Source organism: Enterococcus eurekensis, assembly GCF_042654605.1.
In the GTDB taxonomy this organism is placed as follows: domain Bacteria; phylum Bacillota; class Bacilli; order Lactobacillales; family Enterococcaceae; genus Enterococcus_I; species Enterococcus_I eurekensis.
Genome location: NZ_JBHSGT010000037.1, coordinates 1 through 57,671 on the forward strand (window position 1 = coordinate 1; position 57,671 = coordinate 57,671).

Sequence of the window (57,671 nt, forward strand, 5' to 3'; positions counted from 1 at the left end):
AACAAGTATATCGTATCTACATGATTTTTTCGTTTATTTCCTTATGCATTTCATTTTACAATTTACCATTTCGCATGAAATCAAAATTGGTTGTTTTATTTTGTCGAAAATAAAATACACAATATAAGTGCTTAGCGATAGTCTTTTAACTGACATGTGGTAGAATATAAGTTATTAAATGATAGAGGATGATTACATGATGAAGCAAGTAAAATTTGGGCAAACAGACTTAGATGTTCCTTCAATTATTTTAGGTTGTATGCGAATTATAAGTTCAAATGACCCGGTAAGAGTCATTGAATCAGTCGTGGAAAATGGCATCACTTTTTTTGACCACGCGGATATTTATGGACAGGGTGAATGTGAAACGATTTTTGGGTCAGCCTTAAAAGAAACAGCGATTAAACGCGAAGAGTTGTTTATTCAATCCAAATGTGGCATTGTTCCAGGTGAAATGTTCGATTTTTCTAAAAGACATATTATTGAAGCCGTTGAAGGTAGTTTGAAACGACTTCAAACAGATTACCTTGATAGCTTGTTATTACACCGTCCAGATACGTTATTTGACCCAGCAGAAGTTGCTGAAGCTTTTGACCTATTAGAACAGCAAGGTAAAGTTAGATATTTTGGTGTCAGCAATCAAAATCCTGGACAAATTGAATTGTTAAAAAAATACGTTAAACAACCACTTGTAGCTAATCAACTACAATTTGGTATTAAACATACAGAAATGATTGATAGTGGCTTTCATGTTAATATGAATGATACCTTTGCAACCAACCGTGATGGTGGTGTCTTAGAGTATTCTCGTTTAAATGATATGACGATTCAAGCTTGGTCACCTTATCAGTATGGCCACTTTGAAGGTGTTTTTATTGATCATGAAAAATTCCCTGAATTAAACCAAAAACTTCATCAGTTAGCTGATAAATATGAAACAACACCAACCGGGATTGCTTCAGCATGGATTTTAACGCATCCAGCTAATATGCAAGTCATCGTTGGAACAATGAACTTGCAAAGGCTAAAAGAAATTGCCCATGCTTCACAAATTAAATTAAGTCGCAAAGATTGGTATCAAATTTATTTAGCAGCAGGAAACGTTCTACCATAAGCATATTTAAGAGAGAAAGCGCGAAAAGACGAACATTCGCGCTTTTTACTTTGGGAAAGAATACATCTTAGTTGCATTTAGATTGTAAATCGTTTAAAGTTGCTATGGCGTTGAGAAACGCCCAAACTCATTAAACTAAGAAAAATTGAGAGGATGTTTTTGATGTTTGATATGCAAGTTTTTGATTATGAGGATATTCAGTTAGTTCCGAACAAATGTATCGTAAATAGTCGTTCAGAATGTGACACTACGGTTCAATTAGGGAAACACAGCTTTAAAATGCCTGTTGTCCCTGCCAATATGCAAACCATTGTTGATGAATCAATTGCAGAATTTTTAGCCGAAAATGGTTACTTCTATATTATGCACCGTTTTGATGAAGAGGGACGTATTCCTTTTATTAAAAAAATGCAAGCCAAAGGTTTAATTTCTTCAATTAGTGTTGGTGTGAAAGCTTATGAATACCCATTTGTTGAAGAGTTAGCAGCACAAAATACCATCCCAGATTATATTACAATTGATATTGCACATGGTCATTCAGAAGCAGTTATCAATATGATCAAACACATTAAAAAAGTGATTCCTGAAACATTTGTTATCGCAGGAAATGTTGGAACACCAGAAGCAGTTCGTGAATTAGAAAATGCTGGAGCGGATGCAACAAAAGTTGGAATCGGACCAGGTAAAGTTTGTATTACAAAAATTAAAACAGGTTTTGGCACTGGTGGTTGGCAATTAGCAGCATTACGCTGGTGTGCGAAAGCTGCTCGTAAACCGATTATCGCTGATGGTGGTATTCGTACACATGGCGATATCGCAAAATCCGTGCGTTTTGGTGCTACGATGGTGATGATTGGTTCACTATTTGCTGGTCATGAAGAATCTCCAGGTGAAACCAAAGTTGAAAACGGTGTTGTTATGAAGGAATACTTCGGTTCAGCATCTGAGTTCCAAAAAGGTGAAAAGAAAAACGTTGAAGGTAAGAAAATTTGGGTTAATCACAAAGGTTCGTTAAAAGATACGTTAACTGAAATGCAACAAGATTTACAATCTTCAATCTCATATGCAGGTGGAAGAGATTTGGAGTCGATTCGTAAAGTTGATTACGTAATCGTGAAAAACTCTATTTTTAATGGTGATACAATCTAATTTTTGGGCGATTCTTTCTTATGATAGGAAAGAATTGCCTTTTTCGTTTTTGCTAATAAATAAAGGTAGATACAAAGACCGAGAGCTTTGTTATACTATTAAAGAATCAATGAAGGAGTGAAGAAATGACAATTAAAGTTTTTTCGGTTTTCGGCACACGTCCGGAAGCGATTAAAATGGCACCGCTTGTCAAAGCTCTAGAAGCCGATGAGCGTTTTGAGTCGAAGGTCATTGTAACAGGGCAGCATCGTGAAATGCTCGATCAAGTTTTAACAATTTTCGACATTAAAACTGACTACGATATTAATATTATGTCTACCAATCAAACGCTAACAGAAATTACGACGCGGATTTTATTAGCATTACCACCAATTTTAGAATCAGAAAAACCGGATATACTGCTGGTACACGGCGACACAACAACGACTTTTGCAGCCTCACTAGCAGCTTTTTATCAACAAATTCGAGTCGGTCACATTGAAGCGGGCTTACGGACGTGGGATAAATATTCGCCATTTCCAGAAGAAGCTAATCGGCAAATGACGGATTGTCTAGCTGATTTGTACTTTGCGCCAACTATTGCTAGTCGTGAGAACTTATTACGTGAAAATCATCCGGAAAGTCAAATTTTTGTAACAGGGAATACCGCAATAGACGCGATGAAATATACGATTAATGATGCCTATCAATTAAATGCGGTTACCCTAACTGATAAAAAAAATATCGTTTTAACAATGCACCGACGTGAGAATCTTGGAGAGAATATGCGTGCTGTTTTTTCAGCAGTCAAACGGATTGCTAATGAATTCCCCGATTTTGATATTATTTTCCCAATGCATAAAAACCCGAAAGTTCGCGAATTAGCACAAGAGTCAATTGGTGCATTAAGTAATGTTCAGTTGATTGAACCATTAGATGTTGTCGATTTTCATAATCTAATGGCCAGAAGCTATTTGATTTTGAGTGATTCTGGCGGAGTTCAAGAAGAAGCACCTTCAATGGGCGTTCCTGTTCTCGTTTTACGGGAAACAACCGAGCGACCTGAGGGGATTGATGCAGGAACATTAAAATTAATTGGTACCAAAGAAGAAACCGTCTATCAAGAAGTTAAAAATTTATTAACAAATCAACAAGCCTATCAGAAAATGGCTCAAGCAAAAAATCCGTACGGTGATGGACAAGCTTCAGAACGTGTTTTAGCGGGTATTTATACTTATTTTAATAAAAAATAAATCAGTAGAATCTTTCACGCAAATTTTCAGTTGACTAAGAAAGTTTGAAGATTTTTTGACAAATGGAAAAAGAACACGTAATATATTATATAATGGAAGTGTGAATTAGATAGACTAAATCAGCACTTCATTCATCAATTTAATAATTGTTAGGTGAGGCTCCTATAAAGAAACAAGCTGCTGCCGCGAAAGAATCGAGAGATTTTGAGTTGGTTAACAGGAATAATCGCGAAGGTTATTCATAATGTAGCTGATAAGTCAGATGATTTATCTACGCTTTATAGTGCTAAAGCTCAACGGTGGCTATGAAAAGTAAGAGACGCATACTCATTGTTGAGTGTGCGTCTTTTTAATTTTTTAACAATTATGATTGAAATATTCAAGAAAGGACGGTCGAATAAATGGATCACCCCGATGACCAGAGGCGAATAAATAGGATTCAACCGTTCGGTGTAAATGGACAGGAATCCTAAAAAAACAAGGAGGAATGACTATGAATAAAAATAGTGGATTAAAGGAACAAGAATTAAAAAAATTGGCGTTTTTATCAGAACGTGAATTGTATATGGAGTTGCGTTCTTCACCGCAAGGTTTATCAGTTAAAGATGCTCAGGAGCGTTTGGAAACATATGGTCCGAATAAAGTGGATGCACAAAAACCAATACCTGCTTGGCTAACTTTTATTTTAGCTTTTAAGGATGCTTTTGTTTTAGTATTAACAGGATTAATGTTGGTGTCGTTTTTAGTGAAAGATTATGAAGCGGCAATAGTGATGGCTGTGATGATTGCTGCTAGTGTGACAATTACTTTTGTTCAAAATATTCGTTCGCAAAAAGCCAGCGAAGCGTTAAAAGAGTTAATTGAGAATACATGTGCCGTCGTACGTAACAATCAAACAATTGAGATTCCAATGGATGAAGTGGTTCCGGGTGATGTTGTCCGATTAGCGACTGGCGATATGATCCCAGCGGATGCCGTTTTGATTTGGACTAACGATTTGTTCGTGAATCAATCATCATTGACTGGTGAATCAATGCCTGTTGAAAAATTTGTCGAAGCAGGGGTAGAAAAGTCCGATCAAGGTGTTTCAGCAATTGAAATGCAAGACCTCGTTTTTATGGGAACCGATGTTTTAAGTGGGCAAGGTACAGCCATTATATTAAAAACCGGTCAAAATACCTTCTTTGGTGATATCGCGAAAAATGCCACGAAAACAAGAGGAAGAACAACCTTCGATGATGGTTTAGTTCGAGTGAGTAAGCTATTGCTTAGAATGGTCATGGTTTTATTCCCAATTGTCTTCTTATTAAATGGTTTAACGAAAGGTGATTGGAGCGAAGCTTTTTTCTTTGCAATAGCAGTTGCTGTTGGTTTGACGCCAGAGATGTTACCAATGATTGTAACGAGTAACTTAGCGAAAGGTGCGTTAACTCTTTCAAAAGAAAAAGTAATTGTTAAAGAGTTGCCTTCTATCCAGAATTTAGGAAGCATGGACGTGTTATGTACGGATAAAACTGGCACAATTACAGAAGATCGAGTGGTTTTAGTTCAACATTTAGACCCAATAGGCGAGAACAATAAGGAAGTACTTGATGTTGCTTATTTAAACTCATCTTATCAAACGGGTTGGAAAAACCTAATGGATATTGCTGTTATCAACTATTTTGAAGAAAATAATAAAAAATTGGCATTTAACTCAGTTAAAAAGATTGATGAAATCCCTTTTGACTTTGCCAGACGCCGTTTAACAGTTGTGGTTGAAGTCGATGGGCAACAATTAATGGTCACTAAAGGTGCAGTGGAAGAAATGGAAGCTGTTTGTTCGCATGTCAAGATTGATGGACAAGTCAAAGTGATTACTGACGAATTACGTGAACAGATGCGGACGGTCAATCGCAAATTAAACGAGCAAGGAATGCGTGTTTTAACTGTTGCCACGCGGGTCGACGTACATAGCGATGCGATTTATTCAGTCAGTGATGAACAAGAGATGACGATTATTGGTTTTATGGGCTTCTTAGATCCGGCTAAGAAATCAGCCGTCACTGCAATTGAATCTTTGCACCAACACGGGGTAGCGGTTAAAGTTTTAACAGGTGATAATGCTGTTGTGGCACAAAAGGTTTGTAAAGATGTAGGGATTTCGGTAGGAGATTATTTCTTAGGAGAAGATGTTGACCGAATGTCGGATAAAGAATTAGCACAAGCCGCTGAAACGGTTAATTTATTTGCTAAATTACACCCGATGCAAAAATCACGTATAATAGAAGCAATTCAAAGTAAAGGACACACTGTAGGTTTTATGGGGGATGGAATTAATGATGCTCCGGCTTTACGAACAGCGGATGTGGGGATCTCGGTCGATACAGCTGCCGATATTACAAAAGATGCGAGTTCGATTATTTTGTTAGAAAAAAGCCTAGATGTCTTAGCACAAGGTGTGATTGAAGGGCGTAAGGTTTTCAGTAATATTATGAAATATATTAAGATTACGATTAGTTCTAATTTTGGGAACGTCTTTTCAATCTTAGTAGCGAGTGCGTTTTTACCGTTTCTACCCATGCTTTCGATTCAGTTACTTGTTCAAAATCTTATTTATGGGATTGCTCAGCTGACCATTCCTTGGGATGCGGTCGATCAATCAGAGCTAGCGAAACCTGTAAAATGGCAAATTGGTGGCCTGTTAAAATTTACGCTCTTCATTGGACCGGTGAGTAGTATCTTTGATATTGCTGCCTTTCTTGTCATGTGGTTTGTCTTTTCTGCTAATACAGTGGCAGAGCAAGCCGTTTTTCAAGCGGGCTGGTTTATGATTGGTTTAGTTACACAAACGCTTGTTGTCCATATAGTTCGGACGAAAAAAGTCCCATTTGTTCAAAGTATCGCATCAATCCCTGTACTAGTCTCAACACTCTTAGCTATCATTGCAGCCTTTGTAATAATCTTGACACCCATTCATGAACTATTTGATTTTGGGATGTTGCCAACGAATTATTGGTTCTGGTTTATCGGGATTGTAATAGCATACCTGATAACATTGGAGCTAGCGAAAAGATTTTATCTTCGAGTGACGGGTGAATGGCTGTAAAAAATAAAAAGGAACGGTTTCTGTGAAGTTTCACAGAAAAACTGTTCCTTTTTTCTTTGAAACTGTCATATTTAAAAACTGCAAAAAATAATTTTTCTGAGCGGTTGTGCATTTTTCACAATCGGCAACGTTGTTTCAAAGCTTATTAACTCAATGTTTCCTGTTTCAATTTTCAAAGAGACTGTATTAATAATACAGAAAAACAAAAAAATGAACGTCATAATGTGATTGTATTCACTAATGAATCTTTTCAGAATAGGCTATTTCATAGGTAAAATCGTAATTATTTGAAACTTATCACTTGTTTTTTGATATCAAAAGTGATAATTTATTACTGTAATCGATATTAACAGTGGTACAGAATTAAACCTCTGTTACAATTGAAGAAATAGAAGAACTTAATTAAGAGAGGAAAGTGTGACAAGATGGCAAAGAAAAAAACAATTGACTTCCAAGCATTACTTGACAAGGCACATTCGGATTTCCCGATGTATCAAGCATTAGACAAAGATGGGAACGTTGTAAATGAAGCGTTAGTACCAGATTTAACAGATGACGAATTAGTGGAGTTAATGACCCGTATGGTATGGTCGCGCGTTCTTGACCAACGTTCGACTGCCTTAAACCGTCAAGGTCGTTTAGGATTCTTCGCTCCAACAGCTGGACAAGAAGCGAGTCAATTAGCAAGTCATTTTGCTTTTGAAAAAGAAGATGTATTATTACCAGGTTACCGTGATGTTCCACAATTAATCCAACACGGATTACCTTTGTCTCAAGCGTTCTTATGGTCTCGTGGACATGCTGCTGGTAACTACTACCCAGAAACTTTACAAGCTTTACCACCACAAATTATTATCGGAGCTCAATACGTTCAAGCTGCCGGTGTTGCTTTAGGATTAAAAATGCGTAAAAAACCAAACGTTGTATTTACTTATACAGGTGATGGTGGTTCTTCACAAGGTGATTTCTATGAAGGTATTAACTTTGCAGGTGCATACAAAGCAAATGCAGTATTCTTTATTCAAAATAATGGCTTCGCAATTTCAACTCCTCGTGAGAAACAAACTGCAGCTGTTACATTAGCTCAAAAAGCAGTTGCTGCTGGAATTCCAGGAATCCAAGTAGACGGAATGGACCCATTAGCAATGTATACAGTAACTAAAATGGCTCGTGAGTGGTCAATTGCTGGAAATGGTCCTGTTTTAATTGAAGCAATGACTTACCGTTACGGAGCACATACTTTATCAGGGGACGATCCAACCCGTTACCGTTCAAAAGAAATGGATAACGAATGGGTAGCAAAAGATCCATTGATTCGCTTCCGCACTTATTTAGAAGCAAAAGGTCTATGGAGTGAAGAAAAAGAAAACGAAGTTATTGAAAATACTAAAGAAGAAATCAAAGTTGCAATCGCTGAAGCTGATAAACAACCAAAACAAAAAGTATCAGATTTCTTAAAATCAATGTTCGAAGACCAACCACAAAATATTAAAGAACAAATTGAAATTTACGAAGCGAAGGAGTCGAAATAAAAGATGGCACAAAAAACAATGATCCAAGCAATTACTGACGCACTTGCTAGTGAATTAGCTGCGGATGAAAATGTATTAGTTTTCGGTGAAGACGTAGGTAATAACGGTGGGGTTTTCCGTGCTACTGAAGGCCTCCAAGAAAAATTTGGTGAAGAACGTGTATTTGATACACCGTTAGCTGAATCAGGTATTGGCGGATTAGCATTTGGTTTAGCTTTAGAAGGCTTCCGTCCTGTTCCAGAAATTCAATTCTTTGGTTTCGTTTTTGAAACAATGGATGAAGTTGTCGCGCAAATGGCACGTACACGTTACCGTATGGGTGGCACCCGTCAATTGCCAATTACGATTCGTTCACCATTTGGTGGGGGTGTACATACACCAGAATTACACTCAGATAACTTAGAAGGTTTAATTGCTCAATCTCCGGGTATCCGTGTGGTAATTCCTTCAAATCCGTATGATGCAAAAGGCTTATTAATTGCTTCTATTAGAAGTAATGACCCTGTTGTTTTCTTAGAGCACATGAAACTATACCGTTCATTCCGTGAAGAAGTTCCTGAAGAATCTTATGTTGTTCCATTGGACAAAGCTGGAATCACTCGTGAAGGTAAAGATGTTTCAATCATCACTTATGGCGCAATGGTTCGTGAATCAATCAAAGCAGCTGAAGTTTTAGAAAAAGAAAACATTGATGTTGAAATTATCGACTTACGTACAGTAGCGCCTTTAGATATCGCAACAATTATTGCTTCTGTTGAGAAAACAGGCCGTGTCGTTGTTGTTCAAGAAGCTCAAAAACAAGCAGGAGTAGGCGCACAAGTTGCTGCTGAAATCGCGGAACGTTCAATTCTTTCATTAGAAGCTCCAATCGGACGTGTTGCTGCACCAGATACTGTTTTCCCATTTGGTCAAGCAGAAGGTGCATGGTTACCTAACGCAAAAGATATTGAAGACAAAGTAAGAGAAATCGCAAACTTTTAAGAGTGCGGATATGAAAGGGAGATAACAAACATGGCATTTCAATTTAAATTACCAGATATTGGTGAAGGAATTGCAGAAGGCGAAATCGTTAAATGGTTCGTAAGTGTTGGTGATACAATCAACGAAGACGACACATTATTAGAAGTACAAAATGACAAATCAGTTGAAGAAATCCCATCTCCAGTATCTGGAGTGGTTAAAGCAATTGTTGTAGCAGAAGGCGTAGTTGCTAACGTAGGCGATGTTTTAGTTGAAATCGATGCGCCTGGTTACGAAAGTGAAGAAGCAACACCAGCTAAAGCAGTAGAACAAACACCAGCATCTCCAGCAGCTTTACCAGAAGTAGAAAGCGCCGGCGTGTTCCAATTTAAATTACCAGATATTGGTGAAGGAATTGCAGAAGGTGAAATCGTTAAATGGTTCGTAAGTGTTGGCGATACAATCAATGAAGACGATACATTATTAGAAGTACAAAACGACAAATCAGTTGAAGAAATCCCATCTCCAGTAACTGGTAAAGTAACAAATATCGTTGTAGCAGAAGGCGTAGTTGCTAACGTAGGCGATGTTTTAGTTGAAATCGATGCACCTGGACACAACAATGCAGCATCAGTTGCAGCACCTGCAGCGGCTGAAGCAACTCCTGCTCAAGCAGCAGCACCAGCAACAGTTGTAGCAGCGTCAAATCCAGATAAACGTGTTTTAGCAATGCCATCTGTTCGTCAATTCGCAAGAAACAATGACGTTGATATTACTTTAGTAACACCAACTGGAAATGGTGGCCGTGTAACTAAAGAAGATATTCAAAGCTTCTTAGCAGGTGGGTCAGCAGCTCCAGTAGCAGCAGCGTCAACTGAAACAGCTACAGCAGCACCAGCAGAAAAAGCAGCAGCTCCAAAAGCTGAAGCAAAACTATTTAGCTCAAACTTAGAAGAATTAGAAACACGCGAAAAATTAACACCAATGCGTAAAGCTATTTCTAAAGCAATGGTAAACAGCAAACATACAGCACCTCACGTAACATTACATGATGAAGTTGAAGTTTCAAATCTATGGGATCAACGTAAGAAATTTAAAGACGTTGCAGCAGCACAAAATACAAAATTAACATTCTTACCATATGTTGTTAAAGCTTTAACAGCAACTATGAAAAAATTCCCAGTAATGAATGCGTCAATTGATGATGCAACACAAGAGTTAGTTTATAAAAACTACTACAATATTGGAATTGCTACAGATACACCAAACGGCTTATACGTTCCAAACGTAAAAAATGCTGAACGTAAAGGATTATTTGCAATTGCAGATGAAATCAATACAAAAGCAGCGTTAGCTCATGAAGGTAAATTAGCAGCAGAAGATATGCGTAATGGTACAGTTACAATTAGTAACATTGGTTCAGTCGGCGGCGGTTTCTTCACACCAGTTATTAACTACCCAGAAGTAGCGATTTTAGGTGTCGGTACAATTGCTCAACAACCTATCGTTAACAAAGAAGGCGAAATTGTTGTGGGTCGCGTAATGAAATTATCATTAAGCTTTGACCACCGTATTGTTGATGGTGCAACTGCTCAATTAGCAATGAACAACATTAAACGTCTGTTAGCAGATCCAGAGTTACTATTAATGGAAGGATGATAAACAAATGGTAGTTGGAGATTTCGCATTAGAATTAGATACAGTAGTAATCGGTTCAGGCCCTGGCGGCTATGTTGCTGCTATCCGTGCCGCTCAAATGGGACAAAAAGTAGCAATTATTGAAAGAGAATACATCGGCGGCGTTTGCTTAAACGTCGGATGTATCCCTTCTAAAGCATTAATCGCTGCAGGTCATCATTACCAAGAAGCTTTAAACTCTCAAATGTTTGGTGTAACAGCTTCAGACGTTTCATTAGATTTCACTCAAACACAAGATTGGAAAGACAATGGTGTTGTTAACAAGTTAACTTCAGGAATTGGCTTCTTATTAAAGAAAAACAAAGTTGAAATCATTGAAGGTGAAGCATTCTTCGTAGACGATAAAACATTACGTGTTATCACTGAAGATGCAGCACAAACTTATGAATTTAAAAATGCAATTGTGGCAACTGGTTCACGCCCAATTGAAATTCCTGGCTTCAAATTCAACGGTCGTGTAATTGACTCAACTGGTGGATTAAACTTAAAAGAAGTTCCTAAAAAATTAGTTATTATCGGTGGCGGTGTTATCGGTGCTGAACTAGGTGGCGCTTACGCAAACTTAGGTGCAGAAGTAACAATTTTAGAAGGTTCACCACAAATTTTACCTACTTACGAAAAAGATATGGTGAAAATTGTTGAAGATGACTTCAAGAAAAAAGGTGTAACAATTGTCACTAAAGCAATGGCTAAAGAAGCTGTTGATAACGGTGAAGACGTAACAGTTACTTACGAAGTTGACGGTAAACAAGAAACAGTTACTGCTGACTATGTAATGGTAACCGTTGGTCGTCGTCCAAACACAGATGACATGGGATTAGAGTTAGCTGGTGTAACAATCGGCGAACGTGGATTAGTTCCAGTTGACAAACAAGGACGCACAAATGTTCCAAATATCTATGCAATCGGAGATATCGTTCCTGGTGCAGCACTTGCTCATAAAGCAAGTTATGAAGCAAAAATTGCTGCTGAAGCAATTTCAGGTAAAAAAGTTGAAGTAGACTACAAAGCAATGCCAGCAGTCGCTTTCACTGATCCTGAATTAGCATCAGTTGGTTTAACAATTGCTGAAGCAAAAGAACAAGGAATTGAAGCGAAAGCTGTTAAATTCCCATTCGCAGGTAACGGCCGTGCATTATCATTAGGTAAAACAGAAGGATTTATCCGTTTAGTAACGACTGTTGAAGATCACGTAATTATTGGTGCGCAAATCGCTGGTGTCGGTGCATCAGACATGGTTTCTGAATTAGCGTTAGCAATCGAATCTGGCATGAACGCAGAAGATATTGCTTTAACAATTCACCCACATCCATCATTAGGAGAAATCGTAATGGATGCATCTGAATTGGCTTTAGGCTTACCAATCCATTCATAAGATTAAATACACCCTTTAGAAGATTTACTTCTAAAGGGTGTATTTTTATTTATATTAAAAAGGAGTAAGCTTTGGTGTTAACAAGTGTTTAGAGAAGCTTAAAAAATAGCTAGTATTATTTATCTACTTTTTGGTTTTCTTTGAAGTTATGTTAAAATAGAAGTAGTAAATATAAAAACAATCGAGGTTTTATAAGATGAAAGATTACCAATACCCAATTGATATTGAATGGACAACTGGAGAAATGATTTTAGTGATGGATTTATGGGCGGCTGTGGAAGAGGCTTATGAAAAAGGAATTGAAAAACAAACATTTTTAAACAAGTATCGAGGCTTTAAAACGGTCGTTAAAAGTATTGGAGAAGAACGGAAGTTAGGCAAAGAATTTGAACTAATTTCTGGGTATTCGTTATACCATGTTGTACAAGAGGCAAAGCAGACAACAAAACCAATACTAAAAATGAAAGGAAAATAATATGCAAATTTTAATTAATGAGATGAAGCATTGGATGATTGAGGCTGGCGAGAGGTTAAAAACGGCTTTAGCACAAGAAGTTCTTGAGATTGATACCAAATCAAGTCGTACCGATTTGGTTACGAATCTTGATAAACAAACACAAGAATTCTTAGTGGAACGTATTCTAGCTTTTGATGAGACGGCTAATATATTAGCTGAAGAAAATGGCAAGCATGCACTAGAAAGTCTAGATGGACGAGTTTACGTCATCGATCCAATTGACGGGACAATGAACTTTGTTTTAGAAGGTGAAAATTTTTGTATTATGGTTGGTATTTATGATGATGGTCAACCCGTGTTAGGTTTTATTTATAATGTCATGAAAGAGGAATTTCTATGGGGAGGACCTTCAATCGGCGTTTATTTAAACCAAGATCGTGTCAAGATTCCGACTATTCCTTCGCTATCAGCCGGTTTAATTGGCATGAATTGTGTAATGTATGCAAAAAATGTCTATCATATGCAAGAAATCGGACATCGCTCGATGGGGGTTCGCATGTCGGGATGTGCCGGTGTGGAATTAGCCCATATGGCTTTAGGTCGCAGAGTCGCTTATATTTCAAATCTTTCACCTTGGGATTATGCGGCCGGAGGAGCTATCCTTGCTGCACTCGGTATGAAGATGTCGAATTTGAATGGAGAGTCTTTAAATTTCAAAGATCGCGAGTATTTTTTAGCGGCACCCGCTGCAATCTATGACGAAATTTTAGAAATTGCTTTAAATCCAGAGAAATAATTGCGAAATCAATCATAAAAACTTTTTTTTAGTCAGTATTTGTTGTATAATCAACGGTTGAGGAGTACAAGAGGTGCTCCTTGATTTTTTGCTTAAAGGAGAAAATATGTTTTCAAAATATAAACCAACTTGGATGGTAGAAGCCATTTATCAAATTACCCCAGAGCATTGTCACAGCTTAGGGATTAAAGCGATTTTGACCGATTTAGATAACACCTTAATTGCATGGGATAACCCAGATGGCACGGAAGAATTGCGCCATTGGCTAGAAGGAATGCAAGCAGCTGGAATTCCAGTTATTGTTGTTTCCAATAATAGTCATGACCGTGTTTCAGAAGCGTTAAAATTTTTAAACCTGGAATTTATTCCACGTGCATTAAAGCCATTCACGAGAGGCATTAATCAAGGAGTCAAACGTTTAGGACTAACAAAAGACGAAGTGATTATGGTCGGTGATCAAATTATGACGGATATTAAAGCTTCGAACACGGCAGGTGTCCGTAGTGTCTTAGTGAAGCCTGTTGTTGAAACGGATAGCTGGAAGACGCAATTCAACCGTTTTATGGAACGTAAAATTATGAGATACTTAAAAAGTAAGCACCCAGATATGGTCTGGCAAGGGGAGTTAAAATGATAGAAGAAATCCAATGTATCGGCTGTGGCGTAACGATTCAAACAACCGATAAAAATGAATTAGGTTATACACCTAAAGGCGCGCTAGAAAAAGGCTTAGAGACAGATGAAGTATATTGCCAACGTTGTTTCCGCTTGCGTCACTACAATGAAATTCAAGATGTTTCGTTAACAGATGATGATTTTTTAAGATTACTGAACGAAATTGGTCAAAAAGAGGCGTTAATTGTTAATGTTGTCGACATTTTTGATTTCAATGGCTCGCTAATTCCTGGTTTACATCGTTTTGTTGGTGATAATCCTGTTTTATTAGTCGGTAATAAAGTCGATATTTTACCAAGATCGTTAAAAACACCGAAATTAACGCAATGGATGAAAGAACGTGCTCATGAAGTTGGTTTACGTCCGATTGATGTTATGCTGACAAGTGCCATGAAACTACAGGAAATGGAGCATTTACTTAAAGCAATTGAAAAATATCGCAAAGGTAAAGATGTGTATGTTGTCGGTGTTACCAACGTTGGAAAATCAACATTGATTAATCAAATCATTAAGCAAACAGCCGGAATTCAGGAACTGATCACGACTTCACGTTTCCCAGGAACAACACTTGATAAGATTGAAATTCCGTTGGACGATGGGCATGCTTTAATCGACACCCCAGGGATTATTCATCGTCACCAAATGGCGCATTATTTAGGAGCAAAAGATTTAAAAATTGTGACACCGCATAAAGAAATCAAACCAAAGACTTATCAATTAAATGCTGGGCAAACATTATTCCTTGGCGGTTTGGCACGTTTTGATTTTATCCAAGGTGAGAAAAGTCCATTTACGGCCTATTTATCAAACGATTTAGAAATCCACCGGACAAAATTAGAAAAAGCCGATGAGTTTTATCAAAAACATGTAGGCGGCTTATTACAACCACCACGTTCAAGCGAAGTTGCTGATTTTCCAGAATTGGTTCGTTATGAATTTTCAATTAAAGAAAAGACTGATATCGTGTTCTCAGGATTAGGTTGGGTAACAGTTACAAAACCTGGAGTTGTTGCAGGTTGGGCACCTAAAGGGGTCGCCGTATTAAAAAGAAAAGCGTTAATTTAAGGAGATATATAATGGATTTAAGAGGAAAGCAAAAAAGTTTTTTACGTAGTCAAGCACACCATTTACAACCGATTTTTCAAGTAGGTAAAGGTGGCGTTAACGATGCCATGATTCAACAAGTTGGAGAGGCACTTGAAAAACGTGAATTAATTAAGATTACATTGTTACAAAATACCGATGAGACGCCTGAGGAAGTAGCAGCAACTTTAGAAGCTGCTTTAAAGTGTCAAGTTGTCCAAATTATTGGAAAAATTTTAGTAGTATTTAAACCGTCATCAAAAGATAAATACCGTAAAATTTCAGAACAAGTTCGTAGAATATAAAAAGGTTGGTGAGCTGAAATGGGGATTGAAACAATCCAAAGCGTCCACACGCTTCCTGTCACGAAAGTACAATTTTCAACAGAAGGCCGTAAGCAAGTCGGTATCTTAGGTGGAAATTTTAATCCCGTCCATGTCACTCATTTAATCGTCGCCGATCAAGTTGGTCGTAGTTTAGGATTAGATCGTGTCGATCTGATGCCGTCTTTCATTCCACCTCATGTTGATCCTAAAGAAACGATTGATGCGAATCATCGTTTAGCGATGCTTGAATTAGCGGTGGCAGGTAATTCAATGTTAGGGATTGAAACGATTGAATTGACTCGTGGCGGGACAAGCTACACTTATGAAACGATGCTTGCTTTAAAAGAAGCTAATCCAGACACGGATTACTATTTTATTATTGGTGGCGATATGGTTGACTACTTACCTAAATGGCACCGAATCGATGAATTAATGACACTGGTGCAATTTGTTGGGGTCAAACGTCCAAACTATCCGCAGGAAACATCCTATTCTGTTATTTGGGTCGATGTACCGCTAATGGAGCTTAGTTCAACAATTGTTCGCTCAAAGACGGCTCAAGGTTGTTCCATTCGTTATTTAGTACCAGAGACTGTAAGGCAGTACATTATCGAAAAGGGGCTTTATCAAGATGACCGTACAACCAACGAAATTTGAGTATATCCGTGAAGCGATTATACAGGCTGTTCAAAGTAAAATGAGCGACAAACGATTCCAACATGTCTTAGGAGTCGAAGAAAGTGCTGTTGCCTTGGCTCAGCAATATGATTGTTCCGTTGAAAAAGCGAGTATTGCGGCTTTGACTCATGACTATGCCAAAGAGCGCAGTGATGAAGAGTTTCGCTACATCATTAATGAGCAAGGTTTTGATCATGAATTGTTAAATTGGGGCAATGAAATTTGGCATGGCGTGGTAGGTGCTTATTTTGTGCAAACGGAATTAGGAATTGAAGATGAAATGATTCTTCAAGCGATCCGTTTACATACGACTGGGGCGGCTGAGATGACGCTTTTAGATAAAATTATTTATGTAGCAGACTACATTGAGGCTGGGCGTAATTTTCCGGGAGTTGATGAAGCTCGTCGTTTAGCAAAACTCGATTTAAATCAGGCGGTTGCTTATGAAACGCAGCAAACATTGCTTTATTTAATAGCAAAAAAATTACCAATCTACCCAAAAACGTTAGAAACGTATAACAAATGGGTAGCGTATAAAAAACTAGGAGGAGATTCCCATAGATAGTAAACAAATTTTAGAAATTGCAGTTAAAGCTGCCGATAGTAAACGTGCCGAAGATATTATGGCTTTAGAAGTGAAAGAGATTTCGTTATTAGCGGATTATTTCTTAATCTGTTCTGCAAATAGCGATCGTCAAGTTTCAGCAATTGTCGATGCAGTAGTAGAAGAAGCACATAAAGCAAAAATTAAAGTCAACCGTGTTGAAGGTAAAGAAGGCGGTAAATGGATATTGATTGATTTAGGCGATGTGATTGTCCATGTCTTTAGTACAACAGAACGTGCTTTTTATAATCTCGAAAAACTTTGGTCAGATGCGCCACTTGTAGCAATATCTGAATGGATTGATGAGTAGCATGGCATACGAAACATTTGCTTTTGTTTATGATGAAGTAATGGATACCACGTTGTATCAACGTTGGCTCGATTTTTCTTTACGTCATTTACAAGGGAAAAAACAAATTTTAGAATTGGCTTGTGGGACAGGAGCGTTAGCAGTTGAATTCGCTCAAAATGATTTTGATGTCACAGCACTTGATTTATCAGAAGAAATGTTAATGATTGCTAGTGCACGTGCCCAAGAAGCAGAGTTAGATATTCAATTTGTTGCAGGCGATATGCTTGATCTAGCTGATAGTGGTACCTATGAGGCGGTTACTTGTTTTTCGGATTCGCTATGTTACATGCAAGATGAACAAGACGTGCAACAAGTTTTTGATGGTGTTTACCAAACGCTAGAAGATGAAGGGATCTTTATTTTTGATGTGCATTCAACTTATCAGGTCGATGAAGTCTTTTCGAGCTATAGTTATCATTATCAAACAGAAGAGTTTGCCTTTTTATGGGATAGTTACCCTGGTAAAGAAAAACATAGCATCGAACATTTTTTAACATTTTTTGTGGAAGATGAAGATGGCAAGTTTGTACGTGAAGATGAGCTGCATGAAGAAAGAACCTATCCGTTAGAGACTTATTTACGCATGTTAGAAAATGCTGGTTTTCAAAAAGTGGAAACTTATGCAGATTTTATTGATATTGAACCAAATGAAAAAAGTCGTCGTTGGTTTTTTGTTTGTCAAAAATAAGAGGATAAGGCACAAGACTGCTAAAAGGCGTTTGTCATAAAATCATAAATCAAGTATTTGCCTATCGGTAATAGTTGCTTGATTTACAATAATTATTAATCGAGCGTTTGTATAAGTGAGAGGGGCTGAAGACTTTTGTCACAGCCTCGTTTTTATTATTTAAGGGGGGACGCCATGAAAGCATGTGGAATAGTTGTTGAGTATAATCCTTTTCATAACGGGCATATTTATCATGTCCAACAAGCACGAACACAATCAAAAAGTAATGTCGTGATTGCTGTGATGAGTGGCAATTTTTTGCAACGGGGTGAACCAGCTGTTATCGATAAGTGGCAACGGGCAGAAGCCGCCTTACTTAATGGGGTTGATTTAGTTGTTGAACTGCCGATTGAATGGGCGCTGCAACCAGCGGATTACTTCGCCAAAGGAAGTATTGCGATTTTGCAAGCTTTAGGTTGCGAAAGTTTATGTTTTGGGACGGATTATGATTCTACTTTTGATTATCAGTCTTATGGTCAGCAAATGTTGATTGAAAAAGAAACAATCGATGCTTTGTTTAAAAAGCTCGAAAATCAAAATCAAACGTATGCTGAAAAAATGCAGCTAGTGATGAATCAAATTTTCCCGGAAATGGGGCAGCAACAAGCGAATCAACCAAATCATGTTTTAGGTTTAAGTTATAGTCAAGAAAATGCGACGTATGAACGACCAATGCGTTTACTTCCGATTAAGCGGCTGGCTCAGGGCTATCACTCAAAATCACTCGAACAAGAAATTGCGAGTGCGACAGCCATTCGCGAAGGTTTACTAAAACATGCGGTAATTGACCATACAGTTCCCCAAGCAACGCTCGAATCTTTAACCCATTATCACGTTTTTTGGCAAGATTTTTGGCCGTTATTGAAATATCAATTACTGGTGCGTTCATTAACAGAACTTAAGCAAATTTATCAGATGTCTGAAGGATTAGAGCACCGGTTAAAGAGAAGTGCGCAAACAGCCAATGATTTTAAGCAGTTTATTCAACAAATAAAAACCAAACGTTATACACAAACACGATTACAGCGCCTGTGTTGCTATGTCTTATTAGGTATTACTAATGAAAATATGCAAACTGCTTGGGAGCAACCGATTATTCATGTGTTAGGCTTTACAGAACAAGGGAAAAATTATTTGAATCAAGTCAAGGAGTCCGTTAACTTACCAATTGTTTCTAAAATAGGAAAGAACGAAGCGAAAAGATGGGCGTTAAATCTTACTTCAGATCAAATTTATCAATTGGCTCATCCGGTGATTAAGGAACAAAATTTTGGTAGGTTTCCAATTCAGATAAAGAATCGTTAAAAAATGCTTCACAGAATGAAAATTGCAAAGTATAATAATTAAGGATATTCACTGATTCGCTATTAAGGAATTGGTAATAATTTAGAAAGAGAAGTGGGAATATGGGTCGGAAATGGCAAAATATTGTAGAAAAGAAAACGGCTAAAGACAATAATACAAGTAAAACGTATGCTAAATTTGGAATTGAAATTTATGCTGCGGCAAAATCAGGGGAACCAGACCCCCACTCAAACCAAAAATTAAAATTTGTAATTGACCGTGCGAAAATGTATAACGTGCCAAAACATATTATTGATCGTGCGATTGATAAAGCAAAAGGTTCAAGTGATGAACAATTTTCAGAACTTCGTTATGAAGGTTTTGGACCAAATGGTTCAATGGTAATTGTTGATACGTTAACGAACAATGTGAATCGTACAGCATCTGATGTGCGTGCAGCTTTTGGTAAAAACGGCGGAAATATGGGTGTTTCTGGTGCAGTTGCTTACATGTTCGACTACACTGCGTTAATCGCTTTTCCAGGTGACGATGCCGATGATATTTTAGAATATTTGATGGAAAAAGAAATTGATGTAAAAGATGTTGAAGCGCAAGAAGGTCAAATTATTGTTTATGGCGAGCCAGATGATTTTAATGCTATTCAAGTCGCATTAAAAGAAAAAGGAATCTCAGAATTTAGCATGGCTGAAATGCAAATGGTTCCTCAAAATGAAGTGACTTTAGAAGGCGATGACCTTGTGAAATTCGAAAAAATGATCGATGTCTTAGAAGATTTAGAAGACGTTCAACAGGTTTATCATAATGTGTCACTAGACTAACATAAAAAAGAGAAGAAAATTTTTCTTCTCTTTTTTATTTGCTCGCAGCTGTAATTTGGTATGTTATAATATACCTTACAGAAGAATTTGAGTGGAGGAAGGGTATCTGATGGAGAAAAAATATATTTTAGCAATTGATCAAGGAACAACGAGTAGCCGAGCGATTGCTTTTACCCAAGATGGGCATGCATATGCGTCAAGTCAAAGAGAAATTTCACAGATTTTCCCTCAACCAGGTTGGGTGGAACAAGATCCAATTGAAATCTGGAATTCAGTACAAAATGTGATTGCAGGTGTTTTAATTGAAGGGAAAATTCATCCAGAAGAGATAAAAGCAATTGGAATTACCAATCAGCGGGAAACAACGGTACTTTGGGATAAAGTAACAGGAGAACCCGTATATCATGCGATTGTTTGGCAATCGAAACAATCCAGTAAAGTGGCAGATCACTGGAAAGCGCAAGAGCACGAAGCGTTAGTCAAAGCTAAAACTGGATTACCGATTGATTCCTATTTCTCAGCGACAAAAATTCAGTGGTTATTTGAACAAAAACCAGAAATCAAAGGGCGAGCTCAAAAAGGTGAACTTTTATTCGGAACGATTGATACATGGCTGCTATGGAATTTAACGGGTGGCAAAGTTCACAAGACCGATATTACAAATGCCAGTCGCACGATGTTATTTAATATTCATGACTTAACTTGGGACCAAGAGTTACTTGATTTATTTGAGTTACCGGCTAGTCTTTTGCCTGAAGTAGCTTCAAATGCAGAAATTTTTGGTTATACCGATGCGAGTGATTATTTATTTTCTGGTCAAACAATTCCAATCGCAGGAATTGCGGGTGACCAACAAGCGGCACTAATCGGTCAAGGTGCCTTGAAAACCGGGATGATTAAAAACACATACGGTACTGGTGCCTTTATCTTAATGAATACGGGGAACAAGCCGATTGTTTCAGAGAATGGGCTAATTACAACGATTGCCTATCAAATGAATGGCGAAGTGACTTATGCGCTAGAAGGCAGTATCTTTGTGGCGGGCTCTGCTATTCAATGGTTGCGTGATGGTCTGGAATTGATAGAAAATGCTGCAGAAACGAAAAATTACTGTGAAGCGGTAGTCGATAGCGATAACCTCTACGTTGTACCGGCTTTTACGGGACTAGGTGCACCTTATTGGGATCAAGAAGCACGAGGCGCGATTTTTGGAATTACTCGTGGAACAAATAAGGCTCATTTTATCCGGGCAACCGTTGAGTCTTTAGCTTACCAAACAGCCGATGTGGTTAAGACGATGGTTCACGATGCCAATGTCCCAGTAACATTGCTTAAAGCTGACGGGGGTGCCTCTAAAAATGACTTTTTAATGCAGTTTCAGGCGGATATTTTGCAAACAAAAGTAAAACGGCCAGCGTTTTTAGAAACGACTGCGTTAGGAGCTGCTTTTTTGGCAGGTTTAACAACTGGTTTTTGGCAAAGTTTTGATGAAATTAAAACCGTCTATATGAATGCTGAAACGTTTGAACCACAAATGCCAAGTGCTACTAGTGAGAATTTGTATCAAGGCTGGCAAGAAGCAGTAGAAGCAACAATGAAATTTAAACATCGACCAATCAATAATTAAGTTAGGAGAGATCTAATGGAACAAGCCGTTATTTTGGAACCGTTTGATCGGATTTTAAGTGGATACGAAAAATTAACAGAAGTTTCTGTGACGATTAGTGATTGCTCTTATTTGTGTGAACGATATAAAAAATTTGGGGTCCAAGGATATCGTTTAGGCGATTATCGCGGAATGAGTTATTTAAATCGCTATTTAACTTGCTCGGTCAAGCGGGCACCAATGTTAATCTATAAAGACAAGTACTTAATCCCGCTTGTTTTTCGCATGTCTGAAGACTCTTATCGATTATTTGATGAGCCAGTTCGTATGGAGGCCTTCTTTTATTTATTGGATTGGTATTTAGAAAACAAACCAAAGAAAGCCATTATGAAAACGCCAAGGGAAGATTCTATTTATGTCAATAATCCTCATAATCTAGTAATAGACAGTGCCTATTTATCTTTTCGATTGTCTGAAATTTTAGATGGTTCTGGTTTTCCACTCAGCCAAATTTCCAGCTTGGAAGAATTTATTGATTGGAATCGGGTCAATAAATTGATTGATAATGGAGGAATTGGTCGCCATAGTAAAATCTTTGATAGGGAAAATCAACAAAATATGTCAGAATTGCGAGTCATTTTTAAAATTATTCATTTAAAATATCCAGAAACGCAATTATTAGAATTTTAAAAAAGTCGGAGGCCCAATGAAAAAAGAGAATAAAGAGTTATTTGAAAAAAGTAAACGTGGGGCATTACAGTTACTATTTAGTCGATTTGGTATTATTTTAGTTTTATTGTTGATTCAAGTTTTATTGTTATTCGGTCTGTTGAATTATGTTGCGACTAATTATATCCATCTATATTATACGGTAAATTTAGTCTTTACTTTGACCGGCTATACCTTGTTGTTTAATAGTTCGAGTGATAATAGTGTGAAGATGACTTGGATGGTGGTTTTCACTGTTTTACCAGTAGTTGGGATTTTACTTTATCTTTATACCCAACTGGAATTTGGACATCGTTATGAACGCCGTCGTCTAATCGATATTATTAGAAATAGCCATCATTTGATTCAAAGTCAGCCAAAAGTAAAAAAGGAACTTGAAGCTAATAAGGACTTAAAAGGAATTGTTTCCTTTTTGAATCAAACGAATACCTATCCTGCCTATCGAAATTCAGATGTGACTTATTTTCCTTCAGGAGAAGAAAAGTTTGCTGCACTCTTAGAAGAATTGAAACAAGCAAAATCATTTATTTTTATGGAATATTTTATTGTCGGCAAAGGTGAAATGTGGAGTGCGATTTTAGAAATTTTAATTCAAAAAGCACAAGAAGGCGTCGAAGTCCGTTTTATGTATGACGGTTTTTGTGAGTTTTCGTTATTACCACGCTCGTATTCGAAAGAGTTAGAAAAAATGGGAATTAAATGCCGAGTGTTCTCGCCAATTCAACCATTTGTTTCAACCGTTTATAATTTCCGTGATCACCGTAAAATTTGTGTGATTGATGGACAAGTCGCTTTTACCGGTGGAGTGAATTTAGCCGATGAATATATTAATAAAGTGGAACGTTTTGGCCATTGGAAAGATACCGCTGTTCGCGTGAAAGGCGAGGCGGTTGAAAGTTTTACATTAATGTTTTTACAGATATGGGCTAATAATAGTGACACTTCAGATTTTGGACAATGGCTAAATGTTCCCAAAGAAAAAATTTTAAAAGACGATGAAGCGAAAGGCTGGGTTGTCCCATACGCAGATTCACCGTTGGATGCAGAACGAGTAGGAGAAATGATTTATTTTGACCTGCTAAATAAAGCGCAGGATTCAGTGCAAATCATGTCGCCTTATTTAATTTTAGATGGAGAGATGGAAACGGCTTTAACTTTTGCGGCAAAGCGTGGTGTCAAAGTCGATTTAATCTTACCCCACGTCCCAGATAAGAAATATGCCTTTGCTTTAGCCAAAAGTCATTATAAGACACTGATTGAAGCGGGGGTTAACATTTATGAATACACACCTGGATTTGTTCACGCTAAAGTTTTTTTAGTTGATCAATACAAGGCAACGGTAGGTACGGTTAACTTAGATTACCGTAGTTTCTATCATCATTTTGAATGTGGTGTTTATTTGGAAGATGTTCCATCGATTGAAGAAATTAGTGAAGACTTTAAAAAAACTTTAAGCCTTTCTCAAAAGGTAACGTTAGAAGATGTTCAAAAAGAAAAAGCTCTAACAAAAATTACCGGTTGGGTCTTGAAAATATTTGCACCACTTATGTAAGAAAAAGGTTCCTAAATGTCTTTTGACATTTTAGGAACCTTTTTGGCTTTATTGATAAGTATTAGATGTTGTTAAAGTAAATAAAGGACTTTGAACAGCTGGAACGAGCAGTGTTAATTCATGCATTGCCCGCGTTGCAATGGTATATAGAACCAATTGATCGTGGTGAGTCGAGAAGTTCTCGCCAATATTCCAAGCGAAGACACTATCAAACTCAAGGCCTTTTGCCAAGTAAGCAGGAATAATCATAATGTTACGTTTCATGAAATCATCTTCTGAGGTAATCAGTTGAATGTCATGTTGCGTTTGTTCATCAAACTGAGCATAGAGCTTTTCACATTCTTCAACGGTTTTTCCGATAATCGCAATTCGCCAGTGAGGATGATTTTTGTGTGTTGCAAAGGACTCGTTTAACAAGGCTTGAACAAGTTTTTCGTTTGTTTCAGCTGAAATCAGTGTAGGAACTTTTCCGTTACGAGCCGTTGTTTTCACTTGATCTTCTTGTGTTAAAAATTGGTTGGCAAAATCAGTAATTTCTTTTGTTGAGCGATAGCTTGTTGTTAATTGATAACGAGCGAGTGATTCATCTGGGAATAGATAATCAAGCGAATCAACGATTGTTTCGTTACCGAAAACTTTTTGATTTAAGTCACCACATAAACTGATGCCTGCTTTTGGATACAAGGTTCTTAACAAGGCTACTTGCGAAGGTGGGAAATCTTGCATTTCGTCAATGAAAATAAAACGAGCTTTTTGTTCATTTGAAATAGGGAAGAGACCTTTTGATAATAAAAAGAATAAAATACCATCTTCTTGTGATAATTGACGATTACGAAACTGTTGCTTAACCTTGACCAAATACTCGTGCCATTGAGTTTTTGTTAAATTAAAATCGTTTAAGATTGACTGTGGCACTTGTTGTAAGAAATGCAGATATTGTTTTGGATTGTTGATGAATTGGAAGTTTTTAACTCCAATCGTTAAACTGCGAAACTTTTTACGAACGAGTTGCATACGAATTTTTTTACGTAGGCGTCGCTCATTTTCTTCGGTGTACTCTTGATGTGGATCGTTTTCAAATAGTTCTTGCAGACGTTCTTCTGTTTCTTCTTTCACCCAAGGTTTGCGGAGTTCGTCTCTTTCAAGTCCACCAATTTTCTTTAATAGTTTCGTTTGTAGTAGTTGGCTGCGTTGATAAAGAGGTAGATTTGGGTTCGTGTCTTTATACCACTGGCGAATTTGTTTCTTAGAAATATATAGCTCACCTTTAATTTTTAGATCTCGGAAAAGGGGGCCGACAGCTGTGATGCTTTCGATATAGCCATCGATACGGCGTACGAGTTCTAAGCTGTTCAGTAATTTTCCGATGTTGTCATTTTTACCAGATAAGAAGTGGCTTTCATCTTCTTCTTCGCTCGTAATGCCATACTTTGGTAATAATTGTTGTAAGAAATCTTTAAAGGTACGGGTTGGAACTTCACTTTCACCTAACGAAGGTAAGACTTGCGAAATATAATCCGAGAACAAGTGATTAGGTGAAAAAAGTAAAATCTGATCATCTTCCAACCACTTACGATTTCGATACATTAAGAAGGCGATTCTTTGCAAAAGAGCGGAAGTTTTACCACTACCGGCAATTCCTTCAATTAGGAGGACTTTATTGCTTGTATCACGAATGATTTCATTTTGTGCCTGCTGGATAGTTGAAACGATGTTTTTCATTTGTCCTGATGACGCTTCATCTAAAATTTCTAATAAAAAATCATCGTTAATGTTTTCAGCTGTATCAACCATTGAAATCATTTCGCCGTCTTGAATTTTAAATTGGCGTTTTAAGAGCAGCTCAACATCAAAACTATCCGTATCGGTACTATAAGAAGTAGGACCTAATGTCCCTTCGTAATATAAATTGGCAATTGGCGCCCGCCAGTCAATGACTAACGTGTCTTCATTTTTATCACGTAAAGAGGCAATTCCTAAGTATAAGGTTTCTTCAGGTTCGAGTCCTTCTTTAAAGTCGATTCTTGCAAAATAAGGTGATTTTTCCATTACGCTTAAGGTCTTCATCCGTTTTTTTTGAGCTTCTGATGTTTGGTAACGGAGTAATAAATCTTGTTCGTGTTGTTGATATTCAACAACGGATTCATAGAAGGCCTCTTCTGAACCAGTATTAATTTTTTTATCGGCGACCTCTTTTAATTGGTCTTGTAAGGAATCAATGCTTTGTTCCTGTTGTTTTTTGATAATTTCTTTTTCGTTATCTATTAGTTGGATCATTTTCACTAATTGTTTTTTCTCTAACTCACGGGTAGTCATGGGGCATACCTCCTAAAAATTTGACCTTAAAAGTATAGCACATAACGCGATAGAATACGAAAAAAAGTCCCGATTCTCATCAGTGATTAAGAATCAGGATTTTGCTTGAATAAATTGTAGTAACTGTAATGCGTTTTGTTCAGGCGGCTTCGTACCATCTAAAACCATATCGCATGAAGGTAAGACGATTTTTTCATGTAATGCAACGAGGGGATGGACAAACTGAATATACGTTTGGCACCAGTCGAAAATCTCCTGAGGGTTACTTTGTGGCGTGAATTCCCGTTGAATGTAACGAGGAAATGCGATATCAAAGGGAGTTTGCACATAGCAGGCTTGATCGATGAATGGATTGAGCGTGTGGTGTGTTCTACCAAAAGGAAAATCAAGCAGAATTAATGGGAATTTACCATAAGCATGATCGAAATCATTTATTAATGCGGACAAATCGTATTGATTAATAGCGACAAGTGGATTTTCCTTGAAAAAATCAAACGAAGGGGCACCCGGCAAAGCATTGATACTATAATCATCAAAAGCGATTATTTTTATTTCAGGTTGTTAATTTAACAGGGCACGGCTAAGCGTTGTTTTCCCACCTGCAGTAATTCCGCTAATTGTTAGGACTTTTGTTTGCATGCGAGAGGCCTCCGTCGATATGAATGTCTTTTTCAAGATTTTTAAGAATGTTCAATTGCTTATTGGTCGTTCTTTTTTTGGAAAGAGTCGGTAGCTGCTCCCAAGGGAAATAGCTAGCAGCGCTTATTTCAGCATTCGCTTTAAAAGTTCCTGACTGTACTTCGCAATAAAAAACCAATTTATAGAAATGAAAAATCTGGGGACTATTTGTTTGCTGAGTATCAAAAATGGCAACTAGCGGTCCCACGTTGACCTTTAGTCCTGTTTCTTCTAAGACTTCTAATTGGATATTTTTAGTTGGTGACAAGCCGACTTCAGTGAATCTACCGGGAAGGGACCGCTCTTTTGTGCGACTGTCTTGTACTAACAGGACTTGGTTGTCTTTAGTAATCAAGGCTCGCACGTCGACCTTAGGTGTAGCATAACCTTTTTCTGCCGAAAAAAGGTTATGGAGTGTTTCGATTGGTTCATTACCTAATTGACTCATTAATGTTAAAGCAATCGTTTCAATTTCTTGGTAGCGTTCTTGATCGTAGCTATCTTTTCCAAAAGTTTTTCCGCTTTGCGCGATAGCTAGTAATCGTTGGCAAAGAGGTAAGACATCCGTAGTACCGCTCCTTCCATTCATTTTTCTTATATTATAACAAATGATAAGTCGTGCGATAGGTTGTATTTGTATTTTTATTAAATAAATAAGATTTATTACCAGGATAAGTTTTTTATTTGCTATTGATTAAAAAAATAAAAGAAAAAGCGAAAGAGACTTGCATTTTTTTATTAGAAGTGTTTAAATGAAAACATATTTGATTGATAAAAAAGACACCTGCATTTGAGAGTCTTCTATTAGAGAGGAAAAGCTTGGCTGAAAATTTTCCAGAAGAAAACCAAAGAATGACCACTTTTTTACGAACCTTTGTCGAAGCAGAGGCGGTCGTTTCCGTTATCACGTTTGAGAAATATATAATGTTTTGATTATATATTGAAATTTAGGTGGAACCACGATGATACGTCCTAATATCGCATAAGCGGTATGAGGGCTTTTTTTATTGTAAAAAAACAGGAATTACAATAAAAATATTATATTTAGGAGGATAAAAAATGATTAAAGTAACATTTCCCGACGGCGCAATTAAAGAATTTGCAGCTGGGATTACAACCAAAGAAATCGCAGAAAGCATTTCAAAAAGTTTAGCGAAAAAAGCATTAGCTGGAAAAGTCAATGGTGAATTAGTTGATTTAGATTTTGGTATTGAAGTTGATGCGGCTTTAGAAATTATTACACCTGACCACGAGGATGCACTCACTTTATTACGTCATTCAACTGCTCACTTAATGGCTCATGCGATGCGTCATTTATACCCAAATATTCATTTTGGCGTTGGCCCAGCGATCGATTCAGGTTTTTACTACGATACAGATAATGGGGAACACCCATTAACTGCGGAGGATTTACCAGCGATTGAAGCAGAGATGATGAAAATCGTTAAAGAAAATCATCCAATTGTTCGCCGCGTTTTATCAAAAGCAGAAGCGTTAGAACTATTTGCAGGCGACCCTTATAAAGAAGAGTTAATTAATGATTTGCCAGAAGATGAAATTATTACAGCTTACGAGCAAGGTGATTTCGTTGATTTATGTCGTGGACCACATATGCCTTCAACTGGCCGTATTCAAATTTTCCAATTACTTTCAGTAGCTGGTGCTTACTGGCGCGGTAATTCTGATAATCATATGATGCAACGTGTCTATGGAACAGCCTTTTTTGATAAAAAAGCCTTAAAAGAATTTATCCAAATGCGTGAAGAAGCCAAAGAGCGTGACCATCGTAAATTAGGAAAAGAATTAGATTTATTTATGCTATCACCAGAAGTTGGTGCAGGTTTACCATTCTGGTTACCAAAAGGTGCGACAATTCGCCGTACAATCGAGCGCTACATTACCGATAAAGAAATTGCTTTAGGTTACCAACATGTTTATACACCAATTATGGCAAACGTGGAGTTTTATAAAACATCTGGTCACTGGGCACATTATCATGAAGACATGTTCCCACCAATGGACATGGGTGATGGTGAAATGCTTGTCTTACGTCCGATGAACTGCCCACATCACATGATGGTTTATAAAAACGATATTCATTCATACCGTGAATTACCAATTCGTATTGCTGAACTTGGTCAAATGCACCGTTATGAAAAATCAGGTGCATTATCTGGATTACAACGTGTACGTGAGATGACTTTAAATGACGGTCATACATTTGTTCGTCCGGATCAAATTAAAGATGAATTTAAACGCACACTCAATCTAATGACGGCTGTTTACGAAGACTTTAATATTACGGATTACCGTTTACGTTTAAGTTACCGTGACCCGAAAAATACTGAAAAATATTTTGATGATGACAATATGTGGAATCACGCGGAAAAAGTCTTAAAAGAAGTAATGGATGAAGTGGGTCTAGAATATTTTGAAGCAGAAGGTGAAGCAGCTTTCTATGGACCAAAATTAGATGTGCAAGTTAAAACAGCTTTAGGTAATGAAGAAACATTGTCAACAATTCAATTAGACTTCTTATTACCAGAACGTTTTGATTTAACTTATGTGGGTGAAGATGGAGAGAACAGTCACCGTCCAGTCGTTATTCACCGTGGAATTGTTTCAACAATGGAACGTTTTGTTGCTTACTTAACAGAAGTATACAAAGGCGCGTTCCCAACTTGGTTAGCACCAATTCAAGCGACAATTATTCCAGTTTCAGTTGAAGCGCACCATGAATACGCACAATTAGTAAAAGAACGTCTGCAAGAAAAAGGCATTCGTGTTGAGTTAGATGACCGCAATGAAAAATTGGGTTATAAAATTCGTGCGTCTCAAACACAAAAAATTCCATATCAAATCGTTGTCGGCGACCAGGAAGTGAATGATTCCGCAGTTAACATTCGTCGTTATGGTTCAAAAGAAACAAGTGTTCAAACGTTAGATATGTTTGTAGATGCAATTGTCGCGGATGTTTTAAATCGTAGTAAATAGAAAATGAAGAAATGTGAGTTAGGCACGATTTCCTTGAATTTTCTGAAAAGATATGTTATATTTCTAAATGTAATGATACTTGAGTCGAGTGAGGGGCAATTTTCCCCTCACTCTTTTTATGGAATGAATTGGCTTGCGTTACGAGATATTAAAGGAGGGATCACATTTTGAGTACGGTTGTGGAAACTGTTACGGATTTAGTAACACCGATTTTGGAAGCGGAAAATTTTGAGTTAGTTGAGGTAGAATTTGCCAAAGAGGGAAAAAACTGGTTTTTACGTGTGTTTATTGATAAAGAAGGCGGTATTGATCTTGAAGACTGTGCGCTTGTTAGTGAACGTTTAAGTGATGCCTTAGATGCAGTTGATCCAGATCCAATTCCACAAGCTTATTTTCTTGAGGTTTCGTCTCCTGGAGCAGAACGTCCATTGAAAAAAGAAAGTGACTATGAAAAAGCTTTAGGTGAGTATATTCATGTTTCTTTCTATCAATCAGTTGACGGCGAAAAACAATACGAAGGCTTTTTACAATCGTTTGACGATCAAGAATTAGTGTTGAAAGTGCGTATCAAAACAAGAGAAAAAGAAATGACTTTTGAACGTAAAAATATTGCCCAAGCTCGTTTAGCGGTTCAATTTTAATAACGGAGGATTCAAAGAAGATGAGTAAAGAAATGTTAAACGCCTTAGATGCATTAGAAGCAGAAAAAGGCATCGCTAAAGAAGTCGTAATTGAAGCGCTAGAAGCGGCTTTAATTTCAGCTTATAAACGCCATTATGGCCAATCACAAAACGTGGAAGTTGTTTTTGATAATAAAAAAGGAAATATCCATGTTTATGCAGTAAAAGAAGTAACAGAAGAAGTGATGGATTCTCAATTAGAAGTATCATTAAAAGATGCGATTTTAATTAATCCGGCTTACGAAATTGGAGATAAGATTCGTTTTGAAGTAACACCAAAAGATTTCGGACGTATTGCAGCACAAACGGCTAAACAAGTTATTTTACAACGTGTACGCGAAGCAGAACGTAATATTATTTATACTGAATTCAGTGCCTATGAAAATGATATTATGCAAGGAATCGTTGAACGCCAAGACAATCGTTACATTTATGTGAACTTAGGTAAAATCGAAGCGGTTTTATCAAAACAAGACCAAATGGCAAACGAATTTTACCAACCGCATGACAGAATTAAAGTTTACGTATCTAAAGTGGAAAATACATCAAAAGGGCCTCAAGTTTTTGTAAGTCGTAGCCATCCCGATTTATTACGTCGCTTATTCGAGCAAGAAGTACCAGAAGTATATGATGGTACGGTTGAAATTGTCAGCATTGCACGTGAAGCAGGCGATCGTTCAAAAATTGCGGTTCGCTCACACGATGCAAATGTTGATCCAGTTGGTACATGTGTTGGACCAAAAGGACAACGTGTTCAAGCATTAGTGAATGAATTAAAAGGCGAAAATATGGATATTGTTGAGTGGAGTGAAGATCCAGCAGTCTTTATCGGGAATGCTTTAAACCCGGCAGAAGTTAGCGATGTGATTTTCTCAGCTGACAATCCAAAAGCTTGTACAGTAGTCGTACCTGACTATCAATTATCATTAGCGATTGGTAAACGTGGCCAAAATGCTCGTTTAGCTGCAAAACTAACTGGATTCAAGATTGATATTAAATCAGAGTCTGACATGATGAGCTATTACGAAAACTTAGAAAAAGAAGAAGCTGCCAACGAATCAGCCGTTAATCAAGAAATTATGGAAAACCCAGATATGACTGCGGATGATTATGAAAATGTAACGTTCGAACAAGAATAATTTCGAGGTGGGATTTGTATGAAAAAAAGAAAAATTCCGATGAGAAAATCTGTTGTTTCGGGTGAAATGTTTCCGAAAAAAGAATTGTTACGCATTGCCCGTTCTAAAGAAGGGGTTGTTTCAATCGATCCAACAGGTAAAGCACCTGGTCGTGGCGCTTATTTAGCGCTCGAACCAAAAGAAGCCCAAGAAGCTTGGGATAAAAAGGTTTTTGATCGCGTTTTAGAAACAAAAATCTCAGATGAATTCTACCAAGAATTACTAGATTATGTTACGCATCAAAAAGCCCGAAAAGAGTTGTTTGCAAATGAATAAACAAAAAGCATTAAATTTATTAGGCCTCGCAATGCGCGCAGGTAAATTAGTCTCTGGTGAAGAGTTAACTTTGAAAGACATTCGAGCACAAAAAGTGCATCTTGTTTTTATCGCTAACGATGCTGGAAAAAATACACAAAAAAACATAAAAGACAAAAGTTCTTTTTACGAAGTTTCTTGCTCAACTGATTTTAATTCAAACGAGTTAAGTCAGGCAATTGGCAAAAGTCGGATGGTCGTAGGCGTTAAAGACCGTGGATTTGCTGAGAAGATGAAGGAACTATTACTAGGTTAGGAAGGTGATTACATGACTACTAAAAGAGTCTATGAAATTGCAAAAGAAATGAATACATCGAGTAAAGAAATTATCGATAAAGCACACACACTAGGAATTACAGTTAAGAACCACATGGCAGTAATCTCTGAAGCGCAAGAGCGTTCAATTCGTCAATCATTTAATAAAAAATCAGGCCAAAACCGCTCAGGTCAAAAACCAAGCCAAGGACAAAATCGTCCAGCTCAAGGCCAAGGCCAAAACCGCCCAGCACAGGGATCGAATCAAAATCGTCCGGCCCAAGGCCAAGGGCAAAACCGCCCAGCACAAGGCTCAAATCAAAATCGTCCGGCTCAAGGTCAAGGGCAAAACCGCCCAGCGCAAGGCTCAAATCAAAATCGTCCGGCTCAAGGTCAAGGGCAAAACCGCCCAGCGCAAGGATCGAACCAAAATCGTCCAGCCCAAGGTCAAGGTCAAAGCCGTCCGGCACAAAGCTCAAACCAAAGCCAAAACCAAGGACAAAACCGTTCAAACAATCAAGGTTCAAACCAAGGCCAAAATCAAAATCGTTCGAATCAACAAGGTCGTGGTAATTCGAATCAAGGACGTAATTCAGGTTGGGGTAACAACCAAAACCGTCAACGTTTCAACAAAAAAGGCCGCAAAGGCAAACAGCAATCACAAGAAGTGAAACCAGCTGTTCCAGCACGTAAATTCCGTGAGCTACCGGAAGTTTTAGAGTACACAGATGGCATGAACGTAGCTGATATTGCTAAAAAAATCTACCGCGAGCCAGCTGAGATTATTAAAAAACTATTCATGATGGGTGTCATGGTTAACCAAAACCAACCATTAGATAAAGATACAATTGAATTATTAGCGACAGATTATGGCATTGAACCACAAGAAAAAGTTCAAGTAGACATCGCTGACATTGATAAATTCTTTGAAGTCGAAGAAGTGAATGAAGAGGAATTAGTTTCACGTCCACCAGTTGTTACAATTATGGGACACGTTGACCATGGTAAAACAACATTACTTGATACACTACGTAAATCACGTGTAACAAGTGGTGAAGCCGGTGGTATCACGCAACACATCGGTGCTTACCAAATCGATATTGACGGTAAACCCATTACTTTCTTAGATACACCGGGTCACGCGGCTTTCACAAGTATGCGTGCACGTGGAGCAAGTATCACAGATATTACTATTTTAGTCGTTGCAGCAGATGATGGTGTGATGCCGCAAACGATTGAAGCGATTAACCACGCCAAAGCAGCCGGTGTACCGATTATTGTTGCAGTTAACAAAATCGATAAACCAGCAGCAAACCCACAACATGTAATGCAAGAATTAAGCGACCAAGGTTTAATTCCAGAAGCATGGGGGGGCGATACAATTTTTGTTGAAATCTCAGCGAAATTTGGTAAAAATATCGAAGAACTGTTAGAAATGATTTTATTAGTTGCCGAAGTTGAAGACTTAAAAGCAAATCCTAAACAACGTGCAATTGGTACAGTTATTGAAGCACGTTTAGATAAAGGGAAAGGTCCAGTTGCGACACTCCTTGTTCAACAAGGTACGTTGCATGTTGGAGACCCAATCGTTGTCGGAAATACGTTTGGTCGTGTTCGTGTAATGACGAATGATATTGGTCGTCGTGACAAAGCAGCAGGTCCAGCAACACCAGTTGAAATTACTGGATTAAATGATGTCCCTCAAGCAGGGGATCGTTTTGTAACGTTTGAAGATGAGAAAACAGCGCGTGCTGCAGGAGAAGAACGTGCAAAACGTGCGGTTCTAGAACAACGCGGCAGCAATACTCGTGTGACATTAGACAACTTATTTGATAGCTTGAAAGAAGGCGAAATCAAAGCAGTTAATGTTATTATTAAAGCTGACGTTCAAGGGACAGCCGAAGCGTTATCAGCTTCATTACAAAAAATTGATGTTGAAGGCGTTCGTGTAAACATTGTCCATTCAGCAGTTGGTGCGATTAATGAAAGTGATATTACATTAGCAGCAGCAAGTAACGCGATTGTTATTGGATTTAACGTTCGTCCAACGATTCAAGCGAGACAACAAGCCGAAGCAGAGAAAGTTGATATTCGTCTACACCGTGTTATTTATAACGCAATCGATGAAATTGAAACAGCGATGCAAGGAATGCTTGATCCAGAATTTGAAGAAAAAATTACAGGTCAAATGCTTGTTCGTGAAACGTATAAAGTTTCAAAAGTTGGAACAATTGCTGGTTGTTACGTTACTGAAGGTTTCATTCGTCGTGATAGTGGCGTTCGTGTCATCCGTGACAGCATTGTTATCTTTGAAGGTGAGTTAGCAAGCTTGAAACGCTTTAAAGATGATGTTAAAGAAGTCAAACTTGGTTTTGAATGTGGTGCAATGATCGAGAAATTCAATGACATTCAACAAGATGATGTAATTGAAGGCTTCGTGATGGAAGAAGTTAAAAGAAAATAAATTTTTAAAATCATAAGGAGGATGTCGCATGACTAACTATCGTAATCGTCGTGTCGCTCAAGAAATTTTAAAAGAAGTCAACCAGATTTTACGAAAAACAGTACGTGACCCTCGGGTTGAAGATGTGAATATCACAGATGTTCAAGTAACTGGTGATTTACAACAAGCAACAATCTACTATAGTATTTTGTCTGATTTAGCTTCAGATAAAAAAGCGGCTCAAACAGGACTAGACAAATCAACTGGCTTGATTCGTAGAGAATTAGGTAAAGTTTTAACGCTTTATAAAACGCCTGAGATTGTTTTTGAACTGGATGAATCCGTTGCATACGGAAATAAAATCGATGAAATGTTACGAAATTTAAATCGAGACTAATTAGTCGTATTGAAAAACAGAAGCACTCATTTCATGTGGGTTCTTCTGTTTTTTCTCTTTTTAATGGCTGAAAACTTTGGAATGTCTAAAGTTTCGAAACATGCTATAATGGGACAGTTGAAATGTTTATTAAAGGTGTGAAAACGATGGATGGAATTTTACCTCTATGGAAAGAACGCGGGATGACAAGTCATGATTGCGTTTTTAAATTAAGAAGAATATTAAAAACAAAAAAAGTTGGACATGGTGGAACTTTAGATCCAGATGTTGATGGCATTTTACCGATTTGTGTGGGTAAAGGAACAAAAGTAATTGAATTTTTAACGGATTCAGGCAAAATATACGAAGGTGAAATTACACTTGGCTATAGTACGACAACGGAAGATATTTCTGGTGAAATTGTCGAACAAATGCGAATTGAGACACCTTTTTCCGATGAAGCAATTGATGCAGCGATGGCTAAGCTAATTGGTGAAATTACGCAAATTCCGCCAATGTATTCAGCTGTTAAAGTCAATGGTAAACGATTGTATGAATATGCTCGGAATAATGAAACAGTTGAGCGTCCGAAACGGATTGCGCAAATTGATTCCTTTGAGCGAACTTCAGAAGTTGTTTGGGATCCTGAAACAGCTACGCAACGTTGGCGTTTTAAAGTGGCATGTGGTAAAGGAACGTATGTCCGGACATTAGCAGTGGATACTGGCGTCTTGTTAGGCGTTCCCGCTCACATGTCTGATTTAACCCGAATTGCTAGTGGTGGTTTTACGAAAGAACAAGGCGTAACACTTTACCAAGTCGCTAAACTGATGGAGAATAACCAATTAGCAGAGGTCTTATTGCCTGTTGAGTACGGTGTTCAAGAATTCCCAAGAATCGATATCACTGACGAGCTATGGGGACAAATCAAAAATGGCGCGCGTCTTACGTATCAAGAACTTGGTCTTAGTGAAATGCCGACGACTTTATTAGCGATATACTATCAAGGGATGGTCGTTAGTCTATATGAAGCACACCCAACCAAAACAGGCATACTTAAGCCTCGAAAAGTTTTAAGAAACGAGTTAGGAAAGGAATCATAAACACATGCAAATTATTGAAATCCGACACCCTTATCAGCCAGAAAAAATCCCAACAGAACCTGTTGTTCTTGTGCTTGGATTTTTTGATGGAGTACACAAAGGGCATCAAAGAGTCATCGAACAAGGACGCAAAATTGCGGATGAAAAAAGCTTGAAGTTAGCATTGATGACTTTCAATCAACATCCCTCAATTGTCTTTCAAAAAGTTCCAGTCGATGAGATGAAATATTTAACGAATCTAGAACAAAAAACCAATTTGATGGCTCAATTTGGTGTTGATTATTTATATATTGTTGAATTTACTTCAGATTTTGCCGGCTTGGCTCCTCAAGCATTTGTTGATCAATATATGGTTGGTCTACATGCTCAAGTTGTTGTGGCAGGTTTTGATTATACTTATGGTAAACGTGATATTGCGGATATGCCGAGATTAACGACTTACGCTAATGAACGTTTTGAAGTTGTAACCGTCCCTAAAGAGACACTAGAAGGTGAGAAAATTAGTTCTACTCGGATACGTAAAGAGTTAGATGCCGGGAACATGGAAGAAGTTTCAAAACTTTTAGGTTATGATTATACTTTTGGTGGAACTGTGGTTCATGGTGATGCTCGTGGTCGTACGCTTGGTTATCCAACAGCCAATATTCAAATTTCAAGAACAACCCATTTGCCAACAGAGGGTGTTTATATTACAGAAATAAAAATTGGTGATCAATGGTACCCTTCAATGGGTTCGATTGGTCGTAACGATACTTTTGAAAAAAATCGACCGATAACGGTTGAAGTCAATATTTTAGATTTTAATCAAGATGTTTATGGTGAAAAAGTTGAAGTCCGTTGGTTACACCATTTACGCGGACAAGTGGCCTTTTCAGGTGTTGAAGGCTTGATTAAACAACTGAAACAAGATGAAGTGGATACAAGAGAATATTTTGATAAGCGCTAAGTAAGAATGAACTAAGAAAAGAGTAGAAGATGATCTGCTCTTTTTTTGTTCTCTTTCAATCATTTATTCTTTACAAACGGTTTTAAAGCCATAGAATGAAAGGAGAGATAAAAAAGGTGGGGACGAAAATGGAGATTTATACGCAAACATATGATTCGCCAATTGGTGATATTTATTTAACAAGTGATGGTCAAGCACTAACTGGGATTTATTATAATCGCAGTGAGTTTGAAAAAAAGAATCCCTTACTTCATCAAAATAAATCGGATATCACTTTGTTTTTGACAGTCAAACGTTGGTTAGATGCTTATTTTAGAGGAGAACAACCTGAAATTGATTTTCCTTTAGCGCCGCAAGGAACTGATTTTCAGGCAAAAGTCTGGGAAGAAATCCGGAAAATTCCTTATGGTCAAACAACAACTTATGGAGAAATCGCCCAAAAAATTGCAAAAAAAATGGGGAAAACAACGATGTCAGCACAAGCGGTAGGTGGCGCTGTAGGTAGTAACCCAATTTCGATTATCATTCCTTGTCATCGAGTGATTGGCAAAACCGGTAGTGTGACTGGTTATGGCGGTGGTATTGAACGAAAACTAAAGCTTTTCGCACTAGAAAAAGTCCAAGAATCAGCTTATTTTGTGCCTGAAAACGTGAAAGAAGCTCGATCGTTCGTTAATTATGAATAATGTGATGACATCCTTTTGATTATTATCCGAATATTAATAAAAAAACGAACAAAAAGTTTCTGATAAGTATTTTCATTCACAAAAGAATGTGGTAACCTATGTTTGTTCCAAAAATACTTAATAATTTAAAGGGGTGCGTTATGGAATTCATTTACAAAGGCAAAACAAAAGATGTTTATCAAAAAGAAGATGGCAATATCCGGTTATTCTTTAAGGATGAAATGACTGGAAAAGATGGTGTTTTTGATCCAGGTGAAAATCAAATTGGTTTAACGGTTGAAGGCTCTGGAAAATCAGGTTTAACCGTTAGTAAACATTTCTTTGAACTACTGAATGAAGCAGGAATCGCTACCCACTTCCTAGCGGCGGATTTAGAAGAGAAAACAATGGATGTTACAAAAGCTTCTGTTTTTGGTAAAGGGCTAGAAGTTATTTGTCGCTACAAAGCAGTAGGAAGTTTCATTCGTCGTTATGGAGATTATATTGAATCGGCTGCCGATTTACCAGGTTATGTCGAAATTACGATTAAAGATGATGAGCGCCAAGATCCATTTATTAATGAAGATGCTTTAGTTTTGTTAGGTATTTTAGAAGCAGGCGAATATGCGATTATTAAAGAGCAAACGAAGCGAATCAGTGATCTAATTAAAGCGGAGCTCGCAACAAAAGGCTTAACACTCTACGATATTAAATTGGAGTTTGGTCGCGGTGAAAAAGCGGGCGAGATTATTTTAATTGATGAATTGTCTGGTGGAAACATGCGTGTCTTCAAAGGCCAAGAATCTGTCTATCCGTTAGATTTAGAAAAATACTTGCTTAATTAAAAATATTGTGGAGTCAGCTATCCTAGTGATAGTGACTCCTTTTTGTTAGTTTACTTTAGGATAATTGAAAAGCCTCGTTTGAGACATGACTTCATTTAGAAATATAAAGTAAAATTATGCTATAATAGGGAGAAATCTTGACACTGTCAAATAGTTATTGAGGAGTTTTTTTACATTGAAAGAAATCAAAAATAATCTCCGTAGAAGTACTTCTGCGTATATCCATATCCCTTTTTGTGAGCATATCTGCTACTATTGCGATTTTAATAAAGTTTTTTTAGAAGGCCAACCGGTCGACGAATACATTGAGGCCTTATTAAAGGAAATTCAGCTTACTTTAGAACAATATCCAACTGATGTTTCCGAAACCATTTATATTGGTGGTGGGACACCGACGTCTTTGTCAGCTAAACAATTGGACGTTTTACTCACAGGTGTCCATCGCTTGTTACCGACTTCGACGACTAAAGAATTAACAGTTGAAGCTAATCCAGGCGACTTAACTAGTGAGAAGCTAGATATCTTAAAATCTCATGGAGTGAATCGTTTATCAATGGGTGTTCAGACATTCGATGATCGTTTGCTAAAAAAAATTGGTCGCAAACATTCAGCACAAGATGTTTATGATACGATTCGTCTGCTTGAAAAAAAGCAGTTTGATAATGTTAGCATTGATTTGATTTATGCTTTACCGGGCCAAACAATTGAAAGTTTTCGCGATACGTTAAATCAAGCATTAGCGTTTGGCTTACCGCATTATTCGATGTATTCGCTCATCTTAGAAAATAAGACGATGTTTATGAATTGGGTGCGCCAAGGTCGTTTGGAATTACCCAGTCAAGAAAGTGAAACACAAATGTTTGCCGAAGCGATGGAGGCGATGGAAAAAGCCGGCCATCATCAATATGAAATTAGTAATTTTGCAACGCCTGGGAAAGAATCGATGCATAATTTAGTTTATTGGAATAATGAAAATTATTTTGGTTTTGGTGCGGGAGCGAGTGGTTACCTCGGTAATCAACGTTATAAAAATGTCGGACCGATTCAACATTACTTAAAACCGTTGAGATCAAACCAACGGCCAATCATTGAAACGGAAGAGCTAACGTTAAAAAATCAAATTGAAGAAGAAATGTTTTTAGGATTACGGAAGATCGAAGGTGTTTCATTGGCTAATTTTAAAGAAAAATTTAAGAAAGAATTGACTGATGTTTATCAAATGATATTACCTGAATTAGAAGAAAAAGGACTGGCAATAATCGATGAAAACCGCTTAAGGTTAACGTCTAAGGGGTTATTCATCGGCAATGATGTTTTTGAAAAATTCTTACTTGAAAAAGAATAACGACCGTGTTAGCACTTGATTCGATTGAGTGCTAATTTTTTTATCGAAATCCTTGACAAACAATGAGAATGTGGTATATTTATAATCGTATTAGCACTTATGATAAAAGAGTGCTAATAAGGGGTGAGAAAAATTTGTTAACTGAGAGACAAGGTGAGATTCTACGATTAATCATTCAAAATTATACGACGACGGGGCAACCAGTCGGATCGAAAACGTTGATGGAAGCTGGCATTGCTGCAAGCTCAGCAACAATTCGTAATGAAATGAAGTTACTGGAAGAACATGACTTACTAGCTAAAACGCATTCTTCATCCGGTCGTGTACCATCTATGAAAGGTTATCGTTATTATGTTGATCATTTGTTGCAACCAGTTGAAGTTAACCCCGAAGAAGTGCGCTCAATTCGTCAAGGGTTAGGTAAGGAATTTCACGAGATTAATGAAATCATCCAACAATCTGCAACGATTCTATCAAATTTGACTAGTTACACGGCGCTTTCTTTAGGACCTGACGTCAACGAACGACGATTAACGAGTTTTAAAATGGTTCCGCTCAATCACCGGCAAGTGGTTGCAATTATTGTGACAGACAAAGGAAACGTCGAAAATCAAGTCTTTACCTTACCAAAGAATATTCGAAGTGAAGAATTAGCTATTATGGTCCGGATTATCAATGATCGTTTAATTGGTGAACCACTGATTACGGTTTATCACCGTTTACGGACAGAAATCCCAATGATTCTCCACAAGTATTTCCAAACAACGGATGGCATTCTCGAATTGTTTGAGAGTATGCTTAATCATTTGTTTGAAGAACGAATCTATGTTGGCGGTCGTATGAATTTACTTGATTTTGAACCAAATCAAGATAAACTTCAATTTAAGTCAATGTATTCGTTTATGAAAAATCCTGAAGAATTAACGCAATTGTTAGCGCCGCGTGATTCTTTAATCCGAATTAAAATTGGTTCCGAACTTGGCAACGACTTATTACAGAACATGAGCTTGATTCAAGGAAGTTATGCGATTCAAGGACATGGACATGGGACGATTGCTTTATTAGGACCATCGAATATGCCTTATTCGAAAATGTTTGGATTGGTCGATTTATTTCGACGAGAATTATCTGTTAAATTGGCTGACTACTATCGTGAACTAGACTCGGGTAGTGAGTCCTAATATAAGTTTTATTTAAGAAGGGATGTTCGTTAATTGTCAGAAGAAAAAGAATTAGAAATCGCTGAAGAACAAAATGCGGAAGAAACTGTTGACAATCAAGCGGTTGAAGAAGTTGAGACAGAAGAAGTAGTTGAACTTTCGGAAGTTGATGAATTAAAAATCAAATTAGATGAAATGGAAGACAAGTTTTTACGTGTTTCTGCTGAGATGGCTAATGTCGTGCAACGTAATCGAAACGAGCGTGAATTGTTGCAACGTTACCGTTCGCAAGATTTAGGTAAGAAATTATTACCTGCTATTGATAATTTAGAACGTGCAATGGCAACAGAAGCAACGGATGAGCAAAGCATCGGACTAAAAAAAGGCGTTGAAATGGTCTTAGAAAGTTTACGTTTTGCATTGAAAGAAGAAGGGATTGAAGAAATTCTTGCTAAAGGTGAGGCTTTTGATCCGAATGTTCATCAAGCGGTTCAAACGATTCCTGCTAGTGAAGGTGTCGAACCTGATACCGTAGTAGAAGTGTTGCAAAAAGGGTATAAACTACATGATCGCGTTTTACGTGCAAGCATGGTCATTGTAGCTCAATAAAAATAAAAAATCGAATCGAAAAATAAAGGAGATCATTCATTATGAGTAAAATTATTGGAATTGACTTAGGTACTACAAACTCTGCTGTTTCTGTTTTAGAAGGTGGAGAAGCGAAAATTATTACAAACCCAGAAGGAAATCGTACAACACCATCTGTTGTTTCATTTAAAAATGGCGAAATTCAAGTTGGTGAAGTAGCGAAACGTCAAGCAGTGACAAATCCGCATACAATTTCATCAATTAAACGTCATATCGGTGAAGCTGGATTCAACGTTGAAGCAGAAGGTAAAACATATACACCTCAAGAAGTTTCAGCGATGATTTTACAATACTTAAAAGGTTTTGCTGAAGACTATTTAGGTGAAAAAGTTGAAAAAGCGGTTATTACAGTTCCTGCATACTTTAACGATGCACAACGTCAAGCAACAAAAGATGCTGGTCGTATTGCTGGTTTAGAAGTAGAACGTATCGTTAACGAACCAACAGCCGCAGCTTTAGCGTATGGTTTAGATAAAACAGATCGTGAAGAAAAAATCTTAGTATTTGACCTTGGTGGTGGTACATTTGACGTTTCAATTCTTGAATTAGGCGATGGCGTGTTTGACGTATTATCAACAGCCGGCGATAACCATTTAGGTGGGGATGACTTTGATAACAAAATCATTGACTACATGGTAGCTGAATTCAAAAAAGAAAACGGTATTGATTTATCAGCAGATAAAATGGCTGTTCAACGTCTAAAAGACGCTGCAGAAAAAGCGAAAAAAGATTTATCAGGTGTAACAAGTACACAAATTAGCTTACCATTTATTACTGCAGGTGCAGCAGGTCCATTGCACTTAGAAATGAACTTAACTCGTGCAAAATTTGATGAATTAACAGCTGACTTAGTTGAACGTACAAAAATTCCAGTTCGTCAAGCCTTAAAAGATGCTGGCGTATCACAATCTGAAATTGATGAAGTTATTTTAGTTGGTGGTTCAACTCGTATTCCTTCAGTAGTTGAAGCAGTTCGTAAAGAAACTGGTAAAGAACCAAACAAATCAGTTAATCCGGATGAAGTTGTGGCAATGGGTGCCGCAATCCAAGGTGGCGTAATCAGTGGTGATGTGAAAGACGTTGTATTATTAGACGTAACACCATTATCATTAGGTATCGAAACAATGGGTAGCGTGTTTACAAAATTAATTGACCGTAATACAACAATCCCAACAAGTAAATCACAAGTATTCTCAACAGCAGCAGATAACCAACCAGCAGTAGATATCCATGTATTACAAGGTGAGCGTCCAATGGCTTCAGACAACAAAACATTAGGTCGTTTCCAATTAACAGATATTCCTGCAGCACCACGTGGTATTCCTCAAATCGAAGTAACGTTTGATATCGATAAAAACGGTATTGTTAACGTATCAGCAAAAGATTTAGGAACTCAAAAAGAACAAACAATTACAATCAAATCTTCTTCAGGTCTATCAGATGAAGAAATCGATCGTATGATTAAAGATGCTGAAGCAAACGCAGAAGCAGATAAAGCACGTAAAGAAGAAGTTGATTTACGTAACGATGTTGATTCATTATTATTCACAGTTGATAACACACTTAAAGAATTAGAAGGCAAAGTGGATGCTGATGAAGTTAAGAAAGCAGAAGAAGCTCGCGACGAATTAAAAGCAGCTGTTGAAGCAGACAACATCGAAGAAATGAAAACAAAACGTGATGCGTTGAATGAAATTGTTCAAAATTTAACGGTTAAATTATACGAACAAGCCGCTCAACAACAAGCACAACAAGATCCAGATGCTGCTCAAGGTGGCGCAGATGATATCGTTGATGCTGATTTCGAAGAAGTAGATAACGACTAATTGCGTTATTTTGAAAAAGCCAAAGCCAACGAACTTTGGCTTTTTCTATTGAGACTTTTTAAGCCTTTCATTAGAATGGTGAAAAGGGTGTTTCTTCCAGTCTTTTTGTGATAGAATACGAAAGACTGAAATGCTTATAAAGTGGGGGAAGTAAATGGCAACAAAAAGAGATTATTATGAAGTCCTTGGTGTTCAAAAAGGTGCTTCTGATGACGAAATTAAAAAAGCGTATCGCAAGCTTTCTAAAAAATTCCATCCAGATATCAATAAAGAAGCGGATGCAGATGTGAAATTTAAAGAAGTTGCTGAAGCGTATGAAATTTTAAGTGATCCACAAAAACGGGCAGCGTATGACCAATATGGCCATGCAGGTACCGATCCGAACTTTGGTGGTGGAGCAGGCGGCTTTGGCGGCTTCTCTGGTGCTGGTGGGTTTGGTGGATTTGAAGATATTTTTGAATCATTCTTTGGTGGTGGCGGTCGAAGTGTTAATCCGAATGCCCCTCGTCAAGGTGATGACCTACAATACTCAGTGAATTTAACGTTTGAAGAAGCCATTTTTGGTGCGGAAAAAAATGTTCAATATAAACGTGAAGAAACTTGTCATACGTGTCATGGAAATGGTGCGAAACCTGGAACAGAGCCAACAACTTGTCACAAGTGTCATGGTGCGGGGACAGTTAATGTCGAACGTCAAACACCGCTTGGTCGTGTAATGAGTCGCCAGACGTGTGATGTTTGTCGAGGAACAGGGAAAGAAATTAAAGAGCCTTGTCCGACTTGTCATGGTAGTGGTCATGAAAAGAATACGCATAGTGTGAAAGTGAACGTACCAGCTGGTGTTGAAAATGGGCAACAGATGCGTTTAGCAGGTCAAGGTGAAGCGGGAACAAATGGTGGTCCTTACGGTGATTTATACGTTGTCTTTTATGTAGAAGAAAGTGATATCTTTGATCGTGACGGTGGCGAAATTTATTATGAATTGCCATTAAACTTTGTTCAAGCAGCGTTGGGTGATGAAATTAACGTACCAACGGTTCATGGAGATGTGAAGTTAAAAATTCCAGCGGGTACCCAAACAGGTACAAAATTCCGCCTGCGTGGAAAAGGTGCACCTCGCTTACGTGGTGGCGGCAACGGCGACCAACAAGTAACCGTTAAAGTTATGACACCAAGAAACTTAAGTGAAGAGCAAAAAGATGCTTTACGAAATTATGCAAAAGTTAGCGGACATGAGACAAATGAGCAGTATAGTGAAGGTTTCTTTGATAAAGTTAAAGATGCTTTTGGTGGTAGTAAGAAAAAATAAATCAATAAAACAAAACGTTCAGCAATCTTTTTAGATTGTTGGGCGTTTTACTTTTATAGAAAAACCGTCCAGTTAATTCTGGACGGTTACTTTCGGTTGTATAATATTTGGTTTTGATGAAAGAAAATCTCATAGAGATTTTCTTTCATCACTTTTTTAATTTTGACGATAAAAAGAGGCCTCAAACTGATAAAATGTAGTCGACTAAAACAAAAACAAAACAGGAGTGAAGTGTCTTGGACAATAATACTAGAAAAATGCTTGGATTAACAGATGAAAATATTACTTTCCCAGAAGATTGGCTGAATGATGCGGAAATAAAAGGAGTTACTGCTCAATTAATGGAGTTTTTACTTATAAGCTGACTCATTGTGAGAAATGCGGGAGAAAAAATCAAGGTGAACTCGTTAAGAATCGAACAAAAACCACCCGTAGGCAAATGGCTTTATTCCGTAACATGTTAATCTATTTAGAGCTGAAACGTTCACGGTTTCTTTGTCGTAATTGTGGATATACCTTTAATAGATCGCACCTACATCATTCAAGGATTAATTTTCGACCCACTGAAGCTTGATATGATAATTAGCAAACAATTTGAAGACAGCGCTAGCGAACCAAAGGAAAATACCTTGTGCCAGCTGCGTCAAAAGGCGAAATGTGAATTACTCTGGTTTAGTGCTTTAGCACTTAACTAGAGTTTGAAGCTATCAAGCTGTCACGCAGAGCTTGATATTGTATCCGTAACTCACTAGGTTCGAACGGCTCCAATAACTACAGTCACTATTCGCTCATTTCATACCGTTTCGAAGCGGTCTCGCAGTTTTCGCAAACAATGAGATTTTTCGCAGGGGAGTGGGAGGCGCGTCCCCTCTTTTCTAATGTCAAAAAATCGATAGAGAAACAAATTCTCTACCGATTTTGACGATTATTTTTACTCATTTTGGGCCCATCAACACAATTTTACGAACAACCTTACTTTTGTATTTAAATATTTAAAACTTTATTTAAAAAATCTTGTGTGCGTTCATTTTGTGGGTTTTCAAAAATTTGTTCTGGTGTACCATCTTCTAAGAAATTACCACCATCAATGAACATGACGCGATTAGCAACTTCTTTGGCAAATCCCATTTCGTGCGTCACAATTACCATCGTCATTCCTTGTTTGGCAAGACGTTTCATCACGTTCAACACATCGCCAACCATTTCTGGATCGAGAGCGGAAGTTGGTTCGTCAAAAAGCATGATATCAGGTTCCATAGCTAGTGCACGGGCGATAGCAACACGTTGTTTTTGACCGCCAGATAAACTCTCCGGATATACGCCATTTTTATCGGCTAAACCAACGCTGTCTAGTAAGCGAATGGCTTTTTCTTCCGCATCTTTACGAGAAAGGCCTTTGAGATCCATTGGTGCGAGTAAAATGTTTTCAAGTACTGTTAAGTGGGGAAATAAGTTGAAATGTTGGAAAACCATCCCAATATGTTGACGGATTTTATTGATATTTGTTTTTTCGGCGGTTAAATCATCACCACTAACATAAATTTTACCGCTCGTTGTTTCCTCAAGTCGATTTAAACAACGTAAAAAGGTTGATTTTCCTGAGCCTGAAGGACCAATAATACAAACAACATCGCCTTCGTTAATTGTCGTGCTAATATTTTTTAAAACGGTATTGTTACCATATTTTTTGACTAAATTTTTAACGATAATTTTTTCAGTCATTCTAGTTCACCTTCTTTTCAAGTGATTTTGCTAATTTGGTTAATGCGGTAATTAATAGTAGGTACATGATTGCGATAATTAAATAAACGTTGGTCGTTTGCATTGTACGAGCAACAATTATTTTACCTGTTTGTAAGAGTTCGACGATTCCGATAACGGAAATAATTGTGGTATCTTTTAAAGAGATAACGAACTGGTTGACAAAAGAAGGAATCATAATTCGAATCGCTTGTGGTAAAACGATTTTTTGCATTGTACGCATGTAAGAAATTCCGAGACTACGAGCGGCTTCTGTTTGCCCGATCGGTACAGCGTTAATCCCACCACGAACAATTTCGGCGATATACGCACTAGCATTGAGTGTTAAGGTAATAACTCCGGCTGTAAAGTCAGGAATCGTTAAACCGATTGCATCAGATAAGCCGAAATAAATAAATAGGGCAAGGACCATCATTGGGATACCACGAATGATATCAACATAAATTGATGCGAAAACACGAAGAGCTTTAATTGGAGAAACACTCATTAAGCCGAAAATAATTCCGACAACTAATGCTAACCCAAAAGAAACCAAGGCTAAAACAATCGTTTGACCTAGACCTTTTAGTAAAATTTGATAATTATTTTTTAAAATACCGAAGAAGGTCGATTCATCAACGGTTTCTTTCTGTGGATTTCCATCATGGATATACGTTCCAAGAATTTCTTCGTATTCACCAGTTCTTTTCATTTCTTTCAATGCCTCGTTGAACATCGCTAAAAGCTCCGGATTTTGGCCTTTTTTAACAGCAAAGCCGTATTGCCCACCGGATATTCGTTCAAGTGGAGCGGCTAGTTCTTGCCCTTGAGCAATAGCATAACCGATAACTGGATAATCATCCATTAAAGCGTCAATCGCACCGACACGGACAGCATCATAGAGTTGATCGGCAGCATCGAAATATTTTACAGTAAAATCGTATTTTTCTTTATTGGCTTCTAAGTAGTCAGCACTTTCAGTTCCAACTTTAGCTCCAATTTGTTTACCTGCTAAATCGTCATAACTTTTAATACTGGTGTTATCTGACTTAACTGCAAGTTGAATGCCACTATCAAAGTAAGAGTCTGAGAAATCAAAGACTTCTTTTCTGGTATCGGTAATTGTCATACCGGCAATCACGGCGTCGGCTTGGTTAGACTCGACAGCTTGGACAGCGCCGGAAAATCCGATATGATTAAATTTAAGCGTAAAACCTTGAAGTTCAGCTGCTCTTTTTAAGAGGTCGACATCAATTCCGACATACTCATTATCTGTATTTTGAAATTCAAATGGAGCAAAAGCGGAGTCGCTTGCGATGGTATAGCTATCCTTTAGTGGTTCGATTTTCTTCATCGTTTCGGTTGAAGATGAGCTTTGTGTGATATAAGTGTTGACGATTCGTTCGTACTCACCAGAGTTTTTTAGTTTTTTTAGACCGATATTAAATTTTTCAAGTAATTCTTGATTTTCGCCTTTTTTAACAGCAAAACCGTAAGAGTTCCCCTTTTCAGGTTGGCCAACAAGTTTGAATGGTTCACCTTGATTGATTGCATAACCTAAAATCGGGGCATCATCAAAGATGGCGATTAAAGCATTATTTTTTAAAGAACCATATAATCCAGTTGCGTCTTCGTAAACTTTAATTTCGTAACCGTATTTCTCTTGGTTTTCTTCTAAAAAAGCAGCACTTTCGGTACCGACTTTGGCTCCGACTGTTTGACCAGCTAAATCTTCGTAGTTAGAAACTGTCGCGTTATCTTTTTTGACAGCCATTTGAATACCACTGTCAAAATAAGGATCAGAGAAGTCGAATGTTTTTTTTCGTTCTTCGGTAATGCTCATTCCGGCAATCATGCCATCTAATTGATTGGATATGACACCTTGAATCGAGGAGTTAAAACCTAGGGGTTGAAAATTTACTTTGAACCCTTGGTCATCAGCGATTGCTTTAAGTAAATCAATATCGATTCCGACGTATTCATTATCTGTATTTTGAAATTCAAAGGGAGCAAATGTAACATCAGTTCCAATCTGGTATGTTGTTTCTTCTGCTGCAACATTTTTTGTTGTGAAAAGCAGCCCTGTCAATAAAATTGAAAAAATAGAAAGTAGTTTTAGACTTTTTTTCATATAAAATCCCTCCAGTAATAAGTCTGTTGTAAAATTATAACGTAATAAAAACCAAATAATCAATCTTTTTAGTTTAAATGAGTGGATTTTAATATAATTCGTAACATGTCGTGTTATAAGATATGACATAAAGAAAAGGTAAAAGCGTTTTAATTGAAGAGAAAAAAATAGCGAAAGTATGTTCGCTATGGTAGAATAATGACAGAATGAGATTTGATAGAAAGTAGGAAATCTTATGATTGAAAGAGATACCACGCGAAAGTTTAATTTAGTTTCTAAATATCAGCCGGCAGGGGATCAGCCTCAAGCAATTCAAGAATTAGTTTCTGGCATTAATGAGAAACAAAAAGCCCAAGTTTTGCTAGGTGCTACGGGAACGGGGAAAACGTACACGATTTCAAACGTTATCCAGTCGGTCAATAAACCGACTTTAATTATTGCACATAATAAAACACTGGCGGGTCAATTATATGGCGAGTTTAAGGAGTTCTTCCCAGAAAATGCGGTTGAGTACTTTGTCAGTTATTACGATTATTATCAACCAGAAGCTTATGTGCCTTCGAGTGATACGTATATTGAAAAAGATTCGAGTGTCAATGATGAAATTGATAAATTGCGTCACTCCGCAACATCATCATTGTTAGAACGAAATGATGTTATCGTTGTTGCTTCGGTTTCATGTATTTTTGGTTTAGGTTCACCGATGGAGTATCAAAAACAAGTCGTTTCTTTAAGAATGGGCATGGAAATATCCCGTGATCAGGTCTTAAGAGCGCTAGTTGAAATTCAGTTCGAACGTAATGACATTGATTTTCAGCGTGGGCGTTTTCGTGTGCGCGGTGATGTGGTCGAAATCTTCCCGGCTTCACGTGATGAGCGCGCTTTGAGAGTCGAGTTTTTTGGTGATGAAATCGATCGGATTCGTGAGGTAGATGCGTTAACAGGTGAGATTATGAATGAGGTGGAACATGTTTCAATCTTCCCGGCAACTCACTTTATGACGGATGAAGATCATTTAGAAACAGCCATTCAAGCGATTCAAGATGAATTGACAATGCGTTTAGCGGTATTACACCAAAATAATCAACTGTTGGAAGCCCAACGTTTAGAGCAACGAACCAACTACGATATTGAAATGATGCGTGAAATGGGGTATACATCTGGTATTGAAAACTATTCGAGACATTTAGATGGTCGAAAAGAAGGCGAACCGCCATATACATTGCTGGATTTTTTTCCGGAAGATTCTTTGATTGTAATTGACGAATCGCATGTGACAATGCCTCAAATTCGAGGGATGTATAATGGGGACCGTGCGCGTAAACAAATGCTCGTTGATTATGGGTTCCGATTACCATCCGCACTGGATAATCGTCCATTACGCCTAGAAGAATTTGAAAAACATGTCAATCAAATTATTTACGTTTCCGCAACACCGGGACCTTATGAGTATGAACAGACAGACCATATTATTCAACAAATTATTCGTCCAACTGGTTTGTTAGATCCAGTCGTTGAAGTTCGTCCGATTATGGGTCAAATTGATGACTTAGTCGGTGAAATTAACGAACGTGTGGCAAAAAATCAACGTGTTTTTGTCACAACTTTAACTAAAAAAATGTCAGAGGATTTAACAGATTACTTTAAAGAACTTGGTATTAAAGTAAAATACTTACATAGTGATATCAAAACTCTAGAAAGAACGGAAATCATTCGTGACTTACGTTTAGGAGAATTTGACGTATTGATTGGTATTAATTTACTGCGTGAAGGGATTGACGTACCCGAAGTTTCGCTTGTTGCAATTCTAGATGCAGATAAGGAAGGTTTTTTACGAAGTGAGCGTTCGCTCGTGCAAACGATTGGTCGAGCGGCTCGTAATGCGGAAGGTAAAGTCATTATGTATGCGGATAAAATGACGGATTCTATGCAAAGAGCGATTGATGAAACACGTAGAAGGCGTGAAATTCAAGAAGCATATAATGAAGAACATGGCATTGTTCCGCAAACAATCATTAAAGATATTCGCCAAATGATTTCAATTTCAAAAGTAGCAAAAGAAGATGGAAGCGATGTTGCAACCTCTTATAATGATCTTTCGAAAGAAGAAAAAGAACTCTTTATTTTGAAATTAGAACAAGAAATGCGCGAAGCAGCGAAAACATTAGATTTTGAAAAAGCAGCAACACTAAGAGATACAATCTTAGAACTAAAAGCGCAATAAAGGAGCAAAATGATGGCAAATGATAAAATAATTATCAAGGGCGCACGCGCTCATAACTTGAAAAATATAGATGTGACAATCCCACGTGATGAGCTCGTTGTTATTACGGGATTATCGGGTTCCGGTAAAAGTTCTCTCGCTTTTGATACGCTTTATGCCGAAGGGCAACGACGTTATGTTGAAAGTTTATCGGCTTATGCTCGTCAATTCCTTGGCCAAATGGATAAGCCAGATGTTGATAGTATCGATGGTTTAAGTCCTGCTATTTCAATTGATCAAAAGACAACGAGTAAAAACCCTCGTTCAACGGTAGGGACCGTCACAGAAATTAATGATTATATGCGTTTATTGTATGCTCGAATTGGACACCCCATTTGTCCAAACGATCATATTGAAATTACAAGTCAAACAATTGAACAAATGGTTGATCAAGTTTTGGAATTACCCGAGCGCAGTCGAATTCAAATTTTGTCACCACTTGTTAATCAAAAGCGTGGACAACATAAAAAAGTTTTTGAACGCATTCAAAAAGAAGGATATGTTCGTGTCCGTGTCAACGGTGAAATTTATGATGTTAGTGAAGCGCCAGAGTTAGAAAAAAACAAAAAGCATGACATCGCAATTGTCGTCGATCGAATTGTCGTAAAAGAGGGTATTCGTTCACGCTTATTTGATTCTTTAGAAAATGCCTTACGATTAGCAGAAGGTTATGCGCTAGTTGATGTCGATGGTGAAAAAGAATTACTCTTTAGTGAACATTATGCCTGTCCTTATTGTGGATTTACTGTTGGTGAGTTAGAACCACGGTTATTCTCGTTCAACGCGCCATTTGGAGCTTGTAGTGAATGCGATGGTTTGGGAATCAAGTTAGAAGTCGATGTTGATTTAGTTGTGCCTGATCGCTCAAAAACGTTGCTTCAAGGGGCATTGATTCCTTGGAATCCAATTAGTTCGCAATATTATCCACAAATGCTTGAGCAAGCCTGTGCCGAATTTAATATTGATATGGATACGCCATTTGAAGAATTGCCAGAAGAGCATCAGCAAATCATCTTATATGGGTCAAATGGTGAGACTTTCCATTTCCATTATGAAAATGATTTTGGTGGTATTCGTGATGTGGAGGTGGCTTTCGAAGGTGTAATTACTAATATCAATCGTCGTTATCATGAAACGAATAGTGATTTTACACGAGAACAAATGCGTTTATATATGACGGAACTTTCTTGTCAAACATGTCATGGTTATCGTTTGAATCCGCAAGCTCTAGCAGTGAAAGTCAACGATATGCATATTGGGGAAGTCAGTGACTATTCAATTAATCATGTGATTGATTTTGTTGAAGGATTAGAGTTATCTGAAGCTGAAAAAATCATTGCGCATTCAATCGTCAAAGAAATTCATGATCGTTTGAGCTTTTTGCAAAATGTGGGACTAAATTATTTAACTTTAAGTCGTGCATCTGGTAGTTTATCAGGTGGCGAAGCCCAACGTATTCGTTTAGCTACCCAAATTGGCTCCAATCTTTCGGGAGTTTTATATATCTTAGACGAACCTTCAATCGGCTTGCATCAACGTGACAATGATCGCTTACTAGGCTCATTGAGAAAAATGAGAGACTTAGGAAATACCTTGATTGTCGTTGAACACGATGAAGATACGATGATGGCGGCTGATTATTTAATTGATATCGGTCCAGGAGCAGGTCACGCGGGTGGTGAAGTTGTGGCTTATGGAACACCACAAGAAGTGGCAGCGAATCCTGATTCTTTAACTGGTCAGTATTTATCTGGTAAACGAAAAATTCCAGTGCCAAAAGTTCGACGTGAAGGCAATGGTTTGTCAATCAAAGTCTCAGGCGCAACGGAAAATAACTTGAAAGATATATCGGTCGAATTTCCTTTAGGGCGTTTTGTGGCCGTTACAGGTGTCTCAGGTTCAGGAAAATCAACACTAGTCAATGATATTTTGAAAAAAGCTTTGGCACAAAAGATTAACCGCAACTCCAATAAACCTGGGAAATTCAAAAAAATAACGGGTTATAAACATATTGAGCGCTTAATCGATATCGACCAAAGCCCGATTGGTCGTACACCACGTAGTAATCCGGCGACTTACACCAGTGTTTTTGATGACATTCGTGATTTATTTGCAGCTACCAATGAAGCCAAAATACGAGGATACAAAAAGGGTCGTTTTAGTTTTAACGTTAAAGGTGGTCGTTGTGAAGCGTGTAAAGGTGATGGTATCTTAAAAATTGAGATGCACTTTTTACCGGATGTTTATGTGCCATGTGAAGTTTGTCATGGCAAACGCTATAACTCTGAGACATTAGAAGTTCGTTATAAAGGAAAAAATATTGCCGACATTTTAGATTTGACCGTTGAAGATGCAGTTGTGTTTTTCAAAGCAATTCCTAAAATCCATCGTAAATTACAAACAATTGTCGATGTTGGTTTAGGCTATGTGACTTTAGGTCAACCGGCAACAACTTTATCGGGTGGGGAAGCACAGCGGATGAAGCTAGCTAGCGAACTTCATAAAAAGTCACACGGGAAAAGTTTGTATATCTTGGATGAACCAACGACAGGTTTGCATTCCGAAGACATTGCCAAATTGTTAGTCGTCTTAGAACGTTTAGTCGATCAAGGGAATACTGTTTTAGTCATTGAACATAATTTAGATGTGATTAAATCGGCCGACTATTTAATTGATTTAGGACCAGAAGGTGGCGAGGGTGGGGGTACATTACTTGCTACCGGTACTCCAGAAGAAATTGCACAAGTTGCCGAAAGTTACACAGGTCAATATTTAAAAAAAGTATTACAAAAAGGTTAATGAATGATAAAAAGGCAGAGACATTTCTTCTCTGTCTTTTCGTGCGTATTAATCAAGTTTAATCAGGTGGTTTTTTTGTTTTTATGAACATTAAGGAAAAACGATAGCCATGACACGCACGGAGTGTTACAATGGTGAGTAGAAAATTAAAAAGGACTGATTGCGATGACAGAAAGTTTAGAGCTAGTCATTATTACTGGTATGAGTGGCGCTGGGAAAACAGTGGCAATTCAAAGTTTTGAAGACATGGGCTATTTTTGTATTGATAATATGCCCCCCAATCTAATTCCGAAATTTTGGGAATTAGTAAAAGAATCTGGTAAAGTAACGAAAATAGCATTAGTTGTTGATTTACGTTCTCGTTCTTTTTTTGAAGAAATCCAAAGTATGTTAATTAGTATTGAAAATACAGCCTTTATCGATACGCGGGTCTTGTTTTTAGATGCCTCTGATAGTGAGTTGGTTTCACGCTACAAAGAAACTCGCAGAACACATCCGTTAGCTATGGATGGTTTAATCACTGAAGGAATCCGTAAAGAACGCGCAATTTTAGATGATTTAAAAACACAAGCATCAATTGTGATCGATACGACAAATTTAACACCGCGTCAATTGCGTGAAACGATTAATCATGAGTTCAAAGCATCAAAAGAAAGTGGATTCCGAATTGAAATGTTATCGTTTGGTTTTAAATATGGGATTCCAATTGATGCTGATATCGTGATGGATGTGCGCTTTTTACCAAATCCACATTATATTTCAGAGTTAAGACCGCAAACAGGCTTGGATCAACCCGTGTATGATTATGTGATGAGTTTCCCTGAAACAGAAAGTTTCTATCAACAGTTTAATCAACTATTGCATAGTATTGTTCCAGGCTATATTAAAGAAGGCAAAAGTAGTTTAACAGTAGCTATCGGTTGTACAGGTGGACAACATCGTTCGGTTGCATTAACAAAACGTTTAACGGAATCGTTTAAAGATGAATATAAAGTCAATACGACACACCGCGACAAAGATAAGCGGAAAGAAACGGTTAACCGCTCATGAAATTAAAAACGTATCGTATTCGTAAACCGAAAGTTGTGGTCATCGGTGGGGGGACAGGCTTACCTGTCCTTTTAAAAAGTTTACGAAATCAAAGTATGGATATCACAGCTATCGTGACGGTGGCCGATGATGGTGGTAGTAGTGGCGAGTTGCGTGAATCCATAACAACAATGGCACCACCAGGGGACTTAAGAAATGTCTTAGTTTCCCTATCAGATATGCCGCAATTATATGCTGATATTTTCCAGTATCGTTTTAAAAAAGAAGATAAATTTTTAGCGAATCACGCTTTGGGAAATTTGATTATTGCAGCGATGTCCGAAATGCGTGAGAGTACCTATGAAGCGATTCAACTTCTTTCAACGATGATGCATGTTCAAGGGAAAGTTTATCCTTCATCCGATCAACCGTTAGTTTTACATGCCGTTTTCAAAGATGGTACGAGTGTTTCTGGTGAATCAAAAATTGCGGAACATCGTAAAACAATTGATCATGTTTTTGTTACTCAAGCTTGTGGAGCAACACCAAAAGCTGCCCGAAAAGTTGTCACGTCAATTTTAGAGGCCGATTTAATTGTCTTAGGTCCAGGAAGCTTATTTACAAGTATTCTACCAAATCTAATGATCCCAGAAATTGGTGAAGCATTACTCCAAACGACAGCAGAAACTGTTTATGTTTGTAATATTATGACACAAAAAGGTGAAACGGAGCATTTCTCAGATGCTGATCATATAAAAATTTTGCATCAGCACTTGAAGCAACCATTTATTGATACTGTTTTGGTTAATACCGAAAAAGTTCCAGAAGGGTACATGGATTTTGAAGTCTATGATGAATACCTCGTTCAGGTAACACATGATTTTAATGATTTAAGAGCGCAAGGTTGTCGCGTCGTTTCGACAGATTTCTTAGAGTTACGAGACGGTGGCGTCTTCCATGACGGTGATAAAGTTGTTGAAGAGTTACTAAGAATTTTGTATTAATAAGGTTACTGGAATCTAGAAAAAAGAGGTGATAAGATGTCTTTTGCATCAGAAGTAAAAAAAGAATTAACAACATTGGAAGTTCATCGTGAGCATGCAAAGGCTGAATTAGCTGCTTTGATCCGGATGAATGGTTCCTTAAGTATTCAAAATCAGCAATTTATATTAAATGTTCAGACTGAGAATGCGGCAATTGCTCGTCGTATTTATTCATTATTGAAAGATCATTATAATGTTCGCAGTGAATTACTTGTTCGCCGTCGGATGAAATTAAAGAAGAACAATGTTTATATTGTGCGATTAAAACAAGAAACAAAAGATGTTCTTGATGATTTAAGTATCTTAGAAGGTATGATGGTCCATAGTCATGTTTCCGATGACATTATGGGGAATTCTCAAAAAATGCGTTCTTATTTACGTGGGGCTTTTATGGCGTCAGGCTCCGTGAATAATCCTGAAACGAGTCGTTATCATTTAGAAATTTATTCAACGTATGAAGAGCATAATCAAGATATTTGTGATATGCTCAATTATTATGATTTAAATGCTCGGACACTTGAGCGCAGAAATGGTTATATATCTTATTTAAAGGGAGCCGAACATATTGCTGACTTTCTCACATTGATTGGTGCAACCAATTCCATGTTGAAGTTTGAAGATGTTCGAATTGTCCGAGATATGCGTAACTCTGTGAATCGTATTGTCAATTGCGAAACAGCCAATATGAACAAAATGATTGATGCTGCTTCTAAACAAATTGAAAATATTGAATTCATTGAAGCGCGAGTTGGCTTGAGCGCTTTGCCTGAAAAATTGCAAGAAATTGCCCGTTTACGTATTGAAAATCCAGAAGTTAGTTTGAAGGAACTCGGGGAAATGGTCCCTTCAGGTGTGATTTCGAAATCAGGAATTAATCATCGAATTCGTAAAATCAATGAATTTGCTGAGAATCTCCGAGAGAAAAGTCGTTAATTTTCAAATAAAATCGAAGAAATCTTTAAAAATGTATGTTTTTTATGGTAGGATGATTGAGATGAAGAAAATCTTGGAAAAAGAGAGTGTTAAAATGGTACAAAAGAAATTTGTCCCTATTTTACTAGGGAGTGACATGAATGTTTATGGAATGGCCAAATCATTCCATGAAGCTTATGGAATTAAATCAGAAGCTCATGCTGGAATCGTTCTAGCACCAACGAAAGATAGTCAAATTGTTACGGTCCATCCAACCGAAGGATTTGATGAGGATCCAATTTTTACTCAAACATTGCTGGAATTGGCTCAAACAACTTACAATCAATCGGACGTTACCTATTTGTTAATTCCTTGTGGCGATGGTTATGCAGAACTTTTATCGCAAAATAAAGCGGTCTTAGCACCCTATTATACATTTATTGCCAATGACTATGATTTATTTAAAAATTTAGTCAATAAAGTAGCTTTCTATGATGTTTGTGAGAAATATAAATTGCCATATCCTAAAACACAAATTATTACAAAAAATGCTTTAAAATCGGGGAAATACGAGGATGAACTGCCGTTTGATTTTCCGGTTGCTTTGAAGCCAGCCAATAGTGTGGAATGGTTATCTGTTGAGTTTGAAGGACGAAAAAAAGCTTTTATTATACATGATAGAAATGAATTTGACGTCATTATTGAACGCATTTATCAAGCTGGTTACCAAAGCGAAATGATTGCGCAAGATTTTATACCAGGTGATGATAGTAATATGCGTGTGTTGAACTCGTACGTTGATCATAATCATCAAGT

General features: G+C 37.5%; 50 protein-coding genes and 1 riboswitch (1 of these 51 running past the window's edge). Of the genes, 45 read left to right on the plus strand and 5 right to left on the minus strand.

The annotated features are described in order from the left end of the window. The first annotated feature begins 199 nt into the window (after positions 1–199). From ACFO3L_RS05300 to cls, 22 genes are all read left to right on the plus strand, one after another. A complete protein-coding gene (locus ACFO3L_RS05300) occupies positions 200–1,114 on the plus strand; it encodes an aldo/keto reductase (RefSeq protein ID WP_379964561.1) in 915 nt (304 codons plus the stop codon). Positions 1,115–1,285: 171 nt separating this feature from the next. After that, positions 1,286–2,263, plus strand: coding sequence for a GMP reductase (gene guaC / locus ACFO3L_RS05305; RefSeq protein ID WP_379964706.1), 978 nt, complete (start codon positions 1,286–1,288; stop codon positions 2,261–2,263). A gap of 125 nt (positions 2,264–2,388) precedes the next feature. Then, positions 2,389–3,495 (plus strand): non-hydrolyzing UDP-N-acetylglucosamine 2-epimerase, encoded by a 1,107-nt coding sequence (wecB, locus tag ACFO3L_RS05310; RefSeq protein ID WP_379964563.1) that lies wholly within the window; start codon positions 2,389–2,391, stop codon positions 3,493–3,495. 138 nt (positions 3,496–3,633) lie between these two features. Beyond that, positions 3,634–3,806, plus strand: a riboswitch (M-box (ykoK) riboswitch). 176 nt (positions 3,807–3,982) lie between these two features. Then, complete coding sequence (gene mgtA / locus ACFO3L_RS05315; RefSeq protein WP_379964565.1) at positions 3,983–6,583, plus strand: magnesium-translocating P-type ATPase; 2,601 nt, start codon at positions 3,983–3,985, stop codon at positions 6,581–6,583. Between the two features lie 425 nt (positions 6,584–7,008). Then, a complete protein-coding gene (gene pdhA, locus ACFO3L_RS05320; RefSeq protein WP_379964567.1) occupies positions 7,009–8,115 on the plus strand; it encodes a pyruvate dehydrogenase (acetyl-transferring) E1 component subunit alpha in 1,107 nt (368 codons plus the stop codon). A gap of 3 nt (positions 8,116–8,118) precedes the next feature. Beyond that, complete coding sequence (locus ACFO3L_RS05325; protein ID WP_379964569.1) at positions 8,119–9,096, plus strand: alpha-ketoacid dehydrogenase subunit beta; 978 nt, start codon at positions 8,119–8,121, stop codon at positions 9,094–9,096. Positions 9,097–9,126: 30 nt separating this feature from the next. Next, complete coding sequence (locus ACFO3L_RS05330; RefSeq protein WP_379964571.1) at positions 9,127–10,734, plus strand: dihydrolipoyllysine-residue acetyltransferase; 1,608 nt, start codon at positions 9,127–9,129, stop codon at positions 10,732–10,734. Between the two features lie 7 nt (positions 10,735–10,741). Continuing rightward, positions 10,742–12,148, plus strand: a complete 1,407-nt coding sequence (gene lpdA / locus ACFO3L_RS05335; protein WP_379964573.1) for a dihydrolipoyl dehydrogenase — start codon at positions 10,742–10,744, stop codon at positions 12,146–12,148. 196 nt (positions 12,149–12,344) lie between these two features. Further along, positions 12,345–12,623, plus strand: a complete 279-nt coding sequence (locus tag ACFO3L_RS05340) for a UPF0223 family protein (protein WP_379964575.1) — start codon at positions 12,345–12,347, stop codon at positions 12,621–12,623. 1 nt (position 12,624) lies between these two features. Then, complete coding sequence (locus ACFO3L_RS05345; protein WP_379964577.1) at positions 12,625–13,401, plus strand: inositol monophosphatase family protein; 777 nt, start codon at positions 12,625–12,627, stop codon at positions 13,399–13,401. A 106-nt stretch (positions 13,402–13,507) separates the two neighbouring features. Beyond that, on the plus strand, positions 13,508–14,035 hold the full coding sequence (locus ACFO3L_RS05350; RefSeq protein WP_379964579.1) for a YqeG family HAD IIIA-type phosphatase: 528 nt from the start codon (positions 13,508–13,510) through the stop codon (positions 14,033–14,035). Next, positions 14,032–15,141 (plus strand): ribosome biogenesis GTPase YqeH, encoded by a 1,110-nt coding sequence (gene yqeH, locus ACFO3L_RS05355; protein WP_379964581.1) that lies wholly within the window; start codon positions 14,032–14,034, stop codon positions 15,139–15,141. The genes ACFO3L_RS05350 and yqeH overlap by 4 nt, the downstream gene beginning before the upstream one ends. Before the next feature lie 11 nt (positions 15,142–15,152). Continuing rightward, positions 15,153–15,464, plus strand: coding sequence for a ribosome assembly RNA-binding protein YhbY (yhbY, locus tag ACFO3L_RS05360; protein ID WP_379964583.1), 312 nt, complete (start codon positions 15,153–15,155; stop codon positions 15,462–15,464). An 18-nt stretch (positions 15,465–15,482) separates the two neighbouring features. Then, entirely contained in the window at positions 15,483–16,142 is a 660-nt protein-coding gene (locus ACFO3L_RS05365) for a nicotinate-nucleotide adenylyltransferase (protein ID WP_379964586.1), read from the plus strand. Then, the gene (gene yqeK, locus ACFO3L_RS05370; RefSeq protein ID WP_379964589.1) at positions 16,117–16,728 is read left to right on the plus strand and encodes a bis(5'-nucleosyl)-tetraphosphatase (symmetrical) YqeK; all 612 of its coding nucleotides are present in this window, start codon (positions 16,117–16,119) and stop codon (positions 16,726–16,728) included. Before ACFO3L_RS05365 ends, yqeK begins: the two co-directional genes overlap by 26 nt. A gap of 7 nt (positions 16,729–16,735) precedes the next feature. Beyond that, on the plus strand, positions 16,736–17,077 hold the full coding sequence (rsfS, locus tag ACFO3L_RS05375; RefSeq protein ID WP_379964708.1) for a ribosome silencing factor: 342 nt from the start codon (positions 16,736–16,738) through the stop codon (positions 17,075–17,077). A 1-nt stretch (position 17,078) separates the two neighbouring features. Beyond that, the gene (locus ACFO3L_RS05380; protein ID WP_379964592.1) at positions 17,079–17,807 is read left to right on the plus strand and encodes a class I SAM-dependent DNA methyltransferase; all 729 of its coding nucleotides are present in this window, start codon (positions 17,079–17,081) and stop codon (positions 17,805–17,807) included. Between the two features lie 174 nt (positions 17,808–17,981). After that, positions 17,982–19,151: a nucleotidyltransferase gene (locus ACFO3L_RS05385; RefSeq protein ID WP_379964595.1), complete on the plus strand. Its 1,170-nt coding sequence runs from the start codon at positions 17,982–17,984 to the stop codon at positions 19,149–19,151. 101 nt (positions 19,152–19,252) lie between these two features. Beyond that, positions 19,253–19,969 carry a YebC/PmpR family DNA-binding transcriptional regulator gene (locus tag ACFO3L_RS05390; RefSeq protein WP_379964597.1) on the plus strand — a complete coding sequence of 239 codons (717 nt, stop codon included), beginning with the start codon at positions 19,253–19,255 and terminating at the stop codon, positions 19,967–19,969. Positions 19,970–20,078: 109 nt separating this feature from the next. After that, positions 20,079–21,596 carry a glycerol kinase GlpK gene (gene glpK, locus ACFO3L_RS05395; RefSeq protein WP_379964599.1) on the plus strand — a complete coding sequence of 506 codons (1,518 nt, stop codon included), beginning with the start codon at positions 20,079–20,081 and terminating at the stop codon, positions 21,594–21,596. Positions 21,597–21,611: 15 nt separating this feature from the next. Next, positions 21,612–22,265 carry a hypothetical protein gene (locus ACFO3L_RS05400; protein WP_379964601.1) on the plus strand — a complete coding sequence of 218 codons (654 nt, stop codon included), beginning with the start codon at positions 21,612–21,614 and terminating at the stop codon, positions 22,263–22,265. 16 nt (positions 22,266–22,281) lie between these two features. Next, positions 22,282–23,856 carry a cardiolipin synthase gene (gene cls / locus ACFO3L_RS05405; protein ID WP_379964604.1) on the plus strand — a complete coding sequence of 525 codons (1,575 nt, stop codon included), beginning with the start codon at positions 22,282–22,284 and terminating at the stop codon, positions 23,854–23,856. Between the two features lie 48 nt (positions 23,857–23,904). On the opposite strand, the gene helD is transcribed toward cls, so the two are convergent. From helD to ACFO3L_RS05420, 3 genes are all read right to left on the minus strand, one after another. Next, positions 23,905–26,172: an RNA polymerase recycling motor HelD gene (gene helD / locus ACFO3L_RS05410; RefSeq protein WP_379964607.1), complete on the minus strand. Its 2,268-nt coding sequence runs from the start codon at positions 26,170–26,172 to the stop codon at positions 23,905–23,907. A 93-nt stretch (positions 26,173–26,265) separates the two neighbouring features. Further along, positions 26,266–26,685, minus strand: a complete 420-nt coding sequence (locus ACFO3L_RS05415; protein WP_379964609.1) for a nucleoside/nucleotide kinase family protein — start codon at positions 26,683–26,685, stop codon at positions 26,266–26,268. A gap of 100 nt (positions 26,686–26,785) precedes the next feature. Beyond that, positions 26,786–27,439: an NUDIX hydrolase gene (locus ACFO3L_RS05420; RefSeq protein WP_379964611.1), complete on the minus strand. Its 654-nt coding sequence runs from the start codon at positions 27,437–27,439 to the stop codon at positions 26,786–26,788. A gap of 470 nt (positions 27,440–27,909) precedes the next feature. Here ACFO3L_RS05420 and thrS point away from each other — a divergent pair, with 470 nt between their 5' ends. The 17 genes from thrS to ACFO3L_RS05505 all read left to right on the plus strand — a co-directional run bounded on the left by thrS (position 27,910) and on the right by ACFO3L_RS05505 (position 45,303). Beyond that, positions 27,910–29,844, plus strand: coding sequence for a threonine--tRNA ligase (gene thrS, locus ACFO3L_RS05425; RefSeq protein ID WP_379964614.1), 1,935 nt, complete (start codon positions 27,910–27,912; stop codon positions 29,842–29,844). 167 nt (positions 29,845–30,011) lie between these two features. Beyond that, positions 30,012–30,485, plus strand: a complete 474-nt coding sequence (gene rimP, locus ACFO3L_RS05430) for a ribosome maturation factor RimP (RefSeq protein ID WP_379964616.1) — start codon at positions 30,012–30,014, stop codon at positions 30,483–30,485. A 20-nt stretch (positions 30,486–30,505) separates the two neighbouring features. Next, positions 30,506–31,663, plus strand: a complete 1,158-nt coding sequence (nusA, locus tag ACFO3L_RS05435) for a transcription termination factor NusA (protein WP_379964618.1) — start codon at positions 30,506–30,508, stop codon at positions 31,661–31,663. Positions 31,664–31,681: 18 nt separating this feature from the next. After that, positions 31,682–31,978, plus strand: a complete 297-nt coding sequence (gene rnpM, locus ACFO3L_RS05440) for an RNase P modulator RnpM (protein ID WP_379964620.1) — start codon at positions 31,682–31,684, stop codon at positions 31,976–31,978. Next, complete coding sequence (locus tag ACFO3L_RS05445) at positions 31,971–32,273, plus strand: YlxQ-related RNA-binding protein (RefSeq protein WP_379964623.1); 303 nt, start codon at positions 31,971–31,973, stop codon at positions 32,271–32,273. Before rnpM ends, ACFO3L_RS05445 begins: the two co-directional genes overlap by 8 nt. Positions 32,274–32,285: 12 nt before the next feature. Beyond that, a complete protein-coding gene (infB, locus tag ACFO3L_RS05450) occupies positions 32,286–34,736 on the plus strand; it encodes a translation initiation factor IF-2 (protein ID WP_379964626.1) in 2,451 nt (816 codons plus the stop codon). 28 nt (positions 34,737–34,764) lie between these two features. Beyond that, positions 34,765–35,112, plus strand: coding sequence for a 30S ribosome-binding factor RbfA (gene rbfA / locus ACFO3L_RS05455; protein ID WP_379964629.1), 348 nt, complete (start codon positions 34,765–34,767; stop codon positions 35,110–35,112). Between the two features lie 146 nt (positions 35,113–35,258). Further along, positions 35,259–36,194: a tRNA pseudouridine(55) synthase TruB gene (truB, locus tag ACFO3L_RS05460; protein ID WP_379964632.1), complete on the plus strand. Its 936-nt coding sequence runs from the start codon at positions 35,259–35,261 to the stop codon at positions 36,192–36,194. Positions 36,195–36,198: 4 nt separating this feature from the next. Next, positions 36,199–37,140, plus strand: coding sequence for a riboflavin biosynthesis protein RibF (gene ribF, locus ACFO3L_RS05465; protein WP_379964634.1), 942 nt, complete (start codon positions 36,199–36,201; stop codon positions 37,138–37,140). Between the two features lie 128 nt (positions 37,141–37,268). After that, positions 37,269–37,826: a methylated-DNA--[protein]-cysteine S-methyltransferase gene (locus ACFO3L_RS05470; protein ID WP_379964636.1), complete on the plus strand. Its 558-nt coding sequence runs from the start codon at positions 37,269–37,271 to the stop codon at positions 37,824–37,826. Between the two features lie 140 nt (positions 37,827–37,966). Continuing rightward, on the plus strand, positions 37,967–38,650 hold the full coding sequence (locus ACFO3L_RS05475; RefSeq protein WP_379964639.1) for a phosphoribosylaminoimidazolesuccinocarboxamide synthase: 684 nt from the start codon (positions 37,967–37,969) through the stop codon (positions 38,648–38,650). Between the two features lie 175 nt (positions 38,651–38,825). Then, the gene (gene hemW / locus ACFO3L_RS05480; RefSeq protein WP_379964641.1) at positions 38,826–39,995 is read left to right on the plus strand and encodes a radical SAM family heme chaperone HemW; all 1,170 of its coding nucleotides are present in this window, start codon (positions 38,826–38,828) and stop codon (positions 39,993–39,995) included. A 134-nt stretch (positions 39,996–40,129) separates the two neighbouring features. Continuing rightward, entirely contained in the window at positions 40,130–41,176 is a 1,047-nt protein-coding gene (gene hrcA, locus ACFO3L_RS05485; RefSeq protein ID WP_379964643.1) for a heat-inducible transcriptional repressor HrcA, read from the plus strand. Positions 41,177–41,209: 33 nt separating this feature from the next. Continuing rightward, positions 41,210–41,764: a nucleotide exchange factor GrpE gene (gene grpE, locus ACFO3L_RS05490; protein WP_379964645.1), complete on the plus strand. Its 555-nt coding sequence runs from the start codon at positions 41,210–41,212 to the stop codon at positions 41,762–41,764. A 41-nt stretch (positions 41,765–41,805) separates the two neighbouring features. Further along, on the plus strand, positions 41,806–43,629 hold the full coding sequence (gene dnaK / locus ACFO3L_RS05495; protein WP_379964648.1) for a molecular chaperone DnaK: 1,824 nt from the start codon (positions 41,806–41,808) through the stop codon (positions 43,627–43,629). Between the two features lie 154 nt (positions 43,630–43,783). Beyond that, positions 43,784–44,938 carry a molecular chaperone DnaJ gene (dnaJ, locus tag ACFO3L_RS05500; protein ID WP_379964650.1) on the plus strand — a complete coding sequence of 385 codons (1,155 nt, stop codon included), beginning with the start codon at positions 43,784–43,786 and terminating at the stop codon, positions 44,936–44,938. Positions 44,939–45,174: 236 nt separating this feature from the next. Then, the gene (locus tag ACFO3L_RS05505; protein WP_379964652.1) at positions 45,175–45,303 is read left to right on the plus strand and encodes a hypothetical protein; all 129 of its coding nucleotides are present in this window, start codon (positions 45,175–45,177) and stop codon (positions 45,301–45,303) included. Between the two features lie 619 nt (positions 45,304–45,922). Here ACFO3L_RS05505 and ACFO3L_RS05510 read toward each other — a convergent pair. Beyond that, positions 45,923–46,660 carry an amino acid ABC transporter ATP-binding protein gene (locus ACFO3L_RS05510; RefSeq protein ID WP_379964654.1) on the minus strand — a complete coding sequence of 246 codons (738 nt, stop codon included), beginning with the start codon at positions 46,658–46,660 and terminating at the stop codon, positions 45,923–45,925. 1 nt (position 46,661) lies between these two features. After that, positions 46,662–48,809 carry an amino acid ABC transporter substrate-binding protein/permease gene (locus tag ACFO3L_RS05515; protein WP_379964656.1) on the minus strand — a complete coding sequence of 716 codons (2,148 nt, stop codon included), beginning with the start codon at positions 48,807–48,809 and terminating at the stop codon, positions 46,662–46,664. 235 nt (positions 48,810–49,044) lie between these two features. Here ACFO3L_RS05515 and uvrB point away from each other — a divergent pair, with 235 nt between their 5' ends. From uvrB to ACFO3L_RS05545, 6 genes are all read left to right on the plus strand, one after another. Beyond that, positions 49,045–51,033 (plus strand): excinuclease ABC subunit UvrB, encoded by a 1,989-nt coding sequence (uvrB, locus tag ACFO3L_RS05520; RefSeq protein ID WP_379964658.1) that lies wholly within the window; start codon positions 49,045–49,047, stop codon positions 51,031–51,033. Between the two features lie 12 nt (positions 51,034–51,045). Continuing rightward, a complete protein-coding gene (uvrA, locus tag ACFO3L_RS05525; RefSeq protein WP_379964660.1) occupies positions 51,046–53,871 on the plus strand; it encodes an excinuclease ABC subunit UvrA in 2,826 nt (941 codons plus the stop codon). A 165-nt stretch (positions 53,872–54,036) separates the two neighbouring features. Continuing rightward, a complete protein-coding gene (gene rapZ, locus ACFO3L_RS05530) occupies positions 54,037–54,921 on the plus strand; it encodes an RNase adapter RapZ (RefSeq protein ID WP_379964663.1) in 885 nt (294 codons plus the stop codon). Then, positions 54,918–55,904, plus strand: a complete 987-nt coding sequence (locus ACFO3L_RS05535; protein WP_379964665.1) for a gluconeogenesis factor YvcK family protein — start codon at positions 54,918–54,920, stop codon at positions 55,902–55,904. The genes rapZ and ACFO3L_RS05535 overlap by 4 nt, the downstream gene beginning before the upstream one ends. Positions 55,905–55,940: 36 nt before the next feature. Further along, positions 55,941–56,876, plus strand: a complete 936-nt coding sequence (gene whiA / locus ACFO3L_RS05540; protein ID WP_379964667.1) for a DNA-binding protein WhiA — start codon at positions 55,941–55,943, stop codon at positions 56,874–56,876. Positions 56,877–56,970: 94 nt separating this feature from the next. Beyond that, positions 56,971–57,671 carry the 5' portion of a carboxylate--amine ligase gene (locus ACFO3L_RS05545; RefSeq protein WP_379964710.1) on the plus strand. It continues 553 nt past the right edge of the window, so the window shows 701 of its 1,254 coding nt (coding positions 1–701); it begins with the start codon at positions 56,971–56,973; its stop codon lies beyond the right edge, outside the window.

Bases quoted from the DNA above. Each gene is read 5' to 3' on its own strand.
- pdhA (WP_379964567.1), top strand. From the start codon at position 7,009: ATGGCAAAGAAAAAAACAATTGACTTCCAAGCATTACTTGACAAGGCA.
- cls (WP_379964604.1), top strand. From the start codon at position 22,282: ATGAAAAAAGAGAATAAAGAGTTATTTGAAAAAAGTAAACGTGGGGCA.
- wecB (WP_379964563.1), top strand. From the start codon at position 2,389: ATGACAATTAAAGTTTTTTCGGTTTTCGGCACACGTCCGGAAGCGATT.
- uvrA (WP_379964660.1), top strand. From the start codon at position 51,046: ATGGCAAATGATAAAATAATTATCAAGGGCGCACGCGCTCATAACTTG.
- lpdA (WP_379964573.1), top strand. From the start codon at position 10,742: ATGGTAGTTGGAGATTTCGCATTAGAATTAGATACAGTAGTAATCGGT.
- ACFO3L_RS05510 (WP_379964654.1), bottom strand. From the start codon at position 46,660: ATGACTGAAAAAATTATCGTTAAAAATTTAGTCAAAAAATATGGTAAC.
- helD (WP_379964607.1), bottom strand. From the start codon at position 26,172: ATGACTACCCGTGAGTTAGAGAAAAAACAATTAGTGAAAATGATCCAA.
- glpK (WP_379964599.1), top strand. From the start codon at position 20,079: ATGGAGAAAAAATATATTTTAGCAATTGATCAAGGAACAACGAGTAGC.
- rnpM (WP_379964620.1), top strand. From the start codon at position 31,682: ATGAAAAAAAGAAAAATTCCGATGAGAAAATCTGTTGTTTCGGGTGAA.
- ACFO3L_RS05390 (WP_379964597.1), top strand. From the start codon at position 19,253: ATGGGTCGGAAATGGCAAAATATTGTAGAAAAGAAAACGGCTAAAGAC.
- nusA (WP_379964618.1), top strand. From the start codon at position 30,506: ATGAGTAAAGAAATGTTAAACGCCTTAGATGCATTAGAAGCAGAAAAA.
- ACFO3L_RS05340 (WP_379964575.1), top strand. From the start codon at position 12,345: ATGAAAGATTACCAATACCCAATTGATATTGAATGGACAACTGGAGAA.
- ACFO3L_RS05470 (WP_379964636.1), top strand. From the start codon at position 37,269: ATGGAGATTTATACGCAAACATATGATTCGCCAATTGGTGATATTTAT.
- ribF (WP_379964634.1), top strand. From the start codon at position 36,199: ATGCAAATTATTGAAATCCGACACCCTTATCAGCCAGAAAAAATCCCA.
- ACFO3L_RS05400 (WP_379964601.1), top strand. From the start codon at position 21,612: ATGGAACAAGCCGTTATTTTGGAACCGTTTGATCGGATTTTAAGTGGA.
- rapZ (WP_379964663.1), top strand. From the start codon at position 54,037: ATGACAGAAAGTTTAGAGCTAGTCATTATTACTGGTATGAGTGGCGCT.
- whiA (WP_379964667.1), top strand. From the start codon at position 55,941: ATGTCTTTTGCATCAGAAGTAAAAAAAGAATTAACAACATTGGAAGTT.
- ACFO3L_RS05475 (WP_379964639.1), top strand. From the start codon at position 37,967: ATGGAATTCATTTACAAAGGCAAAACAAAAGATGTTTATCAAAAAGAA.
- thrS (WP_379964614.1), top strand. From the start codon at position 27,910: ATGATTAAAGTAACATTTCCCGACGGCGCAATTAAAGAATTTGCAGCT.
- yhbY (WP_379964583.1), top strand. From the start codon at position 15,153: ATGGATTTAAGAGGAAAGCAAAAAAGTTTTTTACGTAGTCAAGCACAC.
- ACFO3L_RS05365 (WP_379964586.1), top strand. From the start codon at position 15,483: ATGGGGATTGAAACAATCCAAAGCGTCCACACGCTTCCTGTCACGAAA.
- ACFO3L_RS05345 (WP_379964577.1), top strand. From the start codon at position 12,625: ATGCAAATTTTAATTAATGAGATGAAGCATTGGATGATTGAGGCTGGC.
- ACFO3L_RS05445 (WP_379964623.1), top strand. From the start codon at position 31,971: ATGAATAAACAAAAAGCATTAAATTTATTAGGCCTCGCAATGCGCGCA.
- rbfA (WP_379964629.1), top strand. From the start codon at position 34,765: ATGACTAACTATCGTAATCGTCGTGTCGCTCAAGAAATTTTAAAAGAA.
- ACFO3L_RS05535 (WP_379964665.1), top strand. From the start codon at position 54,918: ATGAAATTAAAAACGTATCGTATTCGTAAACCGAAAGTTGTGGTCATC.
- ACFO3L_RS05515 (WP_379964656.1), bottom strand. From the start codon at position 48,809: ATGAAAAAAAGTCTAAAACTACTTTCTATTTTTTCAATTTTATTGACA.
- guaC (WP_379964706.1), top strand. From the start codon at position 1,286: ATGCAAGTTTTTGATTATGAGGATATTCAGTTAGTTCCGAACAAATGT.
- ACFO3L_RS05325 (WP_379964569.1), top strand. From the start codon at position 8,119: ATGGCACAAAAAACAATGATCCAAGCAATTACTGACGCACTTGCTAGT.
- yqeK (WP_379964589.1), top strand. From the start codon at position 16,117: ATGACCGTACAACCAACGAAATTTGAGTATATCCGTGAAGCGATTATA.
- infB (WP_379964626.1), top strand. From the start codon at position 32,286: ATGACTACTAAAAGAGTCTATGAAATTGCAAAAGAAATGAATACATCG.
- dnaJ (WP_379964650.1), top strand. From the start codon at position 43,784: ATGGCAACAAAAAGAGATTATTATGAAGTCCTTGGTGTTCAAAAAGGT.
- ACFO3L_RS05420 (WP_379964611.1), bottom strand. From the start codon at position 27,439: ATGAATGGAAGGAGCGGTACTACGGATGTCTTACCTCTTTGCCAACGA.
- uvrB (WP_379964658.1), top strand. From the start codon at position 49,045: ATGATTGAAAGAGATACCACGCGAAAGTTTAATTTAGTTTCTAAATAT.
- yqeH (WP_379964581.1), top strand. From the start codon at position 14,032: ATGATAGAAGAAATCCAATGTATCGGCTGTGGCGTAACGATTCAAACA.
- dnaK (WP_379964648.1), top strand. From the start codon at position 41,806: ATGAGTAAAATTATTGGAATTGACTTAGGTACTACAAACTCTGCTGTT.
- ACFO3L_RS05380 (WP_379964592.1), top strand. From the start codon at position 17,079: ATGGCATACGAAACATTTGCTTTTGTTTATGATGAAGTAATGGATACC.
- ACFO3L_RS05330 (WP_379964571.1), top strand. From the start codon at position 9,127: ATGGCATTTCAATTTAAATTACCAGATATTGGTGAAGGAATTGCAGAA.
- truB (WP_379964632.1), top strand. From the start codon at position 35,259: ATGGATGGAATTTTACCTCTATGGAAAGAACGCGGGATGACAAGTCAT.
- ACFO3L_RS05385 (WP_379964595.1), top strand. From the start codon at position 17,982: ATGAAAGCATGTGGAATAGTTGTTGAGTATAATCCTTTTCATAACGGG.
- mgtA (WP_379964565.1), top strand. From the start codon at position 3,983: ATGACTATGAATAAAAATAGTGGATTAAAGGAACAAGAATTAAAAAAA.
- ACFO3L_RS05300 (WP_379964561.1), top strand. From the start codon at position 200: ATGAAGCAAGTAAAATTTGGGCAAACAGACTTAGATGTTCCTTCAATT.
- ACFO3L_RS05350 (WP_379964579.1), top strand. From the start codon at position 13,508: ATGTTTTCAAAATATAAACCAACTTGGATGGTAGAAGCCATTTATCAA.